62 protein-coding genes (2 of these 62 cut by a window edge) are annotated in these 54887 nt (G+C 63.6%); 36 read left to right on the forward strand and 26 right to left on the reverse strand.

Annotated elements, in window-relative coordinates; all coding sequences use genetic code 11:
• From rpsI to E3U23_RS09715, 3 genes are all read right to left on the reverse strand, one after another.
• Nucleotides 1-368 carry the 5' portion of a 30S ribosomal protein S9 gene (gene rpsI, locus E3U23_RS09705; protein ID WP_279351045.1) on the reverse strand. 235 nt of this gene lie to the left of the window's left edge, so 368 of the gene's 603 nt are visible here — the first part of the coding sequence; the start codon lies at nt 366-368; its stop codon lies beyond the left edge, outside the window.
• The gene (rplM, locus tag E3U23_RS09710; protein WP_279351046.1) at nt 368-847 is read right to left on the reverse strand and encodes a 50S ribosomal protein L13; all 480 of its coding nucleotides are present in this window, start codon (nt 845-847) and stop codon (nt 368-370) included. The genes rpsI and rplM overlap by 1 nt, the downstream gene beginning before the upstream one ends.
• A gap of 162 nt (nt 848-1009) precedes the next feature.
• Complete coding sequence (locus tag E3U23_RS09715; RefSeq protein ID WP_279351047.1) at nt 1010-2062, reverse strand: COX15/CtaA family protein; 1053 nt, start codon at nt 2060-2062, stop codon at nt 1010-1012.
• Nucleotides 2063-2199: 137 nt separating this feature from the next.
• Here E3U23_RS09715 and E3U23_RS09720 point away from each other — a divergent pair, with 137 nt between their 5' ends.
• The 3 genes from E3U23_RS09720 to E3U23_RS09730 all read left to right on the forward strand — a co-directional run bounded on the left by E3U23_RS09720 (nt 2200) and on the right by E3U23_RS09730 (nt 4201).
• A complete protein-coding gene (locus E3U23_RS09720; RefSeq protein ID WP_279351131.1) occupies nt 2200-2604 on the forward strand; it encodes a MerC domain-containing protein in 405 nt (134 codons plus the stop codon).
• Between the two features lie 12 nt (nt 2605-2616).
• Nucleotides 2617-3597 (forward strand): sulfur carrier protein ThiS, encoded by a 981-nt coding sequence (thiS, locus tag E3U23_RS09725; protein ID WP_279351048.1) that lies wholly within the window; start codon nt 2617-2619, stop codon nt 3595-3597.
• 76 nt (nt 3598-3673) lie between these two features.
• Nucleotides 3674-4201: a hypothetical protein gene (locus E3U23_RS09730; protein ID WP_279351049.1), complete on the forward strand. Its 528-nt coding sequence runs from the start codon at nt 3674-3676 to the stop codon at nt 4199-4201.
• Nucleotides 4202-4214: 13 nt separating this feature from the next.
• Here E3U23_RS09730 and E3U23_RS09735 read toward each other — a convergent pair whose 3' ends face one another.
• From E3U23_RS09735 to E3U23_RS09745, 3 genes are all read right to left on the reverse strand, one after another.
• On the reverse strand, nt 4215-6023 hold the full coding sequence (locus E3U23_RS09735; protein WP_279351132.1) for an AMP-dependent synthetase/ligase: 1809 nt from the start codon (nt 6021-6023) through the stop codon (nt 4215-4217).
• Between the two features lie 84 nt (nt 6024-6107).
• Nucleotides 6108-7838 carry a gamma-glutamyltransferase gene (ggt, locus tag E3U23_RS09740; RefSeq protein ID WP_279351050.1) on the reverse strand — a complete coding sequence of 577 codons (1731 nt, stop codon included), beginning with the start codon at nt 7836-7838 and terminating at the stop codon, nt 6108-6110.
• Nucleotides 7839-7848: 10 nt separating this feature from the next.
• On the reverse strand, nt 7849-8880 hold the full coding sequence (locus E3U23_RS09745; RefSeq protein WP_279351051.1) for a quinone-dependent dihydroorotate dehydrogenase: 1032 nt from the start codon (nt 8878-8880) through the stop codon (nt 7849-7851).
• Nucleotides 8881-9195: 315 nt separating this feature from the next.
• Between E3U23_RS09745 and E3U23_RS09750 the strand changes: the two genes are divergently transcribed.
• The 11 genes from E3U23_RS09750 (at nt 9196) to E3U23_RS09800 (ending at nt 16906) form a co-directional block, all read left to right on the forward strand.
• Nucleotides 9196-10122 (forward strand): helix-turn-helix domain-containing protein, encoded by a 927-nt coding sequence (locus E3U23_RS09750; protein ID WP_279351052.1) that lies wholly within the window; start codon nt 9196-9198, stop codon nt 10120-10122.
• A gap of 93 nt (nt 10123-10215) precedes the next feature.
• The gene (locus E3U23_RS09755; RefSeq protein ID WP_279351053.1) at nt 10216-10626 is read left to right on the forward strand and encodes an SUF system Fe-S cluster assembly regulator; all 411 of its coding nucleotides are present in this window, start codon (nt 10216-10218) and stop codon (nt 10624-10626) included.
• The gene (gene sufB / locus E3U23_RS09760; protein WP_279351054.1) at nt 10623-12119 is read left to right on the forward strand and encodes a Fe-S cluster assembly protein SufB; all 1497 of its coding nucleotides are present in this window, start codon (nt 10623-10625) and stop codon (nt 12117-12119) included. The genes E3U23_RS09755 and sufB overlap by 4 nt, the downstream gene beginning before the upstream one ends.
• Nucleotides 12116-12358, forward strand: coding sequence for a hypothetical protein (locus E3U23_RS09765; protein ID WP_279351055.1), 243 nt, complete (start codon nt 12116-12118; stop codon nt 12356-12358). The genes sufB and E3U23_RS09765 overlap by 4 nt, the downstream gene beginning before the upstream one ends.
• A complete protein-coding gene (locus tag E3U23_RS09770) occupies nt 12355-12900 on the forward strand; it encodes an endonuclease domain-containing protein (protein WP_279351056.1) in 546 nt (181 codons plus the stop codon). The genes E3U23_RS09765 and E3U23_RS09770 overlap by 4 nt, the downstream gene beginning before the upstream one ends.
• Nucleotides 12901-13650 carry a Fe-S cluster assembly ATPase SufC gene (gene sufC, locus E3U23_RS09775; protein WP_279351057.1) on the forward strand — a complete coding sequence of 250 codons (750 nt, stop codon included), beginning with the start codon at nt 12901-12903 and terminating at the stop codon, nt 13648-13650. It abuts the gene before it with no gap.
• Nucleotides 13647-14045 (forward strand): hypothetical protein, encoded by a 399-nt coding sequence (locus tag E3U23_RS09780; RefSeq protein ID WP_279351058.1) that lies wholly within the window; start codon nt 13647-13649, stop codon nt 14043-14045. Before sufC ends, E3U23_RS09780 begins: the two co-directional genes overlap by 4 nt.
• Entirely contained in the window at nt 14042-14815 is a 774-nt protein-coding gene (locus tag E3U23_RS09785; protein ID WP_279351059.1) for a SufD family Fe-S cluster assembly protein, read from the forward strand. The genes E3U23_RS09780 and E3U23_RS09785 overlap by 4 nt, the downstream gene beginning before the upstream one ends.
• Nucleotides 14815-16029, forward strand: coding sequence for a cysteine desulfurase (locus E3U23_RS09790; protein ID WP_279351060.1), 1215 nt, complete (start codon nt 14815-14817; stop codon nt 16027-16029). Before E3U23_RS09785 ends, E3U23_RS09790 begins: the two co-directional genes overlap by 1 nt.
• Nucleotides 16026-16541: an SUF system Fe-S cluster assembly protein gene (locus tag E3U23_RS09795; protein ID WP_279351061.1), complete on the forward strand. Its 516-nt coding sequence runs from the start codon at nt 16026-16028 to the stop codon at nt 16539-16541. The genes E3U23_RS09790 and E3U23_RS09795 overlap by 4 nt, the downstream gene beginning before the upstream one ends.
• Entirely contained in the window at nt 16541-16906 is a 366-nt protein-coding gene (locus tag E3U23_RS09800; protein WP_279351062.1) for a HesB/IscA family protein, read from the forward strand. The genes E3U23_RS09795 and E3U23_RS09800 overlap by 1 nt, the downstream gene beginning before the upstream one ends.
• Before the next feature lie 9 nt (nt 16907-16915).
• On the opposite strand, the gene E3U23_RS09805 is transcribed toward E3U23_RS09800, so the two are convergent.
• Nucleotides 16916-17356, reverse strand: a complete 441-nt coding sequence (locus E3U23_RS09805; protein ID WP_279351063.1) for a hypothetical protein — start codon at nt 17354-17356, stop codon at nt 16916-16918.
• Complete coding sequence (locus E3U23_RS09810; RefSeq protein WP_279351064.1) at nt 17343-18029, reverse strand: EI24 domain-containing protein; 687 nt, start codon at nt 18027-18029, stop codon at nt 17343-17345. The genes E3U23_RS09805 and E3U23_RS09810 overlap by 14 nt, the downstream gene beginning before the upstream one ends.
• Before the next feature lie 104 nt (nt 18030-18133).
• On the opposite strand from E3U23_RS09810, the gene E3U23_RS09815 reads away from it, so the two are divergent.
• On the forward strand, nt 18134-19123 hold the full coding sequence (locus tag E3U23_RS09815) for an adenosine kinase (RefSeq protein WP_279351065.1): 990 nt from the start codon (nt 18134-18136) through the stop codon (nt 19121-19123).
• Between the two features lie 14 nt (nt 19124-19137).
• On the opposite strand, the gene E3U23_RS09820 is transcribed toward E3U23_RS09815, so the two are convergent.
• The gene (locus E3U23_RS09820) at nt 19138-19773 is read right to left on the reverse strand and encodes a phytanoyl-CoA dioxygenase family protein (protein WP_279351066.1); all 636 of its coding nucleotides are present in this window, start codon (nt 19771-19773) and stop codon (nt 19138-19140) included.
• Between the two features lie 47 nt (nt 19774-19820).
• Nucleotides 19821-21095, reverse strand: coding sequence for a phosphoribosylamine--glycine ligase (gene purD / locus E3U23_RS09825; RefSeq protein ID WP_279351067.1), 1275 nt, complete (start codon nt 21093-21095; stop codon nt 19821-19823).
• Between purD and xseA the strand changes: the two genes are divergently transcribed.
• Genes xseA through E3U23_RS09845 form a run of 4 tightly spaced genes read left to right on the forward strand, consistent with a single transcriptional unit; the run spans nt 21094 to nt 24700 of the window.
• On the forward strand, nt 21094-22551 hold the full coding sequence (gene xseA, locus E3U23_RS09830) for an exodeoxyribonuclease VII large subunit (RefSeq protein WP_279351068.1): 1458 nt from the start codon (nt 21094-21096) through the stop codon (nt 22549-22551). The genes purD and xseA overlap by 2 nt on opposite strands.
• Nucleotides 22552-22575: 24 nt before the next feature.
• On the forward strand, nt 22576-22785 hold the full coding sequence (locus E3U23_RS09835; RefSeq protein WP_279351069.1) for a DUF2093 domain-containing protein: 210 nt from the start codon (nt 22576-22578) through the stop codon (nt 22783-22785).
• Nucleotides 22782-23711 (forward strand): M23 family metallopeptidase, encoded by a 930-nt coding sequence (locus tag E3U23_RS09840; RefSeq protein WP_431732676.1) that lies wholly within the window; start codon nt 22782-22784, stop codon nt 23709-23711. Before E3U23_RS09835 ends, E3U23_RS09840 begins: the two co-directional genes overlap by 4 nt.
• Nucleotides 23660-24700: an esterase-like activity of phytase family protein gene (locus tag E3U23_RS09845; protein ID WP_279351070.1), complete on the forward strand. Its 1041-nt coding sequence runs from the start codon at nt 23660-23662 to the stop codon at nt 24698-24700. The genes E3U23_RS09840 and E3U23_RS09845 overlap by 52 nt, the downstream gene beginning before the upstream one ends.
• 70 nt (nt 24701-24770) lie before the next feature.
• Here the strand turns inward: E3U23_RS09845 and rpmB are convergent, their stop codons facing one another.
• A complete protein-coding gene (gene rpmB, locus E3U23_RS09850) occupies nt 24771-25061 on the reverse strand; it encodes a 50S ribosomal protein L28 (protein WP_279351071.1) in 291 nt (96 codons plus the stop codon).
• A gap of 155 nt (nt 25062-25216) precedes the next feature.
• On the opposite strand from rpmB, the gene E3U23_RS09855 reads away from it, so the two are divergent.
• Nucleotides 25217-25672 carry a nucleoside deaminase gene (locus E3U23_RS09855; protein WP_279351072.1) on the forward strand — a complete coding sequence of 152 codons (456 nt, stop codon included), beginning with the start codon at nt 25217-25219 and terminating at the stop codon, nt 25670-25672.
• Here E3U23_RS09855 and E3U23_RS09860 read toward each other — a convergent pair.
• The 7 genes from E3U23_RS09860 to E3U23_RS09890 are packed head-to-tail and all read right to left on the reverse strand — an operon-like array spanning nt 25669 to nt 31319.
• Nucleotides 25669-26382: a ribonuclease T2 family protein gene (locus E3U23_RS09860; protein WP_279351073.1), complete on the reverse strand. Its 714-nt coding sequence runs from the start codon at nt 26380-26382 to the stop codon at nt 25669-25671. The two genes, E3U23_RS09855 and E3U23_RS09860, sit on opposite strands and share 4 nt — an antisense overlap.
• On the reverse strand, nt 26357-26797 hold the full coding sequence (locus E3U23_RS09865) for a hypothetical protein (protein ID WP_279351074.1): 441 nt from the start codon (nt 26795-26797) through the stop codon (nt 26357-26359). Before E3U23_RS09865 ends, E3U23_RS09860 begins: the two co-directional genes overlap by 26 nt.
• A gap of 14 nt (nt 26798-26811) precedes the next feature.
• On the reverse strand, nt 26812-27237 hold the full coding sequence (locus tag E3U23_RS09870) for a hypothetical protein (RefSeq protein WP_279351075.1): 426 nt from the start codon (nt 27235-27237) through the stop codon (nt 26812-26814).
• Nucleotides 27238-27279: 42 nt separating this feature from the next.
• Nucleotides 27280-28140, reverse strand: coding sequence for a carboxylating nicotinate-nucleotide diphosphorylase (gene nadC, locus E3U23_RS09875; RefSeq protein ID WP_279351076.1), 861 nt, complete (start codon nt 28138-28140; stop codon nt 27280-27282).
• Nucleotides 28141-28156: 16 nt separating this feature from the next.
• Nucleotides 28157-28495, reverse strand: a complete 339-nt coding sequence (gene fdxA, locus E3U23_RS09880; protein ID WP_279351077.1) for a ferredoxin FdxA — start codon at nt 28493-28495, stop codon at nt 28157-28159.
• A complete protein-coding gene (locus tag E3U23_RS09885) occupies nt 28492-28803 on the reverse strand; it encodes an RNA-binding S4 domain-containing protein (protein ID WP_279351078.1) in 312 nt (103 codons plus the stop codon). Before E3U23_RS09885 ends, fdxA begins: the two co-directional genes overlap by 4 nt.
• Before the next feature lie 2 nt (nt 28804-28805).
• A complete protein-coding gene (locus tag E3U23_RS09890) occupies nt 28806-31319 on the reverse strand; it encodes a helicase-related protein (protein WP_431732677.1) in 2514 nt (837 codons plus the stop codon).
• A gap of 236 nt (nt 31320-31555) precedes the next feature.
• On the opposite strand from E3U23_RS09890, the gene E3U23_RS09895 reads away from it, so the two are divergent.
• Genes E3U23_RS09895 through E3U23_RS09910 form a run of 4 tightly spaced genes read left to right on the forward strand, consistent with a single transcriptional unit; the run spans nt 31556 to nt 35287 of the window.
• Nucleotides 31556-33109 carry a M23 family metallopeptidase gene (locus tag E3U23_RS09895; RefSeq protein WP_431732681.1) on the forward strand — a complete coding sequence of 518 codons (1554 nt, stop codon included), beginning with the start codon at nt 31556-31558 and terminating at the stop codon, nt 33107-33109.
• 50 nt (nt 33110-33159) lie between these two features.
• On the forward strand, nt 33160-34158 hold the full coding sequence (hemB, locus tag E3U23_RS09900; protein WP_279351080.1) for a porphobilinogen synthase: 999 nt from the start codon (nt 33160-33162) through the stop codon (nt 34156-34158).
• 2 nt (nt 34159-34160) lie between these two features.
• Nucleotides 34161-34721 (forward strand): GNAT family N-acetyltransferase, encoded by a 561-nt coding sequence (locus tag E3U23_RS09905; RefSeq protein WP_279351135.1) that lies wholly within the window; start codon nt 34161-34163, stop codon nt 34719-34721.
• The gene (locus E3U23_RS09910) at nt 34718-35287 is read left to right on the forward strand and encodes a gamma carbonic anhydrase family protein (protein ID WP_279351081.1); all 570 of its coding nucleotides are present in this window, start codon (nt 34718-34720) and stop codon (nt 35285-35287) included. The genes E3U23_RS09905 and E3U23_RS09910 overlap by 4 nt, the downstream gene beginning before the upstream one ends.
• A gap of 21 nt (nt 35288-35308) precedes the next feature.
• Here the strand turns inward: E3U23_RS09910 and E3U23_RS09915 are convergent, their stop codons facing one another.
• The 6 genes from E3U23_RS09915 to E3U23_RS09940 all read right to left on the reverse strand — a co-directional run bounded on the left by E3U23_RS09915 (nt 35309) and on the right by E3U23_RS09940 (nt 43246).
• Nucleotides 35309-36913, reverse strand: a complete 1605-nt coding sequence (locus E3U23_RS09915; protein ID WP_279351082.1) for a cisplatin damage response ATP-dependent DNA ligase — start codon at nt 36911-36913, stop codon at nt 35309-35311.
• A gap of 3 nt (nt 36914-36916) precedes the next feature.
• The gene (locus E3U23_RS09920) at nt 36917-37948 is read right to left on the reverse strand and encodes a ligase-associated DNA damage response exonuclease (RefSeq protein ID WP_279351083.1); all 1032 of its coding nucleotides are present in this window, start codon (nt 37946-37948) and stop codon (nt 36917-36919) included.
• A gap of 45 nt (nt 37949-37993) precedes the next feature.
• A complete protein-coding gene (locus E3U23_RS09925; protein ID WP_279351084.1) occupies nt 37994-39478 on the reverse strand; it encodes an ABC transporter permease in 1485 nt (494 codons plus the stop codon).
• Nucleotides 39475-40392: an ABC transporter ATP-binding protein gene (locus E3U23_RS09930; protein ID WP_279351085.1), complete on the reverse strand. Its 918-nt coding sequence runs from the start codon at nt 40390-40392 to the stop codon at nt 39475-39477. Before E3U23_RS09930 ends, E3U23_RS09925 begins: the two co-directional genes overlap by 4 nt.
• Nucleotides 40393-40517: 125 nt before the next feature.
• The gene (gene clpA / locus E3U23_RS09935; RefSeq protein ID WP_279351086.1) at nt 40518-42893 is read right to left on the reverse strand and encodes an ATP-dependent Clp protease ATP-binding subunit ClpA; all 2376 of its coding nucleotides are present in this window, start codon (nt 42891-42893) and stop codon (nt 40518-40520) included.
• A 152-nt stretch (nt 42894-43045) separates the two neighbouring features.
• The gene (locus E3U23_RS09940) at nt 43046-43246 is read right to left on the reverse strand and encodes a DUF1192 domain-containing protein (RefSeq protein ID WP_279351087.1); all 201 of its coding nucleotides are present in this window, start codon (nt 43244-43246) and stop codon (nt 43046-43048) included.
• Nucleotides 43247-43385: 139 nt separating this feature from the next.
• On the opposite strand from E3U23_RS09940, the gene E3U23_RS09945 reads away from it, so the two are divergent.
• The 3 genes from E3U23_RS09945 (at nt 43386) to E3U23_RS09955 (ending at nt 46935) form a co-directional block, all read left to right on the forward strand.
• Nucleotides 43386-44366 carry an NAD(P)H-quinone oxidoreductase gene (locus E3U23_RS09945; RefSeq protein WP_431732682.1) on the forward strand — a complete coding sequence of 327 codons (981 nt, stop codon included), beginning with the start codon at nt 43386-43388 and terminating at the stop codon, nt 44364-44366.
• Nucleotides 44367-44479: 113 nt separating this feature from the next.
• The gene (locus E3U23_RS09950) at nt 44480-45199 is read left to right on the forward strand and encodes a DUF1013 domain-containing protein (protein ID WP_279351088.1); all 720 of its coding nucleotides are present in this window, start codon (nt 44480-44482) and stop codon (nt 45197-45199) included.
• A gap of 53 nt (nt 45200-45252) precedes the next feature.
• Nucleotides 45253-46935, forward strand: a complete 1683-nt coding sequence (locus E3U23_RS09955) for a long-chain-fatty-acid--CoA ligase (RefSeq protein WP_279351089.1) — start codon at nt 45253-45255, stop codon at nt 46933-46935.
• A gap of 64 nt (nt 46936-46999) precedes the next feature.
• Here the strand turns inward: E3U23_RS09955 and E3U23_RS09960 are convergent, their stop codons facing one another.
• Nucleotides 47000-47389 (reverse strand): bactofilin family protein, encoded by a 390-nt coding sequence (locus tag E3U23_RS09960; protein WP_279351090.1) that lies wholly within the window; start codon nt 47387-47389, stop codon nt 47000-47002.
• Between the two features lie 13 nt (nt 47390-47402).
• Nucleotides 47403-48560 (reverse strand): peptidoglycan DD-metalloendopeptidase family protein, encoded by a 1158-nt coding sequence (locus E3U23_RS09965; RefSeq protein ID WP_431732678.1) that lies wholly within the window; start codon nt 48558-48560, stop codon nt 47403-47405.
• Between the two features lie 252 nt (nt 48561-48812).
• Between E3U23_RS09965 and E3U23_RS09970 the strand changes: the two genes are divergently transcribed.
• From E3U23_RS09970 to wecB, 9 genes are all read left to right on the forward strand, one after another.
• The gene (locus E3U23_RS09970; protein ID WP_279351091.1) at nt 48813-49487 is read left to right on the forward strand and encodes a nicotinate-nucleotide adenylyltransferase; all 675 of its coding nucleotides are present in this window, start codon (nt 48813-48815) and stop codon (nt 49485-49487) included.
• A gap of 117 nt (nt 49488-49604) precedes the next feature.
• The gene (gene rsfS / locus E3U23_RS09975; RefSeq protein ID WP_279351092.1) at nt 49605-49964 is read left to right on the forward strand and encodes a ribosome silencing factor; all 360 of its coding nucleotides are present in this window, start codon (nt 49605-49607) and stop codon (nt 49962-49964) included.
• Between the two features lie 12 nt (nt 49965-49976).
• Nucleotides 49977-50399, forward strand: a complete 423-nt coding sequence (locus E3U23_RS09980; protein ID WP_279351093.1) for a 23S rRNA (pseudouridine(1915)-N(3))-methyltransferase RlmH — start codon at nt 49977-49979, stop codon at nt 50397-50399.
• 18 nt (nt 50400-50417) lie between these two features.
• On the forward strand, nt 50418-51647 hold the full coding sequence (locus E3U23_RS09985) for a murein hydrolase activator EnvC family protein (RefSeq protein WP_279351094.1): 1230 nt from the start codon (nt 50418-50420) through the stop codon (nt 51645-51647).
• Between the two features lie 82 nt (nt 51648-51729).
• On the forward strand, nt 51730-53070 hold the full coding sequence (locus tag E3U23_RS09990; protein ID WP_279351095.1) for a S41 family peptidase: 1341 nt from the start codon (nt 51730-51732) through the stop codon (nt 53068-53070).
• A 16-nt stretch (nt 53071-53086) separates the two neighbouring features.
• Complete coding sequence (locus tag E3U23_RS09995) at nt 53087-53569, forward strand: disulfide bond formation protein B (RefSeq protein WP_279351096.1); 483 nt, start codon at nt 53087-53089, stop codon at nt 53567-53569.
• Nucleotides 53566-54093 (forward strand): demethoxyubiquinone hydroxylase family protein, encoded by a 528-nt coding sequence (locus tag E3U23_RS10000; protein ID WP_279351097.1) that lies wholly within the window; start codon nt 53566-53568, stop codon nt 54091-54093. The genes E3U23_RS09995 and E3U23_RS10000 overlap by 4 nt, the downstream gene beginning before the upstream one ends.
• Nucleotides 54094-54156: 63 nt before the next feature.
• The gene (locus tag E3U23_RS10005) at nt 54157-54780 is read left to right on the forward strand and encodes a hypothetical protein (RefSeq protein ID WP_279351098.1); all 624 of its coding nucleotides are present in this window, start codon (nt 54157-54159) and stop codon (nt 54778-54780) included.
• 24 nt (nt 54781-54804) lie between these two features.
• A protein-coding gene (gene wecB / locus E3U23_RS10010) for a non-hydrolyzing UDP-N-acetylglucosamine 2-epimerase (protein ID WP_279351099.1) crosses the window boundary here: on the forward strand, nt 54805-54887 show its beginning. 1033 nt of this gene lie beyond the right edge of the window; 83 of the gene's 1116 nt are visible here — the first part of the coding sequence; the start codon lies at nt 54805-54807; its stop codon lies off the right edge, out of view.

Genomic DNA, 54887 nt, shown 5'->3' on the forward strand with positions numbered 1-54887 from the left:
GCGAACGGCTGATCGATGATGAGGCGCAAGGTCGGACGTGCGAAATACACTTCCTGGTCCTTGCCGTTGACGGTGACCTTGCCGCTGCCAGGCTTGAGCCAGACGCGTGCGGTCGCATCCTTGCGGCGACCGGTGGCATAGGCGCGGCCCTGCTTGTCGAGCTCCTGCTCGCGCAGCGGCACGTCTGCGGTCCTCGCGATTTCCGCCGAATCGCCCTGCGGCGCATTGCCGGCGATGTCCTTGAGGTCGGCCAGATCGGACACGCTGCTCTTGGCATCTGCACCTTGATTGTCGGCAGTTGCGCCCTTGGTGGCGGCTTCGCCGGGGGTGGGGGCGGCGGTGTCGGTCGTGTTGGTTTCGTCGGCCATTATGCGGCAACCTTATTCTTGCGGTTCATCGAAGCGACGTCGAGCGTCTCGGGCTGCTGACCGTCATGCGGATGCTCGGTCCCGGCATAGATGTGGAGCGCCTTCATCTGCGCACGGCCCAGCGGACCGCGCGGGATCATGCGCTGCACGGCCTTTTCCAGCACACGCTCGGGAAAACGGCCTTCCAGAACCTTCGTCGGCGTCGTTTCCTTGATGCCGCCCGGGTGTCCGGTGTGCTTGTAATAGATCTTGTCATCCATCTTCTTGCCGGTGAATTTCACCTTCTCGGCATTGATGATGATGACGTGATCGCCGCAATCGACGTGCGGGGTGAAGCTCGGCTTATGCTTGCCGCGCAGGATGTTGGCGACGATCGCGGCGAGGCGGCCGACAACGAGGCCGTCCGCATCGACGATATGCCACTTCTTTTCCACCTCGGCCGGTTTGATCGACCGGGTGACCTTGCTGAGAGCCTTCATGGCTGATGTGTCCGTATCTGGTGTTGCGACGCCTAACGGCGTTCGAATGTCTCACGCGAATCCGAGACGGGCCGGACTGCGAGCGGGGCGCAAATGGCGCTATCGGCACCGAAGGTCAAGCAAATCCGGGCTATACGGCGGTGGTATAATAATACCGCAGGTTCAGGCGAGGGCGGAATGCAGGCTGGCGGTGGGCCGGCGGCCGAGCAGGTGCGCGGACCATGCGAAGGCGACCACGAGCAACGCGCCGACGACCTGATGCGCCACAGCGATCCATAGTGCGACGCCGCTGACGACGGTCGCGATGCCGAGGAGGATTTGCGTACCGACCGCCGCGTTCAGTGCGATCGACGCCTTGCGATCGATAGATCGGACCTGGCGCGCCATGACGATCAGCGCGATCGCGGCGACCCACGCCCACCAGCGATGAATGAAATGCAGCGTGAAGGGGTCGTGCGTGATCGTCCACCACAAACCGTTACTTGTGCCGAGATCCGGAACGAGGCGGTCGTTCATCAGCGGCCAGCTGTCGCTCGCAAGCCCGGCATTGAGTCCGGCCACCCAGGCGCCGAGCAGGAGCTGGAGAAACAGGATCGCGCCGACCCAACTGGCCGTGACGGTCCAGCGCGCCGAAAAGCGCTGCCCGAACCCGTAACGGCGCAGATCGAGCGCCGTCCAGACAAGTGCGCCGAGCGTGAAAAGGGCGGTGAGGAGGTGGATCGACAGCCAGAAATGGCTGACGTCGGTCATCGTGCCGGACAGACCGCTCCGCACCATGAACCACCCGAACACACCCTGCAGCCCGCCGAGTAGCAGCAAGGCAACGAGCCGATGCTTGTAACCCTTCGGGATCGCACTTTTGACCCAGAACCAGACCAGAGGCAGCGCGAAGGCCAATCCGATCACGCGACCGAGCAGGCGGTGGAACCATTCCCAGAAATAGATGAACTTGAACGCGGCGAGGTCCATTCCTGCGGGACCGGTGACGTTGATGTATTCGCCGGTCTGTTTGTACAGGTCGAACTCGTCCTGCCACGCTGCCTGAGACAGAGGCGGCAAGGCTCCCGTGATCGGTTTCCATTGCGTGATCGAAAGACCACTTTCGGTCAGCCGCGTAATGCCACCAACCGAGACCATCAGCACGACGAGCGCCGCGACCACGAACAGCCAGGTCGCGATTGCAAGAGGCTGCAGGGCTCCGGAATTTTTCTGCATGGCGCTTTCAGTGGTGAGAGACGGCGGGAATCGCAAGGGCTGGAATGCCAACGGTTCACCCTGATTACGTGGCGATCGGTACTCTTTGCCGAAGGCGGTACTTGATCTCTGTTACAGTGTCACATATCTCGCAGGACATGTTGCAACGCTCGTTCTCGGCGATTCGCCAGCGGTTGGATCGTGTCGGCATTCTACTGTCGGCCTTGTGCGCGGTGCATTGCGTCGTCACGATCGTGCTCGTTTCCGCGATGGGGCTGGGAGGCTCTTTCCTTCTTTCGCCGGAAATCCACCGCATCGGCCTTGTCATTGCGACACTGGTAGCCGCCATCGCCATCGGCTGGGGCGCGCTGCGTCACCGGGTTGCCCTGCCCTTCGTTATCGCGATGACCGGACTTACCTTTATGGGAGGCGCCCTTGCTGCGCCGCATGGTTACAAGGAAGCGGTGCTGACGATCATCGGCGTGGCGCTGGTATCGCTAGGCCATATTCTCAATGTCCGCCATATCCATTCCGCGGCTTGTAAGGAACGGTGCGGGGACTAAGTGCTGGTCGTCATGACCGCTTCCATTACAGTTACCGTCAACGGCGAAACCCGCCGCACATCCGCCGATACCGTCGCCGCACTGGTTCGCGAACTCGAACTCGACCCGGCGAAGGTCGCCGTCGAACACAACGGCACGATCGCGCCGCGTAGCGAACTTGGCCACCATGGCATAGCCGATGGCGATACCCTCGAAATCGTGCATTTCGTCGGCGGTGGGCAGGGTGACGACACGTGGTCCGTCGCCGGACGGACCTTCAAAAGCCGACTGATCGTCGGTACCGGAAAATACAAGGATTTCGAGCAGAATGCCGCCGCGCTGGAAGCGAGCGGAGCGGAGATCGTCACGGTGGCGGTGCGCCGGGTGAATGTCAGCGACCCCAAGACACCGATGCTGACCGATTATATCGACCCGAAAAAGATCACCTACCTTCCGAACACCGCCGGCTGCTTTACCGCCGACGATGCAATCCGCACCCTTCGCTTGGCACGCGAGGCGGGCGGCTGGGATCTGGTGAAGCTCGAAGTGCTTGGCGAAGCGCGCACGCTTTACCCCGATATGCGCGAGACGTTGAAGGCGACCGAGGTCCTTGCCAATGAAGGCTTCCACCCGATGGTCTATTGCGTCGATGATCCGATTGCCGCCAAGCAGCTGGAAGAGGCGGGCGCGGTTGCCGTCATGCCGCTCGGCGCCCCCATCGGCAGCGGGCTCGGTATTCAGAATCGCGTTACGATCCGCCTGATCAAGGAGGGAGCGAGCGTGCCGGTACTGGTCGATGCCGGCGTCGGCACGGCGAGCGATGCCGCGGTCGCGATGGAACTGGGCTGCGACGGCGTCTTGATGAACACCGCGATTGCCGAGGCGAAGGATCCCATCCGCATGGCGCGGGCAATGAAACTCGCCGTCGAGGCCGGACGGGATGCGTATCTGTCCGGTCGGATGGCAACCCGGAAATATGCCGACCCGTCCAGTCCGCTCGCCGGATTGATCTAAGGGCAAAAAGCGGCGCCGGAATTACCCGGTGTTAACCATCCTGCGCGATACTCCGAATCGTCAGCAGGAGGGACACATGCCGGTCACCAGCAAAGCGTCGATGACGATTTCCGAAATGCGCGAATTCGCAAGCTTCAGTGCCGCCGAACAGCGCTACATCCGTCGCAGCCTCGATATCGGTCTCGGCCGGTGCGATGCCTTTCTGGTCTGGGGTCGCAATGCGAGCGAGAACGCCGCGATCCGCAGCCAGTATGTGACGTATCAGGAACTTAAGGCGCTGCGCCATGCGATCCCGGCGGAAACCGGCTTCGACATGATCGAGAGTTTCGTCGGCAAGCTGACCCGTGTCGCCGCCTTCGATCTTGCGCAGGAACGGCTGGACAGCTTTTCCGCCTTCCGGTTCCTGTATGAGCGCCTGCTCGGTGCCGATGCGCGTCCCTGGTTGCCGAGTGCGTTCTGCGCCGCCGCCGCCTTGCCGCAGATCCGGCCCGACCGCCGCAAGATGCTGCTTCAGAGCCTGAGCGAAGCCGCCGCCACCGCTCCGGGCTGGAGCGACCGCGCGCCTACATTCTATCCGGAGTTCATCGAAGAAGCGGCGGCTTGACCCGCCACGGCGCCTAATTCCGGTACAAGCCGTCGAGCCGTTCGCCGTAACGCTCCCTGATCTTGTGACGCCGGATTTTCATGCTCGGCGTCATTTCCTCGTTCTCGATCGAGAACGGCTCGTCCGCGAAGGCGAACTGGCGCACTTTCTCCACGACCGACAGTTCCTTGTTCACCCGGTCGACCGCGGCGCGAACGGCGTTCTTGTACGCCGGCAGCGCCTGCAGCTCCTTGCAATCGAACTCCTTGCCCTGTGCGCGGCACCATTCCACCGTCCATTCGGCGTCGGGCACGATCAGACCGACGACATAGGGCCGCTTGTCACCCGCGACCATCGCCTGCCCGATTTCGGGCTGGAGCGTCAGCATCCCCTCGACCTTCTGGGGTGCGACATTGTCGCCCTTGTCGTTGACAATCATGTCTTTCTTGCGGTCGGTGATGACGATGCGGCCCTTCTCGTCGAAATGGCCGATATCCCCGGTATGAAGCCATCCGTCCTCGATCGTTCGGCGTGTCTCGGCGTCGTTCTGCCAGTAGCCGTGCATCACCAGTTCGCCGCGGCACAGGATCTCGCCATCCTCCGCGATCTTCACATCCACTCCCCGCAATGGCGGGCCCACCGAATCCATCGCGATCCCGGCGCGCGGTCGGTTGCAGCTGATGACGGGGCCGGCTTCGGTCTGTCCGTACCCCTGAAGCAATGTCAGGCCCATCGACTCGAAGAAGATGCCGACTTCCGGATTGAGCGGCGCGCCGCCTGAAACCATCGCCTTCATCCGCCCGCCGAACTTTTCGCGGATCTTGGGACGCAGCAGTTTCTCGAGCATGAAATCGAGCAGGCCGTCGCCCAACCGCCGGCGGCCCGCCGCCTTCCGCTCGCCGATATCGAGGGCAAGGTCCATCAGCCGCTCGGGCATGCCGCCCTGCTTCGAAACCTGCTTCATGATCCGTGTGCGCAGGACTTCGAACAGGCGCGGGACGACGACCATGAGGGTCGGCCGCACTTCCTCGATATTGCCGGCGAGCTTTTCCAGCCCTTCCGCATAGTAGATTTCCGCGCCGACCCCGATCGGCAGGTATTGGCCGCCGGTATGCTCGTAAGCATGGCTAAGGGGCAGGAAGGAGAGGAAGCGTTCCTCGTCGCTGAGGCCGAAATCCTCGATCAGCACTTCGGCTGCACCGGCCGCATTGCACAGGATCGCCCCGTGATGCTGCTTCACTCCGCGCGGTGCGCCGCCGGTCCCGCTGGTGTAGATCAGGCACGCCGTATCGCCACGCCCGATTGTCGCGATCCGCTCGTCGACCGCTTTTCGCGCTGCAGCCGCATCGCCGCTCGTCAGATGCGACCAGCCGTGGCAGGTGAGATTGCCACCCTGATAGCCGCGCACCTCGTCGATCGGAATGATGTGTTCGGCAACGCCTGTGCGAAAAATCGCGGGGATCAGGGGCTGGGCCAACTTGTCGGTCGAAACGATGACCGCCCTTGCGCCCGAATTGTCGAGGATGTGGACGTGGTCGCGTTCGGTATTCGTAATGTAGGCCGGTACGGTGATGCAGCCTGCCGCCATGATGGCGAGATCGGCGATGCACCATTCGGGCCGGTTTTCACTGACGAGGCAGACCCGGTCGCCGTCGTTCAGCCCGAGATCGCGCAAGCCCTGAGCCAGAAGGCAGACTTTGTCCGCTACTTCGCCCCACGTTTCGGTCTGCCAGGAACCGGCGCGCTTGGCGCCCAGAAACGGGCGATCGCGCCGCTCGTCCGCCCGCTGGAGGAAAAGTTCGACGAGATTGTTGGCCGCATCGATGTCCGACAGCAAAGGCAGGCTCCTCACGCAATAATCTTTTGTAATCCAACCCGTAAGTCAGCCGATTACGCGGGCGGCACTGTTACGGCAAGGCTGCGCCGGTCACGGAAGATCGAGCATGCCGTCGAGCCGCGGGTCGCGGGCGCTCTGCCAACCATCCGGCGTGCGCAGGACGGCGCCGCCTTTGACCGGGGCCTCGCGGATGGAGATTTCTGTATGGCCCAAGGCGCGGAAGGCGTTGGCTGCATCTTCGAGCCAGGTCCCCTGTTCGAGCAGGACGTTATTCCCGAACGCCATCACGAAGGGCAGGCCCAACGCTTCACGTGCGGACAGGCCGAAATCGACGATGCCGACGATGCTGCGCGCCGTTTGCACCGGAATCGTGCTGCCCCCCGCTGCGCCTACACTCAGCAGCGGGGCGCCGTCGGGCGCATATACGACGGTCGGCGCCATCGAGCTGCGCGGGCGTTTGCCGGCCTCCACCCGATTGGCGACCAGCATACCGTTGACACTTGGCGCGCGGCTGAAATCTGTGAGTTCGTTGTTGAGGAAGAACCCGCCGACGGTGAGTCCCGATCCGAACGCACTCTCGATCGTACTGGTATAGCTGATCATGGTGCCGTCCCGGTCGACGATGGCGATATGCGAGGTGCCGCGCTCTTCCGGCTCGTCGCCATCGGCGCGGGCCTGCGCACCGGCGGGACGTCCCGCCACAACCTGCGCGATGCTCGCATCGGGAGAAATCAGCGCGCTGCGCTGCGCGAGATAGGTCTTGTCGAGCAGGCCTTCGACCGGGACGCTGACGTAGTCGCTGTCTGCGAGGTACAATTCACGGTCGGCATAGGCGAGGCGCTGCGCTTCCAGAAAAAGATGCCACGTCTCGGGGTTGCGCGCTCCCAAGGCCGCCAAGTCGTAGCGCTCCAGCATGCCGAGCATCTGGAGGACAGCGATCCCGCCTGAGGTCGGCGGGCCCATCGCGCAGACCCGGTGTTCGCGATAGTCGAGGCAGACGCCCTCGCGGGTCTTCGCTTGGTATCCGGCGAAGTCCTCTGCGGTCATCGTGCCCGCTTTCGGCGTATCGGCAGCAACCGTGGCGGCTATCTCTTCGGGAAGAGCGCCCGAATAGAACGCCTCGCGCCCCTCATTCGCGATGCGCGACAAGGTAGCGGCGAGCTGCGGATTGCGGATCGTCGTTCCGACCGGCAGCGGTTCGCCGGCAGCGTCAAAATACAGGGAACGTGCCAGCGGCGAGCGCTGGAGAAAGTCGCGCATGGAAGATACGCTGTTTCTGAAGCGCGGGTTCACCACAAACCCGTCGCGGGCAAGCTCGATCGCCGGTTCGAACAGGTCCGCCCACGGCAAAACGCCGTGTTCCGCGTGCGCTTTTGCCGCGAGCGCGATGTTGCCCGGCACGCCGACACTCAAACCGCTGGCGACCGACGTGCGAAAATCCGGCAGCGAGCCGTCTTCGCCCAGAAACCAGTCCGGCGTCGCGGCGGCAGGCGCGGTCTCCCGCCCGTCATAGGTCGTTACGGAGCCATCCGCCGTTCCGCGCACCAGGAACCCGCCCCCGCCAATGCCGGAGCTTTGCGGTTCGACCACGGTCAGCGCCAGCATAACGGCGATAGCGGCATCGGTTGCGGTCCCGCCCTTTCCCAGCATGGCCTCGCCTGCCGCCTGCGCGCGGGGGTCGGCGGCGCTGACGGCCCCTTCCATCGAAGCGGCCGAACCGGCGGCGCTACCGCCAGGTTCGTACACAGGCTCGCCCGTATTGACGGTGGCGCAGCCGGCGAGGGAAAGTGCGGCGAGCGGTGCTATGTATCGGAAACGCATGGATGCAAGGCTATTCGCTTCCGACCGCATCGGCAATCGTCGAAAATCCGTCGCGCCGCATAAGGCGCTCCAAACCTTCGAGGATGCGACTTGGAAGACCCGGCCCGCCGTAAACCATCGCACTGTAAAGCTGGACGAGACTGGCACCGGCGCGAATACGTTCCCACGCGTCCTCACCATTCGCGATTCCGCCGACGCCGACCAGCGGGATCGTGCCGTCCGTCGCTTTGCGGAAGTCGCGCAGGCGCTGCAGTGCGAGCGGCTTCAGGCCCGCTCCCGACAGGCCGCCGACCTCCCTGGCATTGCGCGAGCGCAAGGCCGGGCGCTCGATCGTAGTGTTGGATACGATAAGGGCGCCGAGTCTTTTTTCGGCCGCGATTTGCGCGATCGCGTCGATGTCGCTCATCTGAAGGTCGGGTGCGACCTTGAGAAAGACGGGCGGCCCATCCGCTCCGCGCGCTTCGAGCACGGCGTCGAGCAGATCGGCAAGCAGGTTCGCATCCTGCAGCGCGCGCAGGCCCGGCGTGTTGGGGCTCGAGATATTGACCGCGATATAGTCGGCGAGGGGCGCGACGATGCGCGCCATGGCAACGTAATCGGCCACCCGGTCGTCGCTGTCCTTGTTCGCGCCGATATTCACGCCGACGATACCGGCTTGATTTTTACGCAGCGTCAGCCGTTCGACCGCCGCCCGCGCACCGCCATTGTTGAACCCCATCCGATTGATGACCGAATGATCATCCGCCAGCCGGAACAGGCGCGGTTTGGGATTACCGACCTGCGGGCGCGGCGTGATCGAGCCGACCTCGACATGCCCGAACCCGAAACGCAGCATCGCGTCAGGGACTTCGGCATCCTTGTCGAACCCGGCGGCCAGGCCGAGCGGATTGGGAAAGTGCAGCCCCGCAACACCGACGCCGAGGCCATCGCGCGTCCGGGGCGCCTTCCCGACCGGCAGGCGCTTTAAGCCGGCGATCGTCATTCGGTGCGCCCGTTCCGGATCGAGAGCGAAGAGGGCAGGGCGTGCGAGACGAAACAGCATGGGTGCGCCTATGCCGCCGCTCCGTCTTCCTGTCGAGCAACCGGCGCATCAGCTACCGCAAGCATGATGATTAGCAAGGCGATGTCGTTTGCATACAATCCTTGCCCGTGCGATGCCGCTTATGAAAGCTTCGCGACCCGAAGGGCTCGGTGCTTTCAGCAGCGAGTTCTTTCCTTTCAAGGGGCGGCTCCTTACCGAGCCGCCCTTTTTTTGGTAGGAATTCCGCGAGGTAGGAAAACAGGGGTTCCGCATGAGCAATCACTCGATTCGCATTCCGCATCGACGAACGAGGCGACGCGTCGGCGGATCGGGATAATGCCCGCCCGGCATAGCGAGGGCACCGATCATGGGGAGCTGACGAGCGCTTCGCTGTTCTCACTCGATTACATTGCCCCGCCAACCCATGTGGTCGATTACGTCACGACGATGTACCATTTCTCCTGCGAGGAGGAGACGTTCCGGGACGTCTTCCCCGCTGCGATCGGGCACATCGTCGTGTTCCCTTACTGCGAAGGTTTCATCCGGTTTGCCGACGGGCGCGAGGATGCCGCAAGCGAAAGCGCCTTGCTTGCGCCTACGGGGGAGGCGGCCACGATCCATGTGGAAGGACGGTTCCATGCAATCGGAGCGGCGCTGAGCCCGCTCGGCTGGGCAGCCTTGACCGGCCTTCATGCTGGCGAACACGGCAACCGGCTTTATCCGATCGAGCATCACCTTGGCGAAGAGGCCAGGGAGCACGCAGGCGCTATCGCCGATCGCTACCGTGCCGACCATGCATCCGTGCGCGAATGTCTCGATCGCCTGACCGATTTCATCTCGGCGAATCTCGATCCCGTTGACGAGGCGCATGTTAGCGTCATCCGGACGGTAAATTCCTGGCTCGCCTCCTCGCTCAACCCCGAACTGGCCGACCTGTACGAAAAGCTGCCTTATTCTCAGCGGCAGGCGCAGCGTCTGGTCGAGCGGTATTTCGGGCTTCCGCCAGTCGGCGTCCGGCGCAAATACCGGGCATTGCGGGCGGCAATCTTTCTCTCGCTCCCGGACATCGCACCGGAGTTCGAGGCTGAAGTGAAGAACAGCTTCTACGACCAGCCGCACATGATCCGCGAAATCCGCAAATTCGCGGGCCGCACGCCGTCGAGGCTGACCGATGATCCCGAATCCTTCCGCGCCGAAATCCTCTCGCCCACAAATATGCGCGAGATACCGAGCCTGCCGGACGACCTGAACGGCAAGGGATGACAATCGCTAACGACTCGCAACAAGCGGGAATCGTTTGAAAAGCGCGGATTGCCTGCATATCTGGTAATCGGAACGAATTGGTCCGAATTAGATATGCGTCTGTCAAACCTTGCCGATTATGCCGTGGTCGTAATGTGCCAGGCGGCCCGCCACTGCGGCGGCGGCCGGGTGAGTGCGGGCGAACTGGCCGAGGAAACGCACCTGCCTGCGCCGACGGTGCAGAAGCTGGTCAGTCGGCTCACGGGCGCGGGGCTGCTGCGTTCGGTGCGCGGGGCGGGCGGCGGATTGCAACTCGCGCGTCCGGCGGCGGCGATTACACTGGCCGATATCATCGAGGCGGTCGAAGGGCCGATCGCGCTCACAAACTGCGTCGAAGGCGGTGAATGTTCGGTCGATGCCGAGTGCCGGGTCCGCCCGCATTGGCCACAAGTCAATCAAGCATTGCGCGGGGCGCTGGCGGGCATTTCGCTCGCAAGTCTCGCACGAGAGAAAGAAGTCGCATGAGCGAAGACACCCAGCTGAAAGAACCGGAAATCCAGGACCGCGAGGCGCACGAAGCCGCCGCGAAGGCCGCCGAATACGAGTTCGGCTGGCACGCGGATATCGATACTGAATTCGCGCCCAAGGGGCTTACCGAAGACACGGTGAAATTCATCTCGGCAAAGAAGAAAGAGCCGGAATGGATGCTGGAATGGCGTCTCAAGGCCTTCCGCCTGTGGCAGGAAATGGAAGAGCCGAACTGGGCCAAGCTCGGCTACCCCGAGATCGACTATCAGGACGCGTATTACTACGCTGCGCCCAAGAAGAAGGAAGAACTGGAAAGCCTCGACGAGCTCGATCCCGATATCAAGTCGGTCTACGACAAGCTCGGCATCCCCCTCGCAGAGCAGGAAGTGCTCGCCGGGGTGAAAGGCGCACGCAAGGTCGCGGTTGATGCCGTGTTCGACAGCGTTTCCGTCGCCACCACGTTCCGCGAGGAACTGAAGAAGGCGGGCGTCATCTTCCTTTCTATCAGCGAGGCGCTGCGCGAGCATCCCGAACTGGTGAAGAAGTGGCTTGGGAGGGTAGTGCCTCAGAAGGACAATTACTTCGCCTGCCTCAATGCGGCGGTCTTTTCCGATGGCACCTTCGTCTATGTGCCCGAAGGCGTGCGCTGCCCGATGGAGCTTAGCACCTATTTTCGCATCAATGCTGAGAATACCGGCCAGTTCGAACGCACGCTGATCGTTGCCGAAAAAGGCTCTTACGTCAGCTACCTCGAAGGCTGCACCGCGCCCATGCGCGACGAGAACCAGCTGCACGCCGCGGTGGTCGAACTGGTCGCGATGGACGATGCCGAGATCAAGTATTCGACTGTGCAGAACTGGTATCCCGGCAATGCCGAGGGCAAGGGCGGGATCTACAATTTCGTCACCAAGCGGGCGCTGTGCCAGGGCGCGCGCAGCAAGGTCAGCTGGACCCAGGTCGAAACCGGCAGCGCAGTGACGTGGAAATATCCGAGCTGCGTGCTCAACGGCGAAGACAGCGTGGGCGAGTTCTACTCGGTCGCGGTGACCAACAATTACCAGCAGGCCGACACCGGCACCAAGATGATCCACAACGGCAAGGGCAGCCGCTCGACGATTATCTCCAAGGGTATTTCGGCCGGCAAGTCCGATAACACCTATCGCGGACTGGTTCGCGTGGCCGCCAATGCCGACGGTGTGCGCAACCGCACCGAATGCGACAGCTTGCTGATCGGCGACAAATGCGGCGCGCACACCGTGCCCTATATCGAGGTGAAGAACCCGAGCGCCCAGATCGAGCACGAGGCGACCACCTCGAAGATTTCGGACGACCAGCTCTTCTACGCCATGCAACGCGGCCTGGGCGAAGAAGAGGCGATGGCCCTGATCGTCAACGGTTTTGCGAAGGATGTAATGAAGCAGCTGCCTATGGAGTTCGCGGTGGAGGCGCAGAAACTGCTGGCGATCTCGCTTGAGGGGAGCGTGGGGTGATGTTCCCTCGGTGGTATCGAATTCTCTTTGCTCTTTGGCTGGTTGCTATTCCGCTTTGGTGGATTGGTGCGCCGTTTGCGGGCGCGACGTTTTTTAAACCTGCAGTAGTCCATCCGAACGCCTTCGATGGCGCAGTGCTGTATACGCTGGTTCAGAGTGTCTTTTTCGGAATGCTTTTCCTGACGCCGCTTCTCGCCCCCGTCGCGTATTTTGCGAAGCGCAAAGGGGTACCGAAATGACCGACCGCAAAACCCTCCAACTCCGCGATCCGTCCGAAACCGACGAAGCCCCCGTCCTCAGGAAAAAGGGCCGCGGGTGGGAGATTTCGGACAAGCGGCTCGACGTGCTGCACGAGCAGGCGCGCGAGATGAAGCGGCATTCGACCTCGGCGCACAAGGCGCTGGCCGAGCGGTTCGCCAAGGCGGACCTCGGGCGCTACACCTTCACCCGACACGCTGTCGTCGGCAGCGCGATCGTCGATTTCAACTGCCACAATCTCGGCATGGCGATCCGGATCGACGAGGAGGGGCAGGACGATATGCTCGCCAAGCGGCGCGACAAGAGCCTAGAGGCGGTCGGCATTCGCGTGATGCGCATTGCCGCCAAGGACATTCTCGAGGACATGGACGCCGTCCTCGCCCGGATCACCGCCGGCATGCGCCTGCGCATTGCCGACAAGGCCGAGGCCCGCCGCCAGCACAACGCCGCCCATCCGCGGCAGACCAAACCCCGCTACGACCGCGAGGGCAACGGCCCGCCGCGCAACAACCGGAACGACTGAATGCTAAAAATCGAAAACCTCCATGCCGAAATCGACGGCACCGAAATTCTCAAGGGCTTGACCCTCGAAATCCCGAATGGTGAAATTCATGCCATTATGGGGCCGAACGGGGCGGGCAAGTCGACGCTCGCCTATGTTCTGGGTGGCCGGCCTGGGTACGAGGTGACGCAAGGTTCGGTGACGTTCAACGGGCAGGACATGCTCGAACTGGAACCGCACGAGCGCGCTTCGGCCGGCCTGTTCCTCGGCTTCCAGTATCCGGTCGAGATCCCCGGCGTCTCCAACGTGCAGTTCCTGCGAGAGGCTCTGAACGCGCAGCGCAAGGCACGCGGCGAGGAACCGCTGACCGGCGGTGAATTCCTCAAGCTCGCGAAAGAGAAAGCCGGGCTGCTCAAGCTCGACATGGACATGCTCAAGCGCAACGTGAATGTCGGCTTCTCCGGCGGTGAGAAAAAGCGCGCCGAGATGGTGCAGATGGGCATTCTCGATCCCACGCTCGCTATCCTCGATGAAACCGATAGCGGACTCGACATCGATGCGCTGCGCGTCGTGGGCGAAGGCATCAACGCCATCATGCGCGCACCCGACAAGGCCGTGTTGCTGATCACCCACTACCAGCGCCTGCTCGACGTGGTGAAGCCCGATAAAGTCTCGATCCTTTCGCAAGGACGCATCGTTCGCACCGGCGGGGCCGATCTCGCCAAGCGTCTCGAAGACGAAGGCTACGATGCCGTGATGGAGGCCGCATGATCACCGCGCTGGTACTTGCTGTGGTGGCGCAAGCCGCCGTTCCCGACCTGCCCGTCCCCCAGGGTCCCCCGACTGAGGAAGTCGCCGAGCAGATCACCGTCATCGGTCAGCGGCTCAAGACCTTCAAGGGCGGCGTTTACAAGAAGGACGGCAAGCTCACCTGCCAGATCGCGCAATCGACTGGCGACAAGGCGGTCGACATGATCCGATGTGGAGCCATGCTGCGCTGCTATGCGCCGAAGGCGGACGAACTCGACGCGATCGCCGCGTCGGATGCTTCTCAAGCCGATCGAAATCGGCGTATGCAGGTAATAGCCGAGGCGACCTTGCCGTGCGTCGAGAATGCAAGCGATGCGGGCGTACGCATGCTCGCGGAAAAGCGGTCCCCGGCATGAGCGAAGCGATTATCCTTCCCACTCGCAAGCATGAAGAATGGCGTTATTCCGATGTCGAGGCACTGGAAGCGCTCGATACCGGCGCGTTCGAGGACTGGCGCGATATCGAGGTTCCGGCGGGTGAGACATACCGTGAATGCCTCGTCATCGAAGACACCGACGGCCCAAGCGACTCCACCGAACTGCACCGCTTGCGCGTAAAGCTCGGCGAAGGGGCGCGCTGCGAGCTCTTCGGCGTGATCGCCAGCGGCCGACTCGGCCGGATCGAGGTCGTAACGACGCTTGCGCGCGGGAGCCATTTCGAGCTCGGCGGTATCACCGTGGGCGGGCGCGACACGACGCGCGAATTCGTCACCCGTGTTGCGCATGAGGAACCCGAGGCGACCAGCAATCAGGTCATCCGCTCTGTCCATTGGGGCAAAGGCACGGGCAATTTCCTCGGCCGGATCGACTGCGTGCGCGATGCGCAGAAAACCGACGCGGCACAGAGCTTCAAAGGCCTGCTGCTGGAAAAGGGTGCAAGCGTGAATGCCGTGCCACAGCTCGAAATCTTTGCCGATGATGTGAAATGCGCCCACGGGGCAAGCGTCGGGCAGCTGGACGAGATGGCCCGCTATTACATGGCGACCCGCGGCCTTTCGCCCGAACTTTCGCGCCGGCTGCTGGTGCAGGCCTTTATCGGCGATGCGCTGGTCGGCCTGGCGGATGACGCGGCAGAGCATGAACGCCTTTTGCGCGTGGCGCTCGACAAGCTGGACCGGCATCTGTGATGGCGACCCAAACGCTTTCGCGAAAGGCTGATTTTCCCGGCCTCGTCACCGCCGAGGGCGAGCCGTGGCATTATCTCGACACCGCGGCCACGGCGCAGAAACCGCGCGCCGTGATCGACGCGATGAGCCGCGCGCTGGGCGAGGACTACGCCACCGTCCACCGCGGGGTCTACAGCCGCAGCGCTCAGATGACGCTCGGCTACGAAGCGGCGCGGCGGCGTGTCGCCGATTTCGTCGGCGCGGAGAGCGAGAACGAAATCGTTTTCGTGCGCGGGGCGACCGAGGCCATCAATCTTGTCGCGATGACCTGGGGTCTTACCCAGATCGGCGAGGGTGACCGTATCGTCCTTTCCATGCTCGAGCATCACTCCAACATCGTTCCATGGCAATTGCTGGCCGCGCGAACCGGAGCGGTTATCGATGTCTGTCCTTTAACGGATGACGGGCAGATTGATCTGGATGCGCTCGAGAACTTGCTAAGCCCACGAACCAAGCTGGTGAGCCTCGCGCATGTCTCGAACGTTCTTGGCAGTGTGCTCGATGCGCGCCGCGCAGCGGACCTTGCCCATTCGGTTGGCGCGAAGCTGCTGCTCGACGGGTGTCAGTCCGCCCCGCGTATGGACCTCGACCTGCCTGCACTCGGCTGCGACTTCTACGCTTTCTCCGGACACAAGCTCTATGGCCCGACCGGGATCGGCGTGCTGTGGGCGCGCGAGGAGCTCCTCGACGCGATGCCGCCCTATCACGGCGGCGGCGCAATGATCGAAAGCGTCACGTTCGAGAAATCGACTTACGCCCCGCCGCCCCAGCGCTTCGAAGCGGGCACGCCCATGATCACCGAGGCGATCGCCCTGCATGCCGCTATCGATTATGTCGATGCGCTCGGGCCGGACAAGCTGTTCGCCCATGAAGCGGACCTCGCCAAACAGCTTCGCGACGAACTCCGCACGCTAAATTCGGTCCGCCTGTTCGGGCCGGAGGAAAGCGCCGGCATCGTCTCTTTCGAGATCGAGGGGGTTCACCCGCACGATCTCGGCACCATATTAGATGAGGAAAACGTCGCGATCCGCGCCGGCCATCACTGCGCTCAGCCGCTGATGGCGCATCTCGGCGTCCCGGCCACCGCCCGCGCAAGTTTCGGGCTCTACTCGGATGAAAGCGACATCGCCGCCCTGATGCGCGGCATAGAACGCACGCAAAGGATCTTCGGATGAGCGAAGAAACGACAGACCAGGATTTCATTGCCGCCCCCTCGCCCGTCGAGGCCGAGGCGCAGACACAGGCTGCCAAGCCGCCGCGCGCTCGCGTGTCGGACGTGGTCGATCCGGATGAGACGGCCGGCGCGAAGCTGGAACGCAAGCGCGATTATCTCGAAGGGTTCCTGCAGAAGAAACCCGAGGTTACGAACACGACCGGAGCGGGTGGAAAGCTGCAGCAGGACGTGATCGCGGCGCTGAAGGAAATCTACGATCCGGAAATCCCGGTCAATATCTACGATCTCGGCTTGATTTACGGGGTCGAAGTTTCGGATGAAAGCGACGTCGTGGTCATCATGACGTTGACTACGCCGCATTGCCCGGTCGCGGAAAGCATGCCGGGTGAGGTCGAATTGCGCGCGGCGAGCGTGCCCGGCGTCCGTGATGCGGAGGTCAATCTGGTTTGGGATCCGCCTTGGGGACCGGAAAAAATGACCGACGAAGCGCGGCTCGAACTGGGGATGCTGTGATGGCCGATACCGACACGAAGACCCGTCCCGCCCCGAAGGCTGCCGTAATTCTCACCGAACGCGCCGAGCAGCGCGTCGCCGATTTGATGGCGAAGGCGCCCGGGGATGCGATCGGCGTCAAGCTGTCCACCCCGCGCCGGGGCTGCTCCGGACTGGCCTATTCGGTCGATTACGTGAGCGAGGAAGCCAAGTTCGATGAGAAGATCGAAACCCCGGGCGGCACATTCTATATCGACGGGGCGAGCGTGCTTTACCTGATCGGCAGTACAATGGACTGGGTGGAAGACGATTTCTCCGCCGGTTTCGTGTTCGAAAATCCCAACGCCAAGGGTGCTTGCGGGTGCGGCGAAAGCTTCATGGTCTGAGGTTTGGCCTCAACGTCGCAGCGCTGCAATGCACGACGCCCGGTCGACACTTTGCCCGTCGCTCGCACGACGCGCTTCGATATGGGTTGCGCTCGGCTCTGCGCCGGGGCGCAGCGGATAAAGGTAGATATCCAGCACGCAGGCCTGGCCAGTGAATTGAAGCTTCTGCGCATCGCCCTCGGCCACATCGAGCCGGGGCGCCCCGAAAATATTGGCAAGCGCCGTGGCATTGCGGCCGATGATACCTTCGAGCCCCGGCGCGCGCATAATCTCGGGCACGATGAAGCCATCGCTTGCCGGCGCGTTCGGGGCCGGCTGGCGTTGCGGCGGCACGGGGCCGGGCGCGCTCGTTCCACGGGAAGGGATGCGATAAGGCGTCTTCGGCGAGGAGACGCAGGCCGACAACAGGATCGGCAACAGGATCAAGGTGAAAAGATTACGCTGGCGCATGGCGGCTCCGGTGAACAAGATGGGTCGCGCTCGCGGCGCCGAGAACCGGGGCGAGCAGATTGGCGAACGGCACAAGAAGCAGGGCGGCCACCACGCCGCCGAGGGCAAAGCGGGTCGGCCCGTTCAACGGTTGAACCTCCTCCGGCGAGCGGCGATGGCGCAGCCAGACCATGTCCTGCAATTCGCGCCCTAGCAGCCAGGCATTGACTGCCCAGAACAGGATTGCCGTACCGATCCCGGTTGCCAGCAGCAGGATGGCGGAGGGGAGCGCGACCAAATTGAACGCGACGGTGCGCAGGAAACCCCTGAAGCTGGCGCGAAGCTCTTCGCTCATGAGGACATCTCGAACGCCACGCGCGGCAGCCGGGTAATGCCTATGCTCGACGGCGCGCACCACCTCGTCGGCGAAGAATTGCAGGACGAACAGGGCCACAAGGCGAAATAGCAGCCATCCCGCAATAATCGTGAGGACGATCGCGGCCAGCGTGCTGACTTCGGCACTGAATGCGAAGCCCGTTGTCAGCAGATAACGATACAGCGCGGTCAACAGGACGCCGCCGGCGAGCACGAACACCGCCAACGTGATCGCCAGGCTTTTCGCCAGGACCTTCAGGATCGCCGGATCGCCGAGCTGCGCGATCGACAAGGCAAGGGCGGTGGGCAGGCGCAGCATCGGCGCTGCGATTGCGGGCGCGGGGCGGCCAAGTCAACGTCGCCCTTCCAAGCCGCGCGACAAACCGCTACCCGCCGCCGTCGAACGACACATCCGGAGCCCAAATGACCGAACCCCGCTACGACGTAATCGCCATCGGAAACGCCATCGTCGATGTGATGGCAACCTGCGAGGACGACCTGATCGACGAACTCGACCTGGCCAAGGGCGGGATGACCCTTGTCGATACCGAGCGGGCGAAGGAACTGTACGATGCGATGGGCCGGGCAACCGAGATTTCCGGTGGTTCGGCGGCCAATACGCTCGCCGGCATGGCGGCGCTCGGTGCGCAGTGCGCTTTTGTCGGCCAAGTAGCGAACGATCAGCTCGGCGATATCTTCGCGCACGACATCCGCGCCGTCGGCATCGAGTTCGACACCGCCCCGCGCGACGGCGATCCGCCGACCGCGCGCTGCCTCATCTTCGTGACGCCCGATGGCGAGCGTACGATGAACACCTTCCTCGGTGCGAGCCAGTATCTGCCGCCAGCCGCGCTGGACGACGAGCTGATCGCCAGCGCCGGTATCCTCTACCTCGAAGGCTATCTGTGGGATCCGGAAGAGCCGCGCAGCGCCATGCGCCGGGCGATCGAAGTCTCGCGCAAGGCGGGCCGCAAGGTCGCGTTCACTGCCAGCGAAAGCTTCGTGATCGATCGCCACGGCGACGATTTCCGCGCGCTGATCGAGGAAGGGCAGATTGACATCCTGTTCGTCAACGAGGGCGAACTGGCGACGTTGACCGGCGAAAAGGAGTTCGAGGCCGGCCTCGCCGCGCTGAAGGACAAGGTCCCGACCCTGGTCGCGACGCGCGGGGCGAACGGCGCGGTCGCAATCGGGAATGGAGAGCGCGCTGAAGTAGACGCCGAACCGGTCGACAAAGTGGTTGATACCACCGGCGCGGGCGACCTCTTCGCCGCAGGCTTCCTCACCGGACACGCTCGCGGCGAAAGCCTGGAGCGCTGCCTGAGAATGGGCGCGATTTGCGCGGCGGAAGTGATTTCACACATGGGTGCACGGCCCGAGGCGGATTTACGGGCTTTGATGGAGCGCTCCTAACGGCTGGTTTCCCGTTAGCAAATGCCTGTCCATTCCAATCCGTTGGGCAAGCGATCCGCCGAATAGTCAACTTGCAGGACTCTGCGAGGATGATCGATCATCGAACGTTCGGATGCATGAATGATCGGCGTGCTGTAGAGCCAAACGTCACCGGAAGCGGCGAAACACGTTGTCGTCGGGCATTTCGCAATCGCCGATCGAATATCGCCGGCGGCAACCTTTCCAATGCGGTGGCTGCCATTCGCCACGAGCAGTGGAGCGTTCGCTGCCGAGACCTTGTCCAGATGAAGTCGGACCGTGATCATCCCTTCGATATACTCGAACGGCGGTTCGACGTGCAGTATGCCGTGCTTTGTGGACCATGGACCGAACCCGCCAGTATCGACTCGTTCTCTTACGCAAATGGTCCGGTCTTGATGCCAGCCAAGCGCCCAGTTGTTCTGCGCTGTCTTATTGAAAAGAATCGCTCGAACCGGCCTGGCATTTGGCAGGAATGAGCATACGAGACGGCCGACATCGCTCTCCGGAGATACAAAGTCATAAAGAGCGGCATCGCGGGCGATCCGGGTGCCTGCATTTACCTCGTTATATCGAGAAGAGAGTTTCTCAAGCAGCGGCAGTGTTTCTGCGACAGCATCCGCAAATCGCACGCATCCTATCTTGCCAAAATCAATTGAGGGAGACGAAAACGCCCTAGTCACCCCCGCTCCCGCCGCACTTCGCGTTGGCCGATGTCTCGTCGGCAGAAGCCGGTGGGGAAGTCGATCGCATCGACGGCGGCATAGGCGGCGCGCTGGGCTTCGCTCGCGCTGGTGCCCTGTGCTGTGACGTTCAGGACGCGCCCGCCGTTTGCAGTTAGCGCACCGCCCTCGCGCTTCGTCCCGGCGTGGAAGACTTTCGCGCCTTGCGCCTCCGCCTCACCCAGATCGATCGCCCCGCCCTTTTTGGGCGTATCGGGATAACCCTCCGCAGCCATCACCACGGTCAGCGCGAAATCGCCTGACAGGGCGGGCCGTTCGATCTCGCCCAGCCGTCCTTCGGCGCAGGCCAGCATCAGGTCGACCAGATCGCTTTCCAGCCGCATCATCAGCACCTGACATTCCGGGTCGCCGAAGCGCGCATTGTATTCGATCAGCTGCGGCCCGCCCGGCGTCAGCATCAGTCCGGCATAGAGCACGCCCGAATAGGGATAGCCCTCCTCGCGCATCGCCTTCACGGTGGGTTCGATGATTTCGCGCATGGCTCTCGCTTCGAGGTCCGGCGCCAGAACCGGCGCGGGCGAGTAGGCTCCCATGCCGCCCGTGTTGGGTCCGGTATCGCCTTCGCCCACGCGCTTGTGATCCTGCGCGCTGCCCAGCGGCACGATAGCCTCACCATCGGTAAGGGCGAAGAAGCTCGCCTCCTCGCCGGTTAGGAACTGCTCGATGACGACCTCGCTTCCCGCCGGACCGAACTTGCCCTCGAACATCTCGGCGAGCGCGTGCTGCGCTTCCTCGCGGGTCTCGGCAATCACCACGCCCTTGCCCGCGGCCAGTCCGTCCGCCTTGAGGACGAAGGGCGGATCGAACTTCTTGAGGGCGCCCCATCCGGCTTCGAGCGAGGTGCAGCGAACGAATTTCGCCGTCGGGATGCCTGCACGCTCGCACAGCTCCTTTGTGAAGCTCTTGCTGCCTTCCAACCTGGCGGCGGCCTTGGAGGGGCCGAACACGGCGAAGCCCGCGCCGCGCAGACTGTCGGCCAGGCCATCCACCAGCGGCGCCTCCGGCCCTATTACGATGAGACCGATCGCGTTCGCGCGGCAGAATTCGGCAACGGCGTCATGGTCGCCTGCATCCAGCTCCACGCATTCCGCATGTTCGGCTATCCCGGGATTGCCCGGGCTCGCCCATAGCTTGTCGCAGCGCGGCGATTGCGCCATTTTCCAGGCAAGCGCATGTTCGCGGCCGCCGCTGCCCAGCAAAAGGATATTCATGCCCGCCGATTTCCCGTCCGATAGCGAAGAAGCCGATCTGGTAGCGAAGGGCCGCCCCGGCGACAACGCCGTGCCGCTTTCGGTGAGCGAGATTTCTGCCCAGTTGAAGCGCACAGTGGAGGACCGGTTCGGCTTCGTGCGCCTGCGCGGCGAGCTGTCGGGCGTCAAACGCGCGGCAAGCGGGCACCTCTATTGTGCGCTGAAGGACGAGAAGGCGGTGATCGACGGGGTGATGTGGCGGAGCGGCACGGTGCGCCTGCCGTTCCAGCCGGAGGACGGACTGGAGGTGGTCGCGAGCGGCAAGCTGACGACCTATCCCGGGCGTTCGAAATACCAGATCGTGATCGAGCGCATGGAATTGGCAGGTGAAGGGGCGCTGCTTGCGCTGCTTGAAAAAACCAAGGCGCGCCTTGCGGGGGAAGGCCTTTTCGACGCTGAACGCAAGCGGGCGCTGCCGTTCCTCCCTGCCACCATCGGGGTGGTGACGTCGCCCACGGGTGCGGTGATTCGGGACATCCTCCATCGGCTGGCCGACCGATTCCCGAGCCGCGTGATCGTGTGGCCGGTACTGGTGCAGGGCAGCGGCGCTGCAGATCAGGTGGCGGGCGCGGTGCGCGGCTTTTCCGCCATGCCCGAAGGGCATCCCGACCGCCCCGACCTCGTCATCGTGGCGCGCGGCGGCGGCTCGATCGAGGATCTGTGGAGCTTCAACGAGGAAGCGGTGGTGCGTGCGGTCGCCGAATGCTCGATACCCACGATCTGCGCGGTTGGGCATGAAACCGACACGACGCTGGCGGACTATGCGGCGGACCGACGCGCGCCAACGCCCACCGCCGCCGCGGAAATGGCCGTGCCGGTCCGCGCCGAACTGGCCGCCACCCTCGCCGATTATGTCCATCGCCAGCGGCAATGTGCGTTGCGACCGGTGGCGATGGGGCGGGAGCGGCTGGAGGCGCGGGCGCAGCGGCTGCCGAAGCCCGAAGCCCTGCTGCAACCACAGGCGCAAAAGCTCGACGATCTTTCCGAACGGCTGCGCCGTGGCCTGGTCGATCGGGCGGCGGCGGGGCGGGAACGTCTTGGCGAACTGCGACTGACCCCGATGGTGTTGCAGCGCGCCTTGCGCGAATCGCGTGGCGCATTAGCCGCACAGCGCTTGTCGCCGACGCTGATTCGCCGCCCTCTTAGCGAACGGCGCGAGCGGCTGGCGGCACTTGCGCGGGTGATGCGTTCGCTCGACCCTGATACCGTGCTGCAACGCGGTTTCGTGCGGGTAACCGATCAGGCTGGAAAGACGCTGACCCTGCGTGAACAGGCCGAAGCGGCGGGGGCGTTGACACTGAAGTTCCGCGACGGCGATCTTGCCGCAACTGTGGGTGAGGGGGCGGCGCCCGCACCCCGCAAGCGGACGACCAAGCGCAAATCGACCGGCGGCGCGCAGGAAGATTTGTTCGGTTAATCCGCGCCTGCTAGGCATCGCGGCATGCTGATGAACAAGGATACCGGCCGCAATTCCGGCGAGGCGAAACTGCACTACGGGCCGAACGGCTTTCGCGTGCTGCGCGCGGGCCAGTTCGTGACCTGCGCGCAAAGCGGCGTGCCGATCTCGCTGGAAGAACTGCGCTACTGGTCGGTCGAGCACCAGGAACCCTATGCTAGCGCGCAACTCGCGACCGAGCGACTGAAACCGTGAGCTTTCGCCAGGTCGCGGTTTTCGTATTTTTCTCGGCTTCGCTCTCGGCCTGTATCCCGCAAGGCGGGAACGCGCCGGTCGCCGAAGTGCAACCTAGCGAGGTGGTGCAACCGGTACGCGCCGCCCCGCCGCCTCCCCCGGCGCCGATGCCCAGACCCACACCCACTCGACCGGCGATCTTTTCGTTCGACGGCGAGCTCGAACAAGGTGGCTGGATCCGCGGTCAGGCCCCGGGCGGCGCAGTATCGGCGAAACTGGGCGATACCGCCCTCATGCTCGACAAGGACGGCCGCTTCTTCGCCGGCTTCGACCGCGACGCCGGGCCAGCCGCAACCTTGACGGCCACGCTTGCCGACGGCCGGCTGATAACCAGCCCGCTGAAAGTCGCGCCGCGCGACTGGAATATCGAGCGGGTCAATGTCGCGCGCCGATCCGGCGGCCCGTCCGAGGCGTTCATGCAGCGTCGTCGCCCCGAGCTCGAAGCCATCTATGCGGCACGCGAGATCGAGACAGATAGCACAGGCTGGTCGCAAGCGTTCAAATGGCCGGTGACGGGGCGCATTTCCGGCCGCTTCGGGTCACAGCGTATCTATCGGGGCGAGCCGGGCAGCTACCATTCTGGCCTCGACATCGCGGGCGGGCAGGGCACCACCTATGTCGCCCCGGCGGACGGTGTCGTTACGCTTGCGGCGGACGATTTCAGCCTGGAAGGCCGCTTGCTGATCATCGATCACGGACAGGGCCTCAACAGCGCGTTCCTTCACTCCTCCGAACTGTTCGTGCGTGAGGGGCAGACGGTAAAGCAGGGCCAGCCGCTCGGGCGGATCGGTGCGACGGGACGGGCGACCGGTCCGCACCTGCACTGGAGCATCAAATGGCGGGACGCGCGGCTCGATCCGCTGCTGTTCCTGCCGCCGATGCCCTGAACCGCCGCGCTTTCCAGATGCGCCGTCCCACCCGGCTGATCCTGCTCGCTCTCACCGCGCTCGGCCTTGCGCCCGGTACTTTCGTGCGAGAAACCCCGCCACCGCCGGACTTTACCTCGCCCGTCACGGTCGAGAAACTGCGGGTGCCGCAACTGCGCACCGGGCCGCTTCTATTGGCCGGCGCGTGGGTCCTGCGCAGCGAGAACGATCATTTCGGCGGCTATTCGGCACTGGTCGATAGGCGTGACGGCGCGTTTCTCGCCGCGAACGACGCAGGACGTCTGATGCGCCTGCCCCGGCCCGACCGCAACAGGGCCGCGCCGACACTCGACAAATTCGTCGATTTCGCCCGCGTCGACAAGGTGCATGTCGATATCGAATCGCTGACCGACGATCCGGAAACCGGCGAGGTTTGGGCTGGGCTCGAATGGGCGCAGGCGATTATGAGGTTCGGCCCGCAATTGCAGAAGCGTGCCGAAGTCCGGCCGGCCGAAATGCGCGACTGGGGTGCGAATTCAGGTCCCGAGTCGCTGGTACGGTTAAGGGACGGGCGCTTCGTTGTGATCGAGGAAGATTCGATAAGCGCGGGCCGCCATCGCGCCTTGCTGTTCGCGTCGGACCCGACACGCGGCGGGAAACCGATCCCGTTCCTGTTCGAAGGTGCCGACGGATACCGCCCATCCGATGCGACGCGCCTGCCCGACGGGCGCATTCTCGTCGTGCTGCGGAAGGTTCATCTTGCCCTGCCTATCCGCTTCGGTGTTCGCCTCGTCACGGCCGACCCGGCAGATATCGGGGCGGGGGGATTGCTGCGCAGTAAGCTTCTAGCCGAAATCGACGAACCCACTCCGACCGACAATTACGAAGGCGCGACGGTCACGGTCGAAGCGAACGGCGACTGGGCGATCTGGCTGATTTCAGACGACAACTTCTTTCGTTTTCAGCGCACCTTGCTGCTCAAGCTGGTCTGGCCGCGCGGCGCGCGGTAACGGCAAAAGGCGCCCGGATCGCTCCGGACGCCTCTGAATTGTCTATGCAAGGGGCTCGAAAGCCCGCCGGTCAGGCGGCTTCGGCAGCGGCCTTCTTCAGTTCGCGCTTCACCTTGAGAGCGCGCGAGGACAGCTTTTCGTCGCGCGTCTTCATCAGCCAGTTGTCGAGACCGCCATTGTGCTCCACCGAGCGAAGACCGTGCGTCGACACGCGGAACTTGAAGCTGCGATCCAGCTTTTCGCTCAGCAGCGTGACGTTCTGCAGGTTCGGCAGGAAGACCTTCTTGGTCTTGTTGTTGGCGTGGCTCACATTGTGGCCGACTTGGCGGCCCTTGCCGGTGAGTTCGCAAATGCGCGACATGATGGGTCTCTCGTTCGAATGGGCGGGCGCTGGGCCGCGTCCCGCATGGCGGGCCGAAGGGCTCGGCGTTGTCCCGGAAAGCGGCGCGCATAGCGGGGGCCTCCCGAATCGTCAAGCGCGTTGCGCCCGGCGAGCGCCGCGGTTAGCGCCATACCATGGCCCGATGGACCTTGCCTTCCCCCATGCAACGCGCGCTCGAACTCGCAAACGCATCCGCCGCCGCGGGCGAGGTTCCTGTGGGTGCGGTCGTGACGAAGGGCGGTGACGTGATCGCCGAAGCCCACAACCGGCCTCGAGAAACGTGCGACCCAACCGCCCATGCCGAAATCCTTGCCATCCGCAAGGCGGCGGCAAGACTCGGGCAGGAACGGCTGGACGGTTGCGACCTGTGGGTCACACTCGAACCCTGCGCCATGTGCGCCGGTGCCATCGTCCATGCGCGAATCACACGCCTCTATTTCGCCGCCAGCGATCCGAAAGGCGGAGCAGTTGAACATGGAGCGCGCATCTTCGAGCAACCCGGCTGCCTGCATCGGCCGGAAATCTATTCCGGCATGGGGGAAGAAAGATCGGCCGACTTGCTCCGGCAATTCTTCCGCGAGCGGCGCTAGAGCCCGCGCCAGATTTTCACAGGTGCTGCATCCTTTGCGCCGATGCGGCGGGCATCGCAGGCGATCGGCATGAAGCGCGTATCGTAACAAAGACGCAATTCCTGAAGCCAGCCGCGCTCGTTTAGATGGACGCCGATCGCGTTTTCGAACCAGCCGGGATTGGCGTCGGCGAACCGTTCGCGCACCATGCCGGCGTTCAGGTCGTCCTCCCGCGAAAGGCGCACGAAATCCGGCCATTGCAGCCCCGCGTACAGGATGCGCGTAACCCGGTAATAGGTCCGCGGCTTTCGCACCATGCAACTACCGTGCTTCGCCCATTGTCGCGCGAGCAGATGCATATCGGGCGAGATGCACCGATTGGGCTGGAGTGCGGCGGCTGGCGGTTCGCTCGGCGCGCACCATTGCGGCCAGCCTCGCCCGCTATCGGGCCACAAGCCATGCACGGTAAACCCGAACCGACCGGAGCGGCCCGAACATTGACGCGCCCGGGTTCGATCCCCTTCCCGAAAACGGCAGAATTCGGGCGACCATGACAAGGCGAACGTATAGCCGGTGATGGGCGATCGCCTCACCTCGCCGTCGCGCGCCACATCCGGCACCCGCACGACATCCGGCAACGCGCATTGGTAGGCCTGTGCGTGCAAGCCCGCCGGGATGGAAACCGCCGCTAAAGCAAACGCGATACTAGCCGAGCGGATCCTGGCCACCATCGGTCGTTCCCTTGAACCATGCCCGCGCATCACGACGAAACGCAAATGCAAGCGCGACTGCCTGCAAGACGAGCGAGAGGAGCACGACAAGATCGCTATATCCGACATCGTCCTGAACCAGTGCGAAAGCCGGAAGTGCCTGCCAGACGAGCAGGCCGATCAGCAAATAGCGCACGAAGCCGACTCGAAGATGCGCTGCCATCAACCATAGGATCAGACTGAGCCCGATGAAGAAGGCCATGCTGGCCGCCAGAAGAATGCTTGGCGACAAACCCGTTCCCGCGAGTTCCTCCTGCGCGGAAACGAGATTTGCGTCCCAATCGCGCATCACATTCGCGACATTGAGCGCAATCGATCCGAGATACAGGGAATCGAAGGCGCGGACGGATACCGGCCGGGATGGTCTGGGCGTCACACTCGCCTCCCGTGTTAGTCGGGCTGATCGCTTGTCTTCGAAGCGAACCAAGCCCTGGCCTCCGGCGTGAATAGCAGGGCGGCTGCGGCTACATTCATGATCACGGCAATCGCGCCGAGGACCAGCGATACGTCGAAGCCGGTCTGCAGCATGCTCAAGACAAAGGAGACCGCGCCCCAACCCGCGAAAATCGCAATGATCCATTTTACCAGACCGATCCTCAAAACGGACACCAGGAACCACAGAGCGAGGCTCACGACGATCCCGAAAGCGAAACCACCGATCAGCGCGATACTGCTCACGCTTTCCGCACCTGAGGTCGCCAGTTCGGCTTCCATCTGGGCCATGAGGCTGTCGTAATTGATGAATGTGGCCACGGTGCTGAGCACGATCGCACCGAGATAAAGCCAGTCGAACCGCTTGATTGCCGTCGGCTTCATGTCCGTTTCCCCCTGATATTCGCTAGGTGCGATGCCGCAAATCTACAGCGGGGTAAAGTCTAACCCGATATCGGCGGCGGGCGCACTTTGCGTGAGCCGTCCGACCGATACGTAATCGACGCCGGTCGCGGCCTTTGCGCGGATCGTATCGAGGTGGATACCGCCGCTTGCTTCGGTCGGCACCCGTCCGGCGACGATGGCGACGGCTTCGCGCAAGATTGCGGGTTCCATATTGTCGAGCAGCAACCGGGTCGCGCCGGCTTCCAGGGCCGGTTCGATCTGATCGAGCCGATCGACTTCGCAAATAATGTCCTCAACCCCGGCTTCGACCGCGCGCCGCACCGCCTCGCCCACGCTTCCGGCGACCAGTACGTGATTGTCCTTGATCATCGCCGCATCCCACAGGCCCAAACGGTGGTTGGCTCCTCCGCCCATCCGCACCGCGTATTTTTCGAGGTGCCGCAGGCCGGGGATGGTCTTGCGGGTATCGAGCAGGGTACAATCGGGGTTATCCATCGCATCGACATAGGCACGCACCATGGTTGCGATGCCGGAAAGATGCTGCACGGTATTAAGCGCACTGCGCTCCGCGGTCAGCATGGCGCGGGCATTGCCTTCGAGCCGCATCAGATCGGAGCCTGGATCGACCGCCGCACCCTCCTCGACCAGAATGTCGACTATCATATCGGGATCGAGTGCGCGAAAGAATGCCGCCGCGACCGGCAGGCCGGCGACGCGAATCGGATCGCGGCTGTCCATCACGCCGGCAAATTGCGCCCCCGCGGGGATGATGCTTTCCGAAGTTACATCCCGCCCGCCCCCGGGTAGACCATCGCCAAGATCCTCTGCCAGCGTCTCGCGGACGAACCGGTCGAGGTCGAAGCCGGGGAGCGTGAAGGTCATTGCGGGGCGGCGGGGATCAATCGCCTTCGCCCGGCTCCGTAGAGAAATATTTCTCGTACTTGCCCTCTTCGCCCTTGTGCTCGTCGGCATCGGCGGGCGGCTCTTTCTGACTGGTGATGTTCGGCCACTCGGCGGAAAGCTTGGTATTCAGCTCCAGCCACTTTTCGAGATTGTCCTCGGTATCGGGCAGGATTGCCTCGGCCGGGCATTCCGGTTCGCATACGCCGCAATCGATGCATTCCGACGGATTGATGACGAGCATGTTCTCGCCTTCGTAGAAGCAGTCTACCGGGCAGACTTCCACGCAATCGGTGTATTTGCATTTGATGCATGCATCGGTGACGACATAGGTCATGGAGCCGGATTCCTGGCGTTAGGTGAATGTTTGGCCCCCGCTATGGCGGAATGTCCTTCCGGGTCAAGGTCGCGATAACAGGCTTGCGCATCGCGCGGCGGCCCGCGGCGCTCCGGGATAGCTACCACCTCGATAAGACGGATGCGCTGGCCGAGCGGCAGGGTAAGGACGTCGCCCACCCGAATGTCGCGGCTGGTGCGGATCACGCGTTCGCCATTCAACCGGATGTGCCCTCTTTCGATCAGCGTCTGTGCCGCGCTACGCGTCCGGGTGAAGCGCAGGCAGCACAGCAGCCGGTCGATCCGCATGGTCAGTTTTGCTTCATCAAATCGGCCAGCCCGGCAAAGGCGCTCCCTTCCCGCGGCCGGGCGGGGGCTTGGCGATGCGATTGTTGCGGCTTGCGCCGGGCAGGGCGCCATTGCCACTGATCGGGGCGGGGCGGGCCGAAAGCAGCCTCGGACAATGCACGTGCCTTGTCGACCCGGAAGCCAGCGGTGCCGAGCAGGCGGATGGCATTCTGCTCTTCCAGCCCGATCGAAATCGGCAGCGACAGGTCGAGCACGAATTTGCGCCGCTCGCCCGCCTTGCTGCGCGCCTCGTGCGCCGCCTTGATAATCTTTTCGGCCAGATCGATGCGGATCGCCTGCGTTCCCGCGGGGCGATAGCCCGAGGGCAAGCTTTTTGTTTCGCCGATTACCGGCAGCATGGCCTCGTTGAGCGGGCGCCGGTCGATCCCGAGCGCGCGCAGCAACTGGCGCGGTGCGGGTTTCAGCAGCGGAAGCGCGTAGATATCGAGCGCGCCGAAGGTCACGCCGATCTTGCGCAGGAAGGGGCGCATGTCCTTCGGCAGATGTTCGATCCCGGCCTTCTCGCGGCTGGTAAATCCATGGCCCTGGATGAGATTGAGTAGCAGCGCGCGCGCTTGCGAACCCGCATCGGGATTACGCGCGGCGATGTGCATCTTGCGCAGCGGCTCGAGCGGCTCGAGCACCTTGTCGAGCCACGCATCGAGCGCAGCCAAAAGTGTCTCGCGCGACTTTTCCGGCAGGCTGTCGAGCTCGCGCGCCGCAATGAGATCGGGCTTCACCTGCCCCTCGCGCCGTTCCAGCTTCGCCAGCGTATGGCCCTTCCAACGGATCGCGCCCTTGGACAGTTCGATCTCGGCGAGGTCACCGGCCGCCAGCGCCTCCGCCTTTTCGCCGAGGATGCGAGGGAGCGCCTTTTCGGCAGCCGCGATCATCATCTTGCGATCGGCATGATTGGCGGCCTGATCGACGACAAAGCGGAAGCCCTCGACATGGCCGAGATGCTCGCCTTCGACGGTCACCGCGCCGTCTTCTGAAAGATCGATGGGTAGCATGCCGGCATCCTGGCCTACGGATTTCATCAGGATTGCAGTCCTCCGGTTTACGAATCGTTCGGTCAGCCGCGCATGCAGCGCGTCCGATAATTTGGCTTCGACGCCGCGCGCGCGGGACGCCATTTCGTCGCGAGCCAGAACCCAGTCGGGCCGCTGGCAGATATAGGCCCAGCTGCGAATCGCGGCGATACGGCCCTGTAGGGTATCGATGTCGCCGCTCATATTGTCGAGTTCGGAGATGCGTGCCGCGACGTAATCCGCACCGAGATAGCCGTTCCGTAGGTCTTCCCAGAGCCGCGCCACGAAGCGGGCATGAACATCCGGACCCCGCGCGCGGAAATCTGGCAGCGAACAGGCTTCCCAGAAACGCCGGACCATGCCGGGACCGCGAATATCGTCCGCCACCGGCTCTTCGGCGAGCCGCTTCAGCGTAGCGAGGTCGATCGCTTCGGGCGCGAGGCGTAGCGCCTCGTCCTGGGGCGGACGCTCGAGATCGGCGATCAGCGTGTCGAGATTGTCGAAGCGCGGTTCGGGTTCGCGCCAGTAGAGATGCGTCAGCGGCGCGAAGCGATGTTCCTCGATCGCATACACTTCCTCGTCGGTGAATTCGGGCGTGGCGCCGGTCTGCTTGCCCGCGCCCGCCAGCGTACCGAAGGTTCCGTCGCGCTGGTGCCGCCCGGCCCGGCCCGCGATCTGCGCCATCTCAGAAGGCAGCAGGCGACGCATCCGCACGCCGTCGAACTTCGAGAGGCCTGCGAACGCCACGTGATTGACGTCGAGATTGAGGCCCATGCCGATCGCATCGGTAGCGACGATGTAATCCACCTCGCCATTCTGGAACAATTCGACCTGCCGATTGCGCGTTTCCGGTGACAAGGCACCCATCACCACAGCCGCTCCGCCGCGGAACCGGCGCAGCATCTCTGCGACGGCATAAACGGCCTCGGAACTGAAAGCGACGATCGCGCTGCGCGGCGGCAGGCGCGAGAGTTTGCGCGGACCGATATGGGTGAGGGTGGAGAAGCGCGGCCGCTCCGATATTTCCGCTTCCGGAACCAGTGCTTTCACCAACGGCTCGAGCGTCGCCGCGCCCAGCAGCATGGTCTCTTCCCGACCTCGCGTATTGAGCAAGCGATCGGTAAAGACGTGCCCGCGTTCCCGATCGGCGGAAAGTTGCGCCTCGTCCAATGCGACGAACGCGCGCCCGCCTGCATCTCGCGGCATGGCTTCCACGGTACAGCACAGGTAGCGCGCATCCGGCGGTTCGATGCGCTGCTCGCCGGTAATGAGGGCGACCTGCTTTTCGCCTTTTATCGCGCAGATCCGGTCATAGACCTCGCGAGCGAGAAGTCGCAGGGGGAAACCCATCGCCCCGCTCGAATACGCGCACATCCGCTCGATTGCGAGATGGGTCTTGCCGGTATTGGTCGGCCCGAGGACCGCCTTGATCGTCCCGTCTTTCACATGTCGAAGGTGGCAGCGACCGACCGGTATCGCAACCGTTCGTCCGCCGGTTCCCTCCGTTTGTCGCGCAAGTCCAGCATCTCGGCGCAAATTAATCGCAAGTTTACTTTAATTACGCACAACCGCGGCGATTGGACGGCCCGGAGGGGGTCTCGGTCCTGCGCCTTGAATGCGGTGCGGGTGTATTGTTTGGAGGACGAGCGGTGTACCGCGCAGCCGAAGATCAGACTTTGCACATGGGGAGCGCACCGGATGGATCGCCGGTTCGCTGCTCCCCTGCGGTCCCGCCCCGGTCCAAGCAGACGGCCTCGAAAGAGGGCCCGAAAGGCTGGCGCGCCAAGCTCCATACGCTCGATCTCGCACCGGATCTCGGGAACGAGATCGGGAGCCGCCGCTGGTTTCGTGGCCTCGGCACCCTCATCGGGCTGACCGCGGGCGCGCTCGCCTTCTGGCCGAGTTTCGCGCCGCTCGAAGCTGCACCGCTCATGCGAACCGACGAGGATGTGCGCGGCGAATATCGTAGCCAGGCGATCGCACCGCTAGCCTTGGGCGCGGATACCGGACGTCGCATGGGCCCTACCGAACTGGTCCGCCCGCTCGCTGCCGCGCCCGAACGCCCTCGTATCGAGCTGCTGGCCACTCTCGGCAAAGGCGACGCATTCGATTCTGTCCTGCGCCGTGCCGGCATGGGCGAGGACGATGCGGAACGTGTCGCGAGCCTGGTTGGAAACGCCATCCCGCTCGGTGAACTGGAGCCGGGGACGAAGATCGATCTCGTGCTCGGCCGTCGTCCTGCCGCCGATGCGCCGCGTCCGCTGGAAGAGCTGACATTCCGCGCACGTTTCGATCTGGAACTTGCGGTGTCGCGCCTCGATCCGGGCGCGCCGCTCACCTTGAGCCGCCGCCCGATCCGCGTGGACGAAACGCCGCTGCGCATTCGCGGCACGGTCGGCGACAGTCTCTACCGCTCGGCACGCGCGGCTGGCGCACCGGCGAGCGCCGTGCAGGCCTATATCAAGACCCTGTCCGCACAGGTAAACTTGGAACGCGACGTGCGCGCAACCGATACGTTCGACATGATCGTCGCCCACCGCCGCGCCGCGACTGGCGAACGGCAGGCCGGGCAATTGCTCTACGCCGGGATCGAGCGCGATTCGACGTCGAAGGTCCAGCTGATGCGCTGGGGCAAAGATGGCAAGTTCTACGAGGCATCGGGTGTCGGAGAACAACGCGACGGATTGATGGCGCCGGTGAACGGCCCCATAGGTTCGCGCTTCGGCATGCGTCGCCATCCGATCCTGGGCTACAAGCGGATGCATTCCGGGCTCGATTACCGCGCCCGTCACGGCACGCCGATCGTCGCGGTAACCGATGGACAGGTTACCGGCGCGGGCCGGATGGGCGGTTGCGGCAATGCGGTGCGGATCCGCCACGGCGGCGGGCTCGATACCCGCTATTGCCACATGAGCCGCATGGCGGTGAGCCGCGGTCAGAGCGTCAAGCGCGGGCAGGTGATCGGCTATGTCGGCTCGACCGGCCTCTCGACGGGACCGCATCTGCATTACGAAATGTATCGCGGCGGCCGCGCGGTCGATCCGGCATCGGTCCGCTACGTTACCCGCGCACAATTGAGCGGAGCGGAATTGCAGCGCTTCCGCGAATCCCTCGCGCGCATCCGGACCGTGGAGGCGGGAGCGGCGCTGGTGGATCTTGAAAAGACGCAGGCGGAGATCGCCGCGGATGTCCCCCAGCGCGAAATCGACAAGCTCGATCTCAAACGCCGCGACTGACGGTAAGGCGACATTGCGCAGCGCCGCCGCATAAGGCATCGCTGCGGATAATGTCCCAAGCTTCCTATCCCTCGACCCGCCTTCGCCGCCCCCGCGCCCATAACTGGAGCCGCGCGCTGCACCGGGAAACCATGCTCACCCCGGCGGACCTGATCTGGCCGCTCTTCGTGACCGAGGGGCGCGGCGTGGAGGAAAAGATTGCCAGCCTGCCCGGCGTTTCACGCTGGTCGGTCGACGGGATCGTGGCGCGCGCGAAGGAGGCGGTCGGCCTCGGCATTCCCTGCCTTGCGCTGTTCCCCAATACGCCGGCCGACAAACGCAGCAAGGATGGTGCCGAGGCGTACAATTCTGACAATCTCATGTGCCGTGCGATCAAGGCGGTGCGCGATGCGTGCGGCAACGATATCGGCATCCTCACCGACGTCGCACTCGATCCCTATACGAGCCACGGGCAGGACGGTCTGCTCGATCCCAGCGGGTATGTGACCAACGACGATACCGTGGCCCTGCTCGTCGACCAGGCGGTAACGCAGGCGGAGGCTGGTGCGGATATCGTCGCTCCGTCCGACATGATGGACGGCCGGGTGCGCGCAATCCGCATGGCGCTGGAAATGGGCGGTCATCACAACGTCCAGATCATGAGCTACGCCGCAAAATACGCTTCGGCCTTCTATGGACCGTTCCGCGATGCCGTGGGCTCTGGCGGACTGCTGAAGGGCGACAAGAAGAGCTATCAAATGGACCCGGCCAATGGCGACGAGGCCATGCGCGAAATCGCGCTCGACATTGCCGAGGGAGCAGACAGCGTGATGGTAAAGCCCGGCCTCGCCTATCTCGACATCATCTGGCGCGCGAAGGAGGCGTTCCACGTACCCGTCTTCGCCTATCAGGTGAGCGGCGAATACGCGATGATCGAGGCAGGTGCGGCGGCCGGGATCGGCGACCGCGACGCGCTGCTGATGGAAAAGCTGGTCGCCTTCAAGCGGGCGGGCTGCAGCGGTGTGCTGACTTACCATGCTCCGGTCGCGGCTCGCCTGCTCGGCGCATAGTGATGTGGCCCGAGTTCCGTCTCGAAACCGACCGGACGGTGCTGCGCGACTGGTTGGAGGACGACTGGCCCGAGTTCTTTCGCGTAACGAATACGCCCTCCGTCATGGAATGGCTTGGCGGAGTTCTCGACGATGACGGTCGGGAAAAGCAACGCGCCCGTGTGGAGGCTTGCCGCGCGGCGAACGGGTTCTGCTTCTGGGCGGTCGAGCGCAAGATGGACGGCGCTTTGCTCGGCTTCTGCGGATTGAAGCGCGCCGACGCACCGGGATCGAGCGTGACCGGCGAAATGGAGGTCGGCTGGCGCTTCCGCAAAGACAGCTGGGGGCAGGGCTACGCCAAGGAGGCCGCCATCGCTGCGATCAATGCCGGCTTCGCGCAATTCGGCGCAAACGAAATCGTCGCGCTTACTGTCGAAGGCAACGCGCCCAGCTGGGGTCTGATGAAACGGCTCGGTATGCGGCGGCGCGAAGAGCTCGACTATGCAGACGCGCGATACGATCCACCTTGGCGCGATACGATCGTCTACACCATTATGCGGGAACAATGGGAGAGAACCCGATGACAGAAACACTAAGCCGCCCCGGCGTTCGTATCGTCTCGATCCATGGAAAGACGCCGACCATCCATGAAACCGCTTTCGTCGCGCCGGGCTGTATCGTCGTGGGCGACGTGACGATCGGGGCTGGCTCGAGCATCTGGTATAATTGCGTGCTGCGCGCCGATGTCAGCCGCATCGTTATCGGCGAGCGCACCAATGTGCAGGACGGCAGCGTGCTCCATTGCGATGGCCCCGCGCCCGGCATGCCCGCGGGCTCGCCATTGATCATCGGGGACGACGTGCTGATCGGCCACATGGCGATGGTTCATGGCTGCACGATTCAGGATCGCGGCTTCGTCGGCCTCGGCGCGATTGCGATGAACCAGGCGGTGATCGCGAGCGATGCGATGCTCGCCGCCGGTGCCATGCTGACCGAGCGCAAGGTGATGGGGACGCGCGAGCTGTGGGCCGGGCGCCCGGCGAAGAAGCTCAAGGATCTGGACGATGCGGCGATTGCCGGAATGAAGCTCGGCGTCGCGCATTATGCCGAGAACGCGAAGCATCATGCACAGGCGCTTCGAGAGGGATAGTCGCGCCGCGCGACTTCGTCATCAATCCTGCACGAGCGCCCGCAGCGCCTCGATCCGGTCGGCTTCGTGCGGCGGCTTGTCCCAGCGGATGCGGTGGATGCGGGGGAAGCGCATCGCGAGACCCGATTTGTGGCGCTTGCTGTCATGCACGCTGTCGAACGCCACCTCGAACACCAAGCTTTTGTCGGTTTCGCGTACCGGGCCGAAGCGGTTGACGGTGTTGCGGCGCACATGGCGGTCGAGCTTTTTCAATTCCTCGTCGGTGAAACCGGAATAGGCCTTGCCAACGGGGAGCAACTCCGCACCGGTGTCGGGATCACCGTCCCAGCAGCCGAAGGTGTAGTCGGAGTAGAAGCTCGATCGTTTGCCGCTGCCGCGCTGAGCGTACATCAGCACGCAATCGATCAGCAGCGGATCGCGTTTCCACTTGTACCAGTAACCGACGCGCCGCCCGGCGATATAGGGGCTGTCCTTTCGCTTCAGCATCAGCCCCTCGATCGCTTCGTCGCGGCTGCCGCCCCTGATCTCACCGAGATGCTCGAAGTCACGCGCGTCGACAACCCTGCTGATATCGAAATGGCTTTGGGGCAGGCGGTCCATCAACGCCTCCAACCGGGCGCGGCGTTCGGTCCACGGCAGTTTGCGCAGGTCCTCGCCTTCGAGGATCAGGACGTCGTAGAGACGCACGAAGGCAGGCGCTTCGGCTAGCATCTTCTTGCTAACAGTCTTGCGCCCGAGCCGTTGCTGGAGCGCGTTGAAGCTTGCGGCCCCGCCTTCCTCGCCGCCCTGATGCGCGCCGCGGACCAGCAGTTCGCCATCGAGTACAGCGTTCACCGGCAAAGCGTCGAGAAGTTCGGGGAAGGTCGCGGAAATGTCGTCGCCCGACCGGGAATAGAGCCTGGTTTCTGCTTCCTCGCCCTGTCCGGCGCGGACCAGTTGCACGCGAATGCCGTCCCATTTCCATTCGGCGGCGAAATCTTCGAGATCGACTACCGTTTCTTCTAGCGGATGGGCCAGCATGAAGGGGCGGAAGGTCGGCAAATTCTCGGTATCGGGCGGGTCCTCGCCATGCGCCGCCCATGCGAACAGTTCGGGGAACGGCGGCTTCAAGCCATGCCAATATTCCTCGACATCGTCGATTTGGACCTCGAAGGCCTGCGCGAACGCGGTCTTGGCGAGGCGGCTGGACACGCCGATGCGCATCCCGCCGGTCGCCAGTTTGAGCAGAGCGTAGCGGCCGGAAGGATCGAGCCGGTCGAGCAGCTTCGGTAATTCCACGAACACGCTCTTGCGGTTCATCGCCTCGAGCAGTTCGACTGTCTCGCTGACCGTGGGCGGCGAGGGAGGATGTTCGGGCGCGGGCCATAGCAGGCTGGCCGTCTCCGCCGTATCGCCGACGAAATCGCGGCTCAGCGTCCACAGCACCGGGTCGATCCGGTCTTTCAGAAGGTTGCGGATGGTCGAGCTTTTCACGGCCGGAAAGTCGAGCCCGTCCGACAATGCGGCAAGCGCCCAGCCGCGATCGGGATCGGGCGTGGCGCGCAGATACTCCGCGATCAGACGCAGCTTCTCGTTGCGTGAACGGGTATAGACCAGCGCGTCGATGAGGGCGGCGAATTCTTCCAAACCCTAATCGTCCTCGTCTTCGTAGCCCACCATCGCGAGCGCCCTCGCACGGCGCTGATGAAGCTGGCACCAGCGCAGCAGTGCATCCTCGCGGCCATGAGTGATCCAGGTTTCCTGCGGGTTCACTTCCTGAATCGTGCGGGTAAGTTCGCCCCAGTCGGCATGGTCGGAGATGACCAGCGGCAGTTCGACATTGCGCTGCCGGGCGCGTTGGCGCACACGCATCCAGCCGCTCGCCATGGCTGTGATGGGTTCGGGCAGGCGGCGGCTCCAGCGGTCGTTCAGCGCGCTGGGCGGACAGATGACGACGTGGCCGCGCATATCGTCCTTCTTCGCATCCGCCACCAGCCGCAATTCGCCCAGATCGACGCCATGTTCCTCGTAAAGCCGGCACATCTTCTCCATCGCACCGTGGAGATAGATAGGCGCGCTATGCCCCGCCGCGCGCAATTCGGCGATCACCCGCTGCGCCTTGCCCAGCGCATAGGCGCCGACCAGTACGCAGCGATCGGGGTGCGCAGCCAGCCGGTCGAGCAGCTTGGCTATTTCGTCCTCGATCGGCGGATGGGTGAAGAGGGGCAGGCCGAAAGTCGCTTCGGTGATGAAGATATCGCACGGAGTGACTTCGAAGGGCGGGCAGGTGGGATCGGCGCGGCGTTTGTAGTCGCCCGTGCAGATGATCCGCTCGCCTGCGTGCTCGAGGAGGATCTGCGAACTGCCCAGCACGTGGCCCGCCGGAATGTAGGTCGCATCGACGCCGCCCTTCAGCCGGATCGTCTCGCCATATTCAACCGGAATTGCCTTGTGCGGGATTTCGCCCGCCTCGTCTTCCGCGCCGGTGCGATAGCGCAGTTCCATGATGGCGAGGGTTTCCGGCGTCGCCACCGTCTCGCCATGGCCGCCGCGCGCATGGTCGGCATGCCCATGAGTAACGAGCGCATGTGCGACCGGCTTGGAGGGGTCGACCCACGCGTCCGCGGGTTCGACATAGATGCCGTGCGGGTCGGGTTTGATCCAGGAAAAGGGCGCGGCCATCGGCGAAGAAACCGAAGGCGGCGCGCTTGCGTTCCCGAACCCGGGCTATTGCGGCCTCGCGCGCAGGCGCTCCAGCATGCGTCCGAGCGTCGGCTTCTGGCCGGTCGCGAGCAGACTGGCGCGGAACAGGCGGCCGAGGAAGATCAGTTCGAGCGCGATGGTCGCCGCGAGCAAGGCCCCAGTTCCGACCAGCACCCAGGTTTCGATGCCCATTCCGAGCCGCGCCAGCACAGCGAAGGGCGTCCACAGCGGAACCCAGGTAAGCACCTGCACGATCCAGCCTTCGCGTCCTGCAAGAATAGCTTGCAAGAGGAAGGTGATCGGCAGCAGGATCGCGAGCAGGACAGGCATGAGATAACCCTGCGCCTCGCTCATCGAATCGACCATCGCGCCGATGGCGACGAAGATCATCGAGATGCCGATATAGCCCGCGACGAAGAAATAGAGGATCGTCAGGATCGCGCCGGGCGAAGATACCGGTTCCAGCGCCGGGCGGATCATGTCGGCGATCACGCCTTGCGTCGCATAGGCGGCGACGGCAGCGCAGCCCGCCCACACGGCGATCATCAGCAAGCCGACGCTGAGCCCACCGAGAAGCTTTCCGTACATGAGTTCCTCCGGCTTGATGCAGGCGAGCAACGACTCGAGCAGTTTGTTCGATCGCTCCTCGACCGAGCCTTGCAGCATCCAGCTGCCCGACAGCATCAGGCTCATCATGAGGATATACGCAAGGGCAAGCGGGACGATGGAGCGGACCAACAGCGCCTCGCGCGCGCCATCGCCGGGGGGCGGGGTGTTTACGGAAATGGCCGGGACGGCGCTCTGGATCGCCGCCGCGTCCGCCGCGAGAATTCCTCGTTCGGCCAGCAGGCGGGTGCGCAGGTCACCGGTAAGCGTTTCCTGCATGGCGGCGACGAAGCTCGCGCGGGGCTGGTTGGCGGAATAGAGGCCAATCGCAGGAACGGCCGGATAGTCCTCGCCGATCAGAACGACGATTTCGGGCGCGTCGTCCGCGTCGCTGTCGAACAGGTCCTGCGCGGCGGCCCCGAAGCCTTGCGCCGATTGGGAGGCGAGGGCGGGCGGTGCGGGGACGAATTCGTACAGCGGCGGATCGGCCTCGAATTCCGGCGTGCCATCTGGTCGGACCGCATCGATTTTGGCGATTGCGCCATCGACCCCGCCGGAAGTGCGGAAAGCGGCGATGTCGGTGGCGGTGTACCAGCGATCGTGCTGCGTCCAGACGGCCTGCGGATCGGCGCTTTCGAGGTCGTAGCGCTGCACGTAGCGCGAGAGTTCGCGAAGGGTGTTGCGATCGTCGTCTTCGGCGAAGCGCTGTTGCAGAGCCTCGCCCGCACCGCTGCCAGACCGATCGATCATGGCGACAGGCGTTGCGTCCTCGTCGCCAAGGCTTTCTGCCAGTATCGGACCCAAGGCCAGCGCGACGGGCAGGATGAGCAGCGTCAGCCAGAAGCTTTTCATCGCGAGGATCTGGCGAATTTCGCGTTTCGCGACGAGGAGGATATTGGTCATCGTTGTACTCCTTCGCCGCCGACCAGTTCGACGAATATGTCGTGCAAGGTGGCGCGCCGCTCATCCCACCGCCGCAAGCCGATCCCGTTGGCGGTGCAGTGTTCGAGGACACTGGCTGGCGAAACGCCCGGTTCGAGTGCGACCTTCCATTCGCGCCAGCCGTCGCCTGCTGGCTCGCCCGCATCGGCCCTTGCGACACCTCGAAGCGAGGAGAGATCGCTTTTGGCAACGGCGGTGAGGCTGATCGGCAATTGCGCGCGGGCTTCGTCCAGCGTGCCTTCGAAGCGCTTCCTCCCTTTTCGCAGCAGCAGCAACCGATCGCACAGCCGCTCGGCATGCTGCATCACGTGGGTCGAGAAGATAACCGCTGCACCGCGTTCCGACGCGCGCAGGATCTCGTTTTCGAGCAGGCCCTGATTGACCGGATCGAGACCGGAAAACGGCTCGTCCAGCATCAGCAATTCGGGATCGTTGACCAGCGCCGTCGCCAGCTGCACCTTCTGCGCCATGCCCTTGGACATGTCGCCGATATCGCTTTTCGCCCGGTCGGCGAGGTCGAACCGAGTCAGGAGGTCCATGCCGCGCGATCGGGCAAGCCCGGCATCCATGTTCTTCAATCGCCCGAAATAGACGATGGTCTCGATGGCGCTCATGCCGGAATAAAGACCGCGTTCTTCGGGCAAGAAACCGATCGCTGCCGCTTGCCTGCGATCGGGCGAGCCGCCGAGCACGGTGATGGTGCCGGATGTCGGGCGGATGATGTCGAGCACCATGCGCAGCGTCGTCGTCTTGCCTGCGCCGTTCCCGCCGAGGAAGCCGAAGATTTCGCCTTCCCTAACGGTGAAAGACAAATCGTCAACGGCCAGAACGTCGCCAAAGCGCTTTACGAGCCGGTCTACTTCCAGAACTGCCATCGTTTCCCCCCGATAGAGCGCGATGCCTATGGGGTTCGTGCCCCGCCCGCAAGCCGATACCCGACGGATACGAAAAAGGGGTCGACAAATGCCGACCCCTTTCTGGTTCACTCGGTGGATGAAGCTCAGCTTTCGCTTTTGTCCGCTTCCTCCGACGTATCGTTCTGCGGATCCGGCGAAGAGGCCTTCCTGGTGGACGGCTTTTTCTTCGCCGTTTTGGCTTTAGGCGGCGCCGGGGTGACTTCGAAGGCGGGCTTGCCGTCCTTCATCGTCACCGCAACTTCGCCGCCATCGGCCAGCTTGCCGAACAGCAATTCCTCGGCCAGCGGCTGCTTGATCTTTTCCTGGATCAGGCGGCCCATCGGACGGGCACCGTACAGCCGGTCATAGCCCTTGTCGGCTAGCCAGGCGCGGCTTTCCTTGTCGAACGTGATGTCGACGTTCTGCTCCGCGAGCTGCAATTCGAGCTGCAGGATGAATTTGTCGACCACGCGGGCGACCGTATCCCTGCCGAGATAGGTGAACGGTACGATGGCATCGAGCCGATTGCGGAATTCCGGCGTGAACATCCGCTTCACCGCTTCCTCGCTCGCATCCTCGCGGCTGACATCGCCGAAGCCGATGCCCTGGCTCGCCATATCGGCGGCCCCGGCATTGGTCGTCATGATGAGGACGACGTTGCGGAAGTCGACCGTCTTGCCATGGTGATCGGTCAGACGGCCGTTATCCATCACCTGCAGGAGGATGTTGAACAGGTCGGGATGCGCCTTTTCGATTTCGTCGAGCAGCAGCACACTGTGCGGATTCTGGTCGACCGCATCGGTCAAGAGGCCGCCCTGATCGTAGCCGACATAGCCCGGAGGCGCGCCGATCAGCCGCGAAACGCTGTGCCGTTCCATATATTCCGACATGTCGAAGCGCTTCAGCTCGATGCCCATGATGCTGGCAAGCTGTCGCGCGACTTCGGTCTTCCCGACGCCGGTCGGGCCGGAGAACAGGAACGAGCCGATCGGCTTATCGGGATCGCGCAGGCCGGCGCGGCTAAGCTTCATGGCCGTGGCGAGCCGGTCGACCGCGGCATCTTGGCCGAAGACGACATGCTTCAGATCGCGGCCGAGATTTTCGAGCGCCTTCTTGTCGTCCTTGCTGACCGATTTGGGCGGAATGCGCGCCATGGTGGCGATGACCGCCTCGATCTCGCGCGAGGTGATCTTCTTCTTCCGCTTGGACGGCGGGACGAGCATCTGCATTGCACCGACCTCGTCGATCACATCGATCGCCTTGTCGGGCAGCTTGCGGTCATTGATGTAGCGCGCCGAGAGTTCGACCGCCGTCTTGATCGCATCGGGCGTGTACTTGACCTTGTGATGATCTTCGAACGCGCTGCGCAGGCCCTTGAGGATCTTGACCGTATCCTCGATCGTCGGCTCGTTCACGTCGATCTTCTGGAAGCGGCGCAGCAGCGCGCGATCCTTCTCGAAGTGGTTACGGAACTCCTTGTAGGTGGTCGAGCCGATACAGCGGATCGCCCCGCTGGACAGTGCCGGCTTCAACAGGTTGGAGGCATCCATCGCCCCGCCGCTGGTGGCTCCGGCACCGATCACGGTGTGAATCTCGTCGATGAACAGTACGGCGTGCGGCATGCCTTCGAGTTCGTTCACGACCTGCTTCAGCCGCTCCTCGAAATCGCCGCGATAACGCGTGCCGGCGAGAAGCGCGCCCATGTCGAGCGAATAGATCACCGCTTCGCTCAGCACTTCCGGAACGTCGCCCTCGACGATCTTGCGCGCCAGGCCTTCCGCGATCGCGGTCTTGCCCACGCCGGGATCGCCGACATAGAGCGGGTTGTTCTTCGACCGGCGGCAGAGGATCTGCACCGTGCGATCGACCTCGGGCCCGCGGCCGATCAGCGGATCGACCTTGCCGTCCTCCGCCTTCTTGTTGAGGTTGACGGTGAACTGGTCGAGCGCGGTTTCCTTCTTGTCGCCGCTCTTCGCCTTTTCCTCGCCCTCGGCCGCGTTCTCCGCGCCCTGCGGCGTCTTGCCGCTTTCGAGCTGCTTGCCGCCCTTGCCGATGCCGTGGCTGATGAAGCTCACCGCATCCAAGCGGCTCATGTCCTGCTGCTGCAGGAAATAGACCGCGTAGGAGTCGCGTTCGGAGAAGAGGGCGACCAGCACGTTGGCACCTGTCACCGTGTCCTTGCCCGAAGACTGCACGTGCAGGATTGCGCGCTGGATCACGCGCTGAAAGCCGGCGGTCGGCTGCGGATCGGAGCCGTCGTCGGATTTGAGCGACTGGTATTCCTGTTCGAGATACTGCCGGACCACCGCGCCCAACTCGTCGAGATCGACGCCGCACGAACCCATGACCTGCGCCGCATCTTCGTCGTCGATCAGTGCGAGCAAAAGGTGCTCGAGCGTCGCGTATTCGTGGCGACGTTCGCCGGCATCGCTGAGGGCTGCATGGAGGGTCTTTTCGAGATTTGCTGCGAAGCTGGGCATTCGTGTGTTCTTTCGTCAGGAGACTCGCGGAATGGTCGGTTGAACAGGCGGATTGGAGAGTACCGCCAACAGGTTAGCCGAAGCTGTATGAAGGACCGCGTATGACGGGAATATAGGATCGGATTTCGCCATTTCACCCCCGCCGCGCATGGTCATTCCTTGCGGCCGAACAGCGCGTCTGCCGCATCGCGGTGGGCGGCGGCTTTCAGGCGGTGTTTTTCGACTCGGGCGATCTCGGCCTCGAGCAGGGCGATGCGTTCGGCCAGTTCGTCCTGCGAGTAGGGGGAAAGGTCTTCGGCGGCGAGCTTGCTCGCGGCATCGCCCTTGGGGCGGGGCAGGTCGCTTTCATCCATTGCCAGCCAGTCTCCGCTTCCGTCCGGTTGCTGTCAACCGATGTGCGATGTATTGCGCCTGCCGACTGCGCTGCGCCGATGGGGCGACGGCGAGAAGGGGGCGCGAATTTTGGCCGATCTGCCTGACACCATGACCGCGATGGGTTTCGACGATGCGGGCGATCCAGACGTCTTCCGTCCCGAATCGTTGCCGATGCCCGAACCGGGCAAAGGCGAAGTATTGATCCGCGTTGCCTGGGCGGGCGTGAACCGGCCCGATGTCATCCAGCGGCAGGGCTTCTATCCGCCGCCGCCGGGCGCCTCGCCCATTCCCGGGCTCGAAGTTTCCGGAACCATCGTTGCGGTGGGGGAGGACGTGCAACCCGAACTTCTTAATCACCGCGTGTGCGCGCTGGTTTCGGGTGGGGGCTATGCGGAATACTGCCTGGCGCAGGCGGCGCATTGCCTGCACGTGTCGCAGGCGATGGACCTGAAAACCGCTGCGGCCATACCCGAAACGCTGTTCACCGTATGGCACAACGTATTCGAGCGTGGCTGGGCCAAGGAGGGGGAAACCTTCCTCGTCCATGGCGGCACCAGCGGGATCGGCACGATGGCGATTATGCTCGCCAAGCAGTTCGGGATCACCGTCGTCACCACTGCCGGCAGCGACGAAAAATGCGATGCGGCGCGCGAACTCGGCGCGAACCTCGCGATCAACTACAAGGAACAGGATTTTGTCGAGGAAGTGAAGAACTTCACCGATGGCAAGGGCGTCGACGTTGTCCTCGACATGGTTTCGGGTGACTATGTCGCGCGCAATATAGAATGCCTCGCCGACGAGGGGCGGCACGTCACCATCGCGGTGCTGGGCGGCTTAAAGGCCACGATAAATATGGCGACCGTAATGCGGAAGCGGCTGACCCTGACCGGCTCGACCCTGCGCCCGCGTTCCAATGCCTTCAAGGCGCTGCTCGCCGACGAAATCCACCAGCACGCTTGGCCGCTGTTCGAGGACGGTACGATCGCCCCCGTAATGGATCAGGCGTTCCCGCTGGCCAAGGTCGCCGATGCGCACCGGCGGATGGAAGAGGGCGATCATATCGGCAAGATCGTGCTGGAGGTTTCGGGCGAGAACTGAAGCCTAAATACCGCGCGCTTGCCCAAACTCTAGCTTTGGCATACATGGCTAGGTCTAACGGCCGCTCCGCAAGGGGCGGCCCTTTCATTTTGAGCTTCTCGAGAAAGAGCCCCATGGCCGACCAACCGACCCCGCTAATGCCGCATGCGACTGCCACCTGGCTGATCGACAATACCGGCCTTTCCTTCGAACAGATTTCCGATTTCTGCGGTCTGCACATTCTCGAAGTGCAGGCGATGGCCGACGATCTGGCGGGCAGCAAGTATACCGGGCGCGATCCGCTCCATGCCAGCGAATTGACGCAGGAGGAAATCGAGAAAGGCCAGAAGGACTCGGAATATCGCTTGAAGATCCAGCGCGCGCCGATTGCGGTGAGCCGCACCAAGGGCCCGCGCTACACCCCGGTGTCCAAGCGGCAGGACAAACCCGACGGCATAGCGTGGCTCCTGCGCAATCATCCCGAAGTTTCGGACGCGCAGATTTCAAAGCTTATCGGTACAACCCGCAATACGATTGGCGCGATTCGCGAGCGAAGCCACTGGAACATCCAGAACATCACGCCGAAGGATCCCGTGACCCTCGGCCTGTGTTCGCAGCGCGAATTGGACGCGGTGGTGGCCAAGGCGGCGAAGAAGGTCCGCGCGACCGAAGGCGAAGAAGTCGCCGCGCCCGTGCCGGCAAGCGATGGCTCGAGCGATCGTGAAAAGCTGATCGAGGAACTGCGCGCCGAACGCGACGCCAACGAGAAGGCTGCGGCCGAAGCTGCACAGGAAGCCGAAGCGGAGGAATGGCTGCGCAACAAGCGCGCCGCCGAAGACGCCGAGCAGCCGTAAAGGCGGGCGCCTTTTGACTTGTCAGTAGGGGCGGGTTTCGTCATTCTACTGACATGTCTGTAAATAAGCGCTTTCCTATCCCGTCCGCCGACTATTCGCATCCGCGGGCGTGGGATTCGCCGCTCAAGGGCGATCTGCTGCCCGAAATCTTCGCACGCCGGGCGAGCGAAAAGGGCGGTGCCCCTCTGGTCGAGTTCCTCGGCCGCGAATTTTCCTATGGCGAACTGCACAATTCCGCTCGCCGGTTCGCCGCTGCCTTGGCCGAAAAAGGTGTGGGCAAGGGGGACCGGGTCGGCCTCTTCCTGCCCAACGTCCCGACCTATGTCGCCGCCTATTACGGGGCGATGATGGCCGGAGCGGTGGTGGTGAATTTCTCGCCGCTCTATTCGGCCGAGGAGCTTGCCCATCAAGTCGAGGATTCCGGCACGCTACTTCTCGTCACGCTCGATTCGCCGATGCTCCTGCCGACGGCGGAGCAGGTGCTCGATCGCTCATCGCTCGTCGCATTGATCGTGGCCCGATTGTCCGACGAGTTGCCGACCACGAAGAGCCTCGCCCTGCGCACTCTGGGCCGGAGCCAGATCGCCGAAATTCCGCGCCGGTCGGACGTGACGGTGTGGAGCGACTGGCAGTCGGACGAACAGCCGCCTGAGCCTATCTATCGTGCCGAGGACCTCGCACTCCTGCAATATACCGGCGGCACCACCGGCACGCCCAAAGGCGCGATGCTGACGCATGGCAATCTTGCCGCCAATGCGCGGCAGGTCGACGCGATCGATCCCTTCGGCCGGGATCATCCCGACAGTGTGCTCGGCGGTCTTCCACTGTTCCATGTTTTCGCCAACACCTGCGTTCTCAATCGCACGGTGGTGCGCGGCGGGATGATCGCGATGGTGCCGCGCTTCGATCCCGGCCAGGTGCTCAAGACGATCTCCCGCACCAAGCCGCTCGCCTTTCCGGGTGTGCCGACCATGTTCCAGGCGCTGCTCGACCACAAGGATTGCGACAAAACCGACTGGTCGAGCTTGCGCATCTGCATTTCCGGCGGCGCGCCGATGCCCGGCAAGCTTCGCGAGAATTTCGAAGCGCGCACGGGCGTTCGGCTGGTGGAAGGGTACGGTCTCACCGAAAGTAGCGGCGTCGTCTCCACCAATCCTTACGAAGGCAAGCGCAAGCCCGGCACGATCGGGCAGGTCCTGCCGAACACCAAGGTGCTGCTGCTCGACAAGGAAGAACCGACCAAGCTTGCGCCCGACGGAGAGCCGGGCGAACTGGTCGTCGCCGGGCCGCAGATGATGAAAGGCTATTGGAATCGACCCGATACCGCCGCCAGTGCCTTTGCCGAGCATGAGGGGGAAACGTGGCTGCGCACCGGCGACGTCGCGACGATCGATGGCGATGGCTATCTCGCCATCGTCGACCGGATCAAGGACATGATCGCCGTCGGCGGCTTCAAGGTGTTCCCGAGCCAGGTTGAGGAGGTCATCCTCCAGCACCCCGATGTGAAAGAGGCGCTCGTGATCGGCAAGCCCGACAGCTATCGCGGCGAATGCCCGGCGGCCTACGTTACGCTGATGGACGAGGCGGAGTGCGACGGCGAAATGCTGAAGGCTTGGCTTAACGACCGCGTCGGCAAGCATGAACGGGTCAGCGAGGTCGTTATACGCAAGAAATTGCCGAAGACGATGATCGGCAAGCTCGACCGCAAGGCCCTGCGCGCCGAAGTGCTGAACTGACGCCGGACACACGAAAGGCCGCCCCGCCGATGCGGAAGCGGCCTTTCCCCCCCTCCGGAAACCCTTATCCCGCGGCAACCAGCTCCGGCTTGCCGGTAGGCGCGGTGGCCTTCTGGTCGGATGCCTTGCTTTCGCGATGGGCGAAGCGACCTTCGACCTGCGCACCCTGTTCGATGGTCAGCGCATCGTAGAACACGTCTCCGGTGATTTTCGCGGTTTTGAGAATAACCAGTTCGCGCGCCGTGATCGAGCCGCGGACCGTCCCGGCAAGCCGGGCGTTTTCCGCTTCCACGCTGCCCGAAACGGTGCTGGTCTCGCCCTGGACGAGGTTCGAGCAGGCAATGTCCCCGTCGACATTGCCGTCGATGTGCAGGTCGGCGGACGCCTTGATGTCGCCTGTTATCGAGAGGTCCGAACCGAGGACCGAGAAGGTGGAATTGCTCTTGCTGGCCATCGTGCGCCCCGGATTAGCGGGTAGCGGCGAGCTCGGGAGCTCGGCGGATTTCTTCGAGAACATCGGGTGCAGTCTCCAGAAAAGTACGCGGATTGACCGCCTTGTTGTGAATGCGGACTTCGAAATGCAGGTGCGGCCCGGTTGATCGGCCGGTGCTGCCGATGCCGCCGATCAGTTCGCCCGGTTCGACCGTCTGGCCGACCTTCGCATCGAAGCGCGACATATGCGCATAGCGGGTCATGAGCCCGTTGCCATGATCGATCTCCACCGTCTTGCCGTATCCGCCCTTGGTGCCGACGAAGCTGACCTTGCCTTTCGCCGCGGCATAGATCGGCGCGCCAGTAGGGCCGCGGAAGTCGAGGCCCTTGTGCATGGCGCCGCCGCCGGTGAACGGATCCCGGCGGAAGCCGAAGCCCGATGAGACATATTTCAAGCTCGCCGGTTCGACTTGCGGCACGCGTGACAGGCCGTTTTCAAGCGCCGCCATGCGCGCAATGGAAAGGCCGAGGCGCTCGAAGCGCGGATCGATCGTACCGTCGCTATCGGTGGCGAGCTTTTCGAGCGGACCACCCATCGCAGTTCGGTCGGCCTGCCGCAACATCGCGTCGGGATTGAGGCCGAGCTTCTTCAAAGCCGCGGCCGCTTTCTGCGAACGCCACTCCGCGTATCGCGTCAAATTTTCCACAAAGGCGAGCTGGCGCGCTTCGAGCCGGGCGAGCGGGGCGGCTTCGGGGAAAGCGGCGCTGATTTTCTCGATCGCTTCGGCCGCTTCGCCGGTCGAATCGGTGACCGCGCCGGCGTTCTTCACGTCATCGGGCAGCGAGGCCACCATGTTCTCGATAAAGTCCTGCCGTTGCTGCAGGTCTGACGTCACCGCCTCAAGGTCTTCGCCATAGGCGGCAAGACGCTCTTCCGATGTCGCCACCTTCGCTTCGCGTGACAAAAGAGCCGTGCGATCGGCTTGGGCGCGGTATTGGGTCCAGCCTGCCGCAACCATCGATGTGGCAGCGATTAGGAAAACCAGCACCGCAGTCGCCGCCGCGAACATTTGCACGCGCGAGGAAAGGGTGATGAAGCGAACCTGGCCTTCCGACCGCATGAAAAATTCACGGTCCGGAAACCAGTTGCGGACGCGACTGATCCAGTCGCGAATAGCGTGTATATGTTCCAAAACGACCCGTCCCTTGGTCTTTTATCCCTGCTTTGAGGGTAACAAGCTGCGGAAGCGCTGCCGAATCCGAGTTCCCGTTAATGTGACGAACCGCCACCTTTCCGCGATGAGTCGACAAAATGCGCAGATATTATCGATCCCTTCTGCGCACAAATTGATAAGTTCGTGTTAACCATACAGAATAGGATTCAAGTAACATCATTGCCAGCCGACTGAAAATAAAACGGAAATTTCGCATGTTCGATTCCGCCCATGCATAACCGTAGGATCGGCCTCCTCGGCGGCAGCTTCAATCCCGCCCATGGCGGGCATCGCGGGATTTCCATGTTCGCGCTGGAAAGCTTGCGGCTGGACGAGGTTTGGTGGCTGGTTTCGCCGGGTAATCCCCTGAAGCCAGCAGAAGGCATGGCGCCGCTGGTTGCCCGGTTCGCTTCTGCCGTCCGTCAGGCGAAGCGCGCACCCATCAAGGTTTCCGCGATCGAGCGCGAGTTGGGTACACGATTTACCTTCGATACCTTAAGGGCGATCCGTCGACGCTTTCCGAAAAAGGAGTTCGTCTGGCTGATGGGCTCCGACAATCTGGCGCAATTCCACCGGTGGAAGGACTGGCGTGGCATCGCGCGGACCATGCCGATTGCAGTCATCGCGCGGCCCGGCTATGATGCTGCCGCTATCGCCAGCCCTGCGATGGCCTGGCTGCGACGCTTCCGTGTGCCGCGTGCCGGTTTCGTCAACAGGGCGAACTGGAGTGCCCCGGCGCTGGTGACTTTGCGTTTCGATCCCGATCCCCGTTCGGCAACGGCTATCCGCCGTGCCGATCCCGATTGGGCGGACGGACATACCGGCAAGACGCTTCGCGATCAGGTCACCTTCAAACCGATCACGGGCACCCCCATATCGATGGAAGAGGATGCGGCGGCATCGTGAACATCGCCGCCCCCGTTTTCAGCTCGGCTACATCATCGAGGAGTATAGCTTACGCCCATGACACAGGCGAATACCCCGTCGGCGCATGCCGATTCATCACGCAAGGCGCCGCCGCCCATGGCTGACGCGGCGCACGATCCGCTGCTGGCGCTGGTCCTGAAGCAACTCGACGACGATCAGGCGCAGGACGTCGTCACCATCGATCTCGAAGGAAAGACGTCGATCGCCGACTACATGGTGATCGCATCGGGCCGCTCGACGCGGCAGGTTGCATCCATGGCGCAGAAGCTGGCTGAGAAGATCAAGCACGAAGGTTTCGGCCCGGTGAAGGTGGAAGGCCTGACCGCGGCGGATTGGGTGCTGATCGATGCCGGCGATATCGTCGTCCATCTGTTCCGCCCGGAAGTGCGCAGCTTCTACAATCTGGAACGCATGTGGGCTTTCGGCGATGCTCCTCCGGTGTCCGGCACCGCCTGATTCTTTGGGGCCATGCTGTTGCACGTGATTGCTCGCGGCAAACTCGGCCGCTCGCCCGAGGCCGATTTGGTGGCGCGCTATGAAAAGCGGCTGACCTGGCCGGTCAAGTTCACCGAATTGCCCGAAACCGGCGGCCGCATCCCCGATCCTTCGACGCCTTGCAAAGCCGTTCTGCTGGACGAACGTGGCAAGGACCTTTCTTCCGAAAAATTTGCCGAAACGCTGGGAAACTGGCGTGACGAAGGGACGCGGGAATGCCGCTTCGTCCTCGGCGCGGCGGACGGTCATTCGCAAGAGGAGCGCGACAGGGCCGACCTGCTGCTGGCGTTCGGAAAGGCGACCTGGCCGCACCTGCTCGCGCGCGCCATGCTGGCCGAGCAGCTTTATCGTGCGACGACGATCCTCGCCGGTCACCCCTATCATCGCAGCAATTGATCCGGCACAGGCCCTTTCATGAAAGGTCTGGTGCCGATCCTGATTGGTGGCGCGCTTCTGGCGGGCGCAGCGAGTGCCGTGTCGCAAGCGCCCGCACCTGCCCGGTCGACCATTGCCGGAGAAGCCGGCCGCGCCACGCTCGAGGCCGGGCTTCGCGATGCCCGGGCACGTCAACGCGCCGCGCAGCAATTGGCGGAACGCTTCGAACGAGAGACCGAAGGGGCGGAGCGTAGCGCCGAGAACGCGCTGCAGGCCGCAGCGGCGCTCGCGGCCCGGGTTCAGCAATCGCAGGCCGCCATCGAAGCGGCCGAAGCCGAGATCGCCTTGATCGATCGCGAGCAGGCAGTGCTTCGCCGAGGCATCGCAGAGCGGCGCGCCCCTCTCCTGCGGCTGACGGCCGCCCTGCAGACCATGGCCCGGCGACCGGTAACGCTGTCCCTCCTCCAACCGGGTACGCTTCAGGATGTCGTCCATACTCGTGCCGTGCTGGCCAGCGCCGTCCCGGAGATCCGGCAGCGCACCGCCGGCCTCCGGGCGGAGATGGACCGGGCCGCAACGCTTCGGCGGCAACGAAGCCGATCCTACATCGCGCTCCAAGAGGCGGAAGCGGAACTCAATGCGCGGCGCCGCGACCTTCTGGCGCGATCGGAGCGTGAACGTCTCGCGGCCCTACGATCCAGCGGAAGCGCGGCGCGCGAACGGACGCGGGCGCTGGCGCTTGCGGAAGAGGCCCGCGACCTCGATGGCCTGCTCGGACGTTTCGATGCGGACAATGCTCTGAAAGCGCGTTTGGCCGCCCTGCCCGGTCCTCTTCCCCGACCGGTCGATCCGACCAGGCCGGGAAATGCCGCAACCGCGAATTTACGAAGCGCGCCGCCGGTCGCCAGCCAATCCGCCATTCGCCTGCCGGTCGCCGGGCCCATCGTGACCGGTTTCAATGAAGTCGGTGCAGGCGATGCCCGCAGTTCGGGCCTAGAGATTGCCGCGTCGCCCGACGCGCAGGTCGTATCGCCTGCAGCGGGGCGGATCGTGTTCGCCGGGCCCTACAGGGGCTACGGGTCCATCGTGATCATCGAACATGCCGGCGGCATGACCAGCCTCATCACTGGCCTTGCCGATGTCGGCGTGGCTGTGGGACAGACGGTCGGCGATGCCTTCCCGCTCGGCACCGCCGCAGGGAATTCGCCGGTAGGGCTGGAGCTGAGACGCGGCGGCATCCCGGTCAACCCGATCGACTTCCTTCGCTGAGACGGGCGCGAAAAGCAGTGCGCGACTCATCTTTCATTCACCCCCGATGCGCGATAAACCGCAATCCAACGAAGGAACCTGCATGAAGATCGCTGCATTCGCCCGTTCGGCCGCACTCGTAACCGCGGTTGCGCTCATTCCCGCGACCACGTCGGGCATGGCGCAGGTCGATGCCAAAGCGGGACCGGAATTCGGCAAGCTGTTCGCGGTGTATCAGCGGATCAAGGCGAATTACGTCGAGACGGTCGACGACGACGTGCTGATCAAGGGCGCGATCGGCGGCATGCTCGCCGCGCTCGATCCGCATTCCAGCTATCTCGACGGCAACGATCTCGAACGGCTGGAGACGATGATCGACGGGAATTATTCGGGTCTCGGCCTTTCGGTCGTGGACGATGACGGCGCGGTCAAGGTCATCTCGCCCTTCAAGGGCAGCCCGGCGGACAAGGCGGGCATCAAGGCCGGGGACTTCATTACCCATCTCGACGGGCAACTGATCTACGGGCTCGAACTCGACGAGGCGGTCGCGCGGATGCGCGGCGAAGCCGGCACCAGCATCCAGCTCACCGTATTCCGTCCGGGCCGCGACGAACCGCTCGAACTCGACGTGACGCGCGGTGTGATCGAACTCGAACCGGTCACGTGGGAATTGCAGGACGGCAATATCGGCCACATTTCGGTGAACGAATTCTCGCGCGACGTCGGCGCCGACGTGTTCGGCGCGTGGAAGGACTTGCAGACGAAGGCGAGCGGACGGCTGAACGGGCTCGTGCTCGACCTGCGGCAGAATCCTGGTGGCTCGCTCGACGAAGCGGTGGCGCTCTCCGACCTGTTCCTCACCAAGGGGCAGATCGTAAGCCAGCGCGGCCGGACGAAGGGCGAGACGATCACTTACGATGCGGAAACGATGTTCCGCGGCGACATCGCCAACGGTCTGCCGATCGTAGTGCTGATCGACGCGGGTTCCGCCTCGGCCAGCGAGATCGTCGCCGGTGCGTTGCAGGACCATCGCCGCGCGGTCGTGATGGGCGAGCGCAGCTTCGGCAAGGGCAGCGTCCAGTCGCTCTTGCCGCTGGGCCGCGATGCCGCCCTCAAGCTTACGACGGCGCGCTACTATACGCCGTCGGGCCATTCGGTGCAGGAAGGCGGGATCAAGCCCGATATCGCGGTGCCGCAGCTCAGCGATCCGGATCTGGCACGCCGCGCGAAGTACCAGATGCGCGAAAGTGATTTGCGCGGACATCTCGTCAACGAGATCGGGCTGGAAGACGACAAGCTTACCGGCGACCTGAAGGACGATCCGCGCTTCCAGGTCACGGCAGAGGAATTGAAGGCGCAGGGCGTGGAAGATTTCCAGCTGAAATATGCCCTCGACACGTTGCGGCGCGCCTCGACCACCAAGGTGGCGGCGCGCGCGAAATAGCGCTATCCGACCGGGCATGACGGCAAGTCCCTCCGTGCGGCTGGCCCAAGGGCTGGCGCTGGCGATACCCGCCCTGCTTCTGGGCGGCGCATATATTTCGCAATATGTGTTCGGCCTCTACCCGTGCGAGATGTGCTGGTGGCAGCGTTGGCCGCATTTCGCCGCCGTGGGGCTGGCGCTTCTGTCGTTTCCGCTGAGGCCGACGAAGCTCTTCGTCGCGCTTGCCGCCGGAGGTATCCTCACGTCCGGACTGATCGGCGGATTCCATGCAGGCGTGGAATACGACTGGTGGGAAGGGGTCACCTCCTGCGCTGCGACGGCGAAGCTTGCGCCAGGGCAGAACGCGCTCGATGCGATCATGAATGCCCCGGTCGTGCGCTGCGACGAAGCGCCGTGGACCTTGTTCGGTATCAGCTTGGCCGGGTTCAATTTCCTCATCTCGAGCGTTGGAGCATTGGCCATCTTCTGGTTGCTGGCAAAGGAGCCGCGAAACCCATGAGCAGGAATTCCGATCACATCGCGCGCATGATCCGCGTCGACCAGGCGGGCGAATTCGGCGCAACGCGCATCTATGCAGGTCAGCTTGCCGTGATGGGCGATCGCGGACCGCACTCGTCCGAAATCGCCGGCATGGCCGAGCAGGAAGCCGGCCATCGCGCAAAATTCGATGCCTTGATGGCGCAGCGCGGGGTTCGCCCCACGCTGTTGCAACCGTTCTGGGATCGGGCCGGCTTCGCGCTTGGCGCCGTGACGGCACTGATCGGACCCGAAGCGGCGATGGCCTGCACCGCCGCGGTCGAAACCGAGATCGACGATCATTATTCGCAGCAACTCGACGCGCTGCGCGACAGCGAGGAAGACGAGGAACTCGCGGACATGATCGAGGAGTTCCGCGAGGACGAGCGCGAGCACCGCGATGCGGCATTGGCGGCAGGGGCGGAAAAGGCCCCGGCCTATCCAGTCCTTTCCGGGATCATACGGCTCGGGTGCCGCGCCGCGATCAAGATTACCGAACGGATCTGACAGGAACAAAGCGACGACTTGGCGCGCTTCACCAAGCGTTCACTGCGCTTGCTCCTAATTCGAATGCGCCGCCACGAAATCGAGGACACCATGCTGAAATTCGCTTTGCCTGCCGCCCTTGCCGCCACCGGCCTTGCCGTTCCTGCTGCCGCGCAACAATCGGTAGAGACAGGCGACGACAGCTACAACATGGTTATCGTCTATGGCGATGATGCCTGCCCGGAAAGCACGGCGGATGTCATCGTGGTGTGCGCGCGCAAGGCGGAAGGCGAGCGTTATCGCATTCCCGAAGCGCTGCGTTATTCGGACAATCCGGCAAATCAGAGCTGGGCCGAGCGGGTGGAAAGTTTCGAAATGGTCGGGGCATTCGGCACGATGTCATGCTCGCCAGTGGGGGCAGGCGGCTTCAGCGGCTGTACTCAGGAAATGATCCGTGAGGCCTACGCAGACAAGGACGCCGCTCCGACTGTCCGCTTTTCGCAGATCATAGAAAACATACGGCAAGATCGCCTTGCAACCATCGACGAGGACGCGGCTGCGACGCAGCGCGATGTCGAAATGATCGAGCGCGAATACATGCAGCGTCTCGAGCGGGAACGCGCGGCGGAATTGCCGGACGAGGCGGGTCAGACGCCGCCGACTGGCGAGCCGCTCGCGGTTCCGCCTGCCAATGCTGGAGACGAATAGACTTCTGGGCTAACGCCCGACCCTATGAAAATCCTCACGGTTTTCGGGACCCGGCCCGAAGCCATCAAGCTCTTCCCGCTACTTCATGCCCTGCGCGACGATCCGCG

The sequence above is a fragment of the Erythrobacter litoralis genome (assembly GCF_029760855.1).
GTDB classification, from domain to species: domain Bacteria; phylum Pseudomonadota; class Alphaproteobacteria; order Sphingomonadales; family Sphingomonadaceae; genus Qipengyuania; species Qipengyuania litoralis_A.

Bases quoted from the DNA above. Each gene is read 5' to 3' on its own strand.
- rplM (WP_279351046.1), bottom strand. From the start codon at position 847: ATGAAGGCTCTCAGCAAGGTCACCCGGTCGATCAAACCGGCCGAGGTG.
- E3U23_RS09715 (WP_279351047.1), bottom strand. From the start codon at position 2,062: ATGCAGAAAAATTCCGGAGCCCTGCAGCCTCTTGCAATCGCGACCTGG.
- E3U23_RS09720 (WP_279351131.1), top strand. From the start codon at position 2,200: ATGTTGCAACGCTCGTTCTCGGCGATTCGCCAGCGGTTGGATCGTGTC.
- thiS (WP_279351048.1), top strand. From the start codon at position 2,617: ATGACCGCTTCCATTACAGTTACCGTCAACGGCGAAACCCGCCGCACA.
- E3U23_RS09730 (WP_279351049.1), top strand. From the start codon at position 3,674: ATGCCGGTCACCAGCAAAGCGTCGATGACGATTTCCGAAATGCGCGAA.
- ggt (WP_279351050.1), bottom strand. From the start codon at position 7,838: ATGCGTTTCCGATACATAGCACCGCTCGCCGCACTTTCCCTCGCCGGC.
- E3U23_RS09745 (WP_279351051.1), bottom strand. From the start codon at position 8,880: ATGCTGTTTCGTCTCGCACGCCCTGCCCTCTTCGCTCTCGATCCGGAA.
- E3U23_RS09750 (WP_279351052.1), top strand. From the start codon at position 9,196: ATGCCCGCCCGGCATAGCGAGGGCACCGATCATGGGGAGCTGACGAGC.
- E3U23_RS09755 (WP_279351053.1), top strand. From the start codon at position 10,216: ATGCGTCTGTCAAACCTTGCCGATTATGCCGTGGTCGTAATGTGCCAG.
- sufB (WP_279351054.1), top strand. From the start codon at position 10,623: ATGAGCGAAGACACCCAGCTGAAAGAACCGGAAATCCAGGACCGCGAG.
- E3U23_RS09770 (WP_279351056.1), top strand. From the start codon at position 12,355: ATGACCGACCGCAAAACCCTCCAACTCCGCGATCCGTCCGAAACCGAC.
- sufC (WP_279351057.1), top strand. From the start codon at position 12,901: ATGCTAAAAATCGAAAACCTCCATGCCGAAATCGACGGCACCGAAATT.
- E3U23_RS09780 (WP_279351058.1), top strand. From the start codon at position 13,647: ATGATCACCGCGCTGGTACTTGCTGTGGTGGCGCAAGCCGCCGTTCCC.
- E3U23_RS09785 (WP_279351059.1), top strand. From the start codon at position 14,042: ATGAGCGAAGCGATTATCCTTCCCACTCGCAAGCATGAAGAATGGCGT.
- E3U23_RS09790 (WP_279351060.1), top strand. From the start codon at position 14,815: ATGGCGACCCAAACGCTTTCGCGAAAGGCTGATTTTCCCGGCCTCGTC.
- E3U23_RS09795 (WP_279351061.1), top strand. From the start codon at position 16,026: ATGAGCGAAGAAACGACAGACCAGGATTTCATTGCCGCCCCCTCGCCC.
- E3U23_RS09800 (WP_279351062.1), top strand. From the start codon at position 16,541: ATGGCCGATACCGACACGAAGACCCGTCCCGCCCCGAAGGCTGCCGTA.
- E3U23_RS09805 (WP_279351063.1), bottom strand. From the start codon at position 17,356: ATGCGCCAGCGTAATCTTTTCACCTTGATCCTGTTGCCGATCCTGTTG.
- E3U23_RS09810 (WP_279351064.1), bottom strand. From the start codon at position 18,029: ATGCTGCGCCTGCCCACCGCCCTTGCCTTGTCGATCGCGCAGCTCGGC.
- E3U23_RS09815 (WP_279351065.1), top strand. From the start codon at position 18,134: ATGACCGAACCCCGCTACGACGTAATCGCCATCGGAAACGCCATCGTC.
- xseA (WP_279351068.1), top strand. From the start codon at position 21,094: ATGCCCGCCGATTTCCCGTCCGATAGCGAAGAAGCCGATCTGGTAGCG.
- purD (WP_279351067.1), bottom strand. From the start codon at position 21,095: ATGAATATCCTTTTGCTGGGCAGCGGCGGCCGCGAACATGCGCTTGCC.
- E3U23_RS09835 (WP_279351069.1), top strand. From the start codon at position 22,576: ATGCTGATGAACAAGGATACCGGCCGCAATTCCGGCGAGGCGAAACTG.
- E3U23_RS09845 (WP_279351070.1), top strand. From the start codon at position 23,660: ATGGCGGGACGCGCGGCTCGATCCGCTGCTGTTCCTGCCGCCGATGCC.
- rpmB (WP_279351071.1), bottom strand. From the start codon at position 25,061: ATGTCGCGCATTTGCGAACTCACCGGCAAGGGCCGCCAAGTCGGCCAC.
- E3U23_RS09855 (WP_279351072.1), top strand. From the start codon at position 25,217: ATGGCCCGATGGACCTTGCCTTCCCCCATGCAACGCGCGCTCGAACTC.
- E3U23_RS09860 (WP_279351073.1), bottom strand. From the start codon at position 26,382: ATGGTGGCCAGGATCCGCTCGGCTAGTATCGCGTTTGCTTTAGCGGCG.
- E3U23_RS09870 (WP_279351075.1), bottom strand. From the start codon at position 27,237: ATGAAGCCGACGGCAATCAAGCGGTTCGACTGGCTTTATCTCGGTGCG.
- nadC (WP_279351076.1), bottom strand. From the start codon at position 28,140: ATGACCTTCACGCTCCCCGGCTTCGACCTCGACCGGTTCGTCCGCGAG.
- fdxA (WP_279351077.1), bottom strand. From the start codon at position 28,495: ATGACCTATGTCGTCACCGATGCATGCATCAAATGCAAATACACCGAT.
- E3U23_RS09885 (WP_279351078.1), bottom strand. From the start codon at position 28,803: ATGCGGATCGACCGGCTGCTGTGCTGCCTGCGCTTCACCCGGACGCGT.
- E3U23_RS09895 (WP_431732681.1), top strand. From the start codon at position 31,556: ATGGGGAGCGCACCGGATGGATCGCCGGTTCGCTGCTCCCCTGCGGTC.
- hemB (WP_279351080.1), top strand. From the start codon at position 33,160: ATGTCCCAAGCTTCCTATCCCTCGACCCGCCTTCGCCGCCCCCGCGCC.
- E3U23_RS09905 (WP_279351135.1), top strand. From the start codon at position 34,161: ATGTGGCCCGAGTTCCGTCTCGAAACCGACCGGACGGTGCTGCGCGAC.
- E3U23_RS09910 (WP_279351081.1), top strand. From the start codon at position 34,718: ATGACAGAAACACTAAGCCGCCCCGGCGTTCGTATCGTCTCGATCCAT.
- E3U23_RS09920 (WP_279351083.1), bottom strand. From the start codon at position 37,948: ATGGCCGCGCCCTTTTCCTGGATCAAACCCGACCCGCACGGCATCTAT.
- E3U23_RS09925 (WP_279351084.1), bottom strand. From the start codon at position 39,478: ATGACCAATATCCTCCTCGTCGCGAAACGCGAAATTCGCCAGATCCTC.
- E3U23_RS09930 (WP_279351085.1), bottom strand. From the start codon at position 40,392: ATGGCAGTTCTGGAAGTAGACCGGCTCGTAAAGCGCTTTGGCGACGTT.
- clpA (WP_279351086.1), bottom strand. From the start codon at position 42,893: ATGCCCAGCTTCGCAGCAAATCTCGAAAAGACCCTCCATGCAGCCCTC.
- E3U23_RS09940 (WP_279351087.1), bottom strand. From the start codon at position 43,246: ATGGATGAAAGCGACCTGCCCCGCCCCAAGGGCGATGCCGCGAGCAAG.
- E3U23_RS09945 (WP_431732682.1), top strand. From the start codon at position 43,386: ATGGGTTTCGACGATGCGGGCGATCCAGACGTCTTCCGTCCCGAATCG.
- E3U23_RS09950 (WP_279351088.1), top strand. From the start codon at position 44,480: ATGGCCGACCAACCGACCCCGCTAATGCCGCATGCGACTGCCACCTGG.
- E3U23_RS09955 (WP_279351089.1), top strand. From the start codon at position 45,253: ATGTCTGTAAATAAGCGCTTTCCTATCCCGTCCGCCGACTATTCGCAT.
- E3U23_RS09960 (WP_279351090.1), bottom strand. From the start codon at position 47,389: ATGGCCAGCAAGAGCAATTCCACCTTCTCGGTCCTCGGTTCGGACCTC.
- E3U23_RS09970 (WP_279351091.1), top strand. From the start codon at position 48,813: ATGCATAACCGTAGGATCGGCCTCCTCGGCGGCAGCTTCAATCCCGCC.
- rsfS (WP_279351092.1), top strand. From the start codon at position 49,605: ATGGCTGACGCGGCGCACGATCCGCTGCTGGCGCTGGTCCTGAAGCAA.
- E3U23_RS09980 (WP_279351093.1), top strand. From the start codon at position 49,977: ATGCTGTTGCACGTGATTGCTCGCGGCAAACTCGGCCGCTCGCCCGAG.
- E3U23_RS09985 (WP_279351094.1), top strand. From the start codon at position 50,418: ATGAAAGGTCTGGTGCCGATCCTGATTGGTGGCGCGCTTCTGGCGGGC.
- E3U23_RS09990 (WP_279351095.1), top strand. From the start codon at position 51,730: ATGAAGATCGCTGCATTCGCCCGTTCGGCCGCACTCGTAACCGCGGTT.
- E3U23_RS09995 (WP_279351096.1), top strand. From the start codon at position 53,087: ATGACGGCAAGTCCCTCCGTGCGGCTGGCCCAAGGGCTGGCGCTGGCG.
- E3U23_RS10000 (WP_279351097.1), top strand. From the start codon at position 53,566: ATGAGCAGGAATTCCGATCACATCGCGCGCATGATCCGCGTCGACCAG.
- E3U23_RS10005 (WP_279351098.1), top strand. From the start codon at position 54,157: ATGCGCCGCCACGAAATCGAGGACACCATGCTGAAATTCGCTTTGCCT.